At 70.6% G+C, this 56,639-nt stretch carries 54 protein-coding genes (1 of these 54 only partly in view); 26 read left to right on the forward strand and 28 right to left on the reverse strand.

Going from position 1 to position 56,639, the window contains the following annotated elements:
* Positions 1-118: 118 nt before the first annotated feature.
* The 7 genes from QK288_RS16540 to QK288_RS16570 are packed head-to-tail and all read right to left on the reverse strand — an operon-like array spanning position 119 to position 6,811.
* Positions 119-814: an SDR family oxidoreductase gene (locus QK288_RS16540; RefSeq protein WP_281265360.1), complete on the reverse strand. Its 696-nt coding sequence runs from the start codon at positions 812-814 to the stop codon at positions 119-121.
* On the reverse strand, positions 811-2,019 hold the full coding sequence (solA, locus tag QK288_RS16545) for an N-methyl-L-tryptophan oxidase (RefSeq protein ID WP_281265361.1): 1,209 nt from the start codon (positions 2,017-2,019) through the stop codon (positions 811-813). The genes QK288_RS16540 and solA (QK288_RS16545) overlap by 4 nt, the downstream gene beginning before the upstream one ends.
* A gap of 25 nt (positions 2,020-2,044) precedes the next feature.
* Complete coding sequence (solA, locus tag QK288_RS16550; RefSeq protein WP_281265362.1) at positions 2,045-3,229, reverse strand: N-methyl-L-tryptophan oxidase; 1,185 nt, start codon at positions 3,227-3,229, stop codon at positions 2,045-2,047.
* On the reverse strand, positions 3,226-4,371 hold the full coding sequence (solA, locus tag QK288_RS16555) for an N-methyl-L-tryptophan oxidase (RefSeq protein ID WP_281265363.1): 1,146 nt from the start codon (positions 4,369-4,371) through the stop codon (positions 3,226-3,228). Before solA (QK288_RS16555) ends, solA (QK288_RS16550) begins: the two co-directional genes overlap by 4 nt.
* Complete coding sequence (locus QK288_RS16560; RefSeq protein ID WP_281265364.1) at positions 4,371-5,174, reverse strand: amino acid ABC transporter ATP-binding protein; 804 nt, start codon at positions 5,172-5,174, stop codon at positions 4,371-4,373. Before QK288_RS16560 ends, solA (QK288_RS16555) begins: the two co-directional genes overlap by 1 nt.
* The gene (locus tag QK288_RS16565) at positions 5,171-5,971 is read right to left on the reverse strand and encodes an amino acid ABC transporter permease (protein ID WP_281265365.1); all 801 of its coding nucleotides are present in this window, start codon (positions 5,969-5,971) and stop codon (positions 5,171-5,173) included. The genes QK288_RS16560 and QK288_RS16565 overlap by 4 nt, the downstream gene beginning before the upstream one ends.
* Before the next feature lie 9 nt (positions 5,972-5,980).
* Entirely contained in the window at positions 5,981-6,811 is an 831-nt protein-coding gene (locus QK288_RS16570) for an ABC transporter substrate-binding protein (RefSeq protein ID WP_281265366.1), read from the reverse strand.
* A gap of 150 nt (positions 6,812-6,961) precedes the next feature.
* Here QK288_RS16570 and QK288_RS16575 point away from each other — a divergent pair, with 150 nt between their 5' ends.
* The gene (locus tag QK288_RS16575; protein WP_281265367.1) at positions 6,962-7,894 is read left to right on the forward strand and encodes a LysR family transcriptional regulator; all 933 of its coding nucleotides are present in this window, start codon (positions 6,962-6,964) and stop codon (positions 7,892-7,894) included.
* 43 nt (positions 7,895-7,937) lie between these two features.
* Here the strand turns inward: QK288_RS16575 and QK288_RS16580 are convergent, their stop codons facing one another.
* The 5 genes from QK288_RS16580 to QK288_RS16600 all read right to left on the reverse strand — a co-directional run bounded on the left by QK288_RS16580 (position 7,938) and on the right by QK288_RS16600 (position 14,648).
* Entirely contained in the window at positions 7,938-9,197 is a 1,260-nt protein-coding gene (locus QK288_RS16580; protein ID WP_281265368.1) for a D-arabinono-1,4-lactone oxidase, read from the reverse strand.
* A 17-nt stretch (positions 9,198-9,214) separates the two neighbouring features.
* Positions 9,215-10,732, reverse strand: a complete 1,518-nt coding sequence (gene araA / locus QK288_RS16585) for an L-arabinose isomerase (protein ID WP_281265369.1) — start codon at positions 10,730-10,732, stop codon at positions 9,215-9,217.
* On the reverse strand, positions 10,729-11,445 hold the full coding sequence (locus tag QK288_RS16590) for an L-ribulose-5-phosphate 4-epimerase (RefSeq protein WP_281265370.1): 717 nt from the start codon (positions 11,443-11,445) through the stop codon (positions 10,729-10,731). The genes araA and QK288_RS16590 overlap by 4 nt, the downstream gene beginning before the upstream one ends.
* A complete protein-coding gene (locus tag QK288_RS16595; protein ID WP_281265371.1) occupies positions 11,442-13,193 on the reverse strand; it encodes an FGGY-family carbohydrate kinase in 1,752 nt (583 codons plus the stop codon). The genes QK288_RS16590 and QK288_RS16595 overlap by 4 nt, the downstream gene beginning before the upstream one ends.
* Positions 13,194-13,658: 465 nt before the next feature.
* Positions 13,659-14,648 (reverse strand): LacI family DNA-binding transcriptional regulator, encoded by a 990-nt coding sequence (locus QK288_RS16600; protein WP_281265372.1) that lies wholly within the window; start codon positions 14,646-14,648, stop codon positions 13,659-13,661.
* Positions 14,649-14,795: 147 nt separating this feature from the next.
* Here QK288_RS16600 and QK288_RS16605 point away from each other — a divergent pair, with 147 nt between their 5' ends.
* The 4 genes from QK288_RS16605 (at position 14,796) to QK288_RS16620 (ending at position 20,142) form a co-directional block, all read left to right on the forward strand.
* Positions 14,796-16,871 (forward strand): beta-L-arabinofuranosidase domain-containing protein, encoded by a 2,076-nt coding sequence (locus tag QK288_RS16605; protein ID WP_281265373.1) that lies wholly within the window; start codon positions 14,796-14,798, stop codon positions 16,869-16,871.
* A gap of 4 nt (positions 16,872-16,875) precedes the next feature.
* Positions 16,876-18,183, forward strand: a complete 1,308-nt coding sequence (locus tag QK288_RS16610) for a sugar ABC transporter substrate-binding protein (protein WP_281265374.1) — start codon at positions 16,876-16,878, stop codon at positions 18,181-18,183.
* 62 nt (positions 18,184-18,245) lie between these two features.
* On the forward strand, positions 18,246-19,187 hold the full coding sequence (locus QK288_RS16615) for a sugar ABC transporter permease (protein WP_281265375.1): 942 nt from the start codon (positions 18,246-18,248) through the stop codon (positions 19,185-19,187).
* Positions 19,188-19,191: 4 nt separating this feature from the next.
* Entirely contained in the window at positions 19,192-20,142 is a 951-nt protein-coding gene (locus QK288_RS16620; protein ID WP_281265376.1) for a carbohydrate ABC transporter permease, read from the forward strand.
* Positions 20,143-20,175: 33 nt separating this feature from the next.
* Here the strand turns inward: QK288_RS16620 and QK288_RS16625 are convergent, their stop codons facing one another.
* Positions 20,176-21,219 carry a substrate-binding domain-containing protein gene (locus QK288_RS16625; protein ID WP_281265377.1) on the reverse strand — a complete coding sequence of 348 codons (1,044 nt, stop codon included), beginning with the start codon at positions 21,217-21,219 and terminating at the stop codon, positions 20,176-20,178.
* 181 nt (positions 21,220-21,400) lie between these two features.
* Between QK288_RS16625 and chvE the strand changes: the two genes are divergently transcribed.
* The 3 genes from chvE (at position 21,401) to mmsB (ending at position 25,352) form a co-directional block, all read left to right on the forward strand.
* Positions 21,401-22,531, forward strand: coding sequence for a multiple monosaccharide ABC transporter substrate-binding protein (gene chvE, locus QK288_RS16630; protein WP_281265378.1), 1,131 nt, complete (start codon positions 21,401-21,403; stop codon positions 22,529-22,531).
* Between the two features lie 102 nt (positions 22,532-22,633).
* Entirely contained in the window at positions 22,634-24,184 is a 1,551-nt protein-coding gene (gene mmsA / locus QK288_RS16635) for a multiple monosaccharide ABC transporter ATP-binding protein (RefSeq protein ID WP_281265379.1), read from the forward strand.
* Positions 24,171-25,352 carry a multiple monosaccharide ABC transporter permease gene (gene mmsB, locus QK288_RS16640; RefSeq protein WP_281265380.1) on the forward strand — a complete coding sequence of 394 codons (1,182 nt, stop codon included), beginning with the start codon at positions 24,171-24,173 and terminating at the stop codon, positions 25,350-25,352. Before mmsA ends, mmsB begins: the two co-directional genes overlap by 14 nt.
* Positions 25,353-25,481: 129 nt before the next feature.
* On the opposite strand, the gene QK288_RS16645 is transcribed toward mmsB, so the two are convergent.
* Positions 25,482-26,822, reverse strand: coding sequence for an alpha-amylase family glycosyl hydrolase (locus tag QK288_RS16645; protein ID WP_281265381.1), 1,341 nt, complete (start codon positions 26,820-26,822; stop codon positions 25,482-25,484).
* A 67-nt stretch (positions 26,823-26,889) separates the two neighbouring features.
* Between QK288_RS16645 and QK288_RS16650 the strand changes: the two genes are divergently transcribed.
* Together QK288_RS16650 and QK288_RS16655 are read left to right on the forward strand one after the other, a co-directional pair.
* Positions 26,890-27,288: a DUF3253 domain-containing protein gene (locus QK288_RS16650; RefSeq protein WP_281265382.1), complete on the forward strand. Its 399-nt coding sequence runs from the start codon at positions 26,890-26,892 to the stop codon at positions 27,286-27,288.
* Positions 27,289-27,325: 37 nt separating this feature from the next.
* Positions 27,326-28,423: an SDR family oxidoreductase gene (locus QK288_RS16655; RefSeq protein ID WP_281265383.1), complete on the forward strand. Its 1,098-nt coding sequence runs from the start codon at positions 27,326-27,328 to the stop codon at positions 28,421-28,423.
* Between the two features lie 25 nt (positions 28,424-28,448).
* Here the strand turns inward: QK288_RS16655 and QK288_RS16660 are convergent, their stop codons facing one another.
* Positions 28,449-29,522 carry a spore photoproduct lyase family protein gene (locus QK288_RS16660; RefSeq protein ID WP_281265384.1) on the reverse strand — a complete coding sequence of 358 codons (1,074 nt, stop codon included), beginning with the start codon at positions 29,520-29,522 and terminating at the stop codon, positions 28,449-28,451.
* Between the two features lie 45 nt (positions 29,523-29,567).
* Between QK288_RS16660 and QK288_RS16665 the strand changes: the two genes are divergently transcribed.
* Both QK288_RS16665 and QK288_RS16670 read left to right on the forward strand, forming a co-directional pair.
* Entirely contained in the window at positions 29,568-29,867 is a 300-nt protein-coding gene (locus QK288_RS16665) for a biopolymer transporter Tol (RefSeq protein ID WP_281265385.1), read from the forward strand.
* Positions 29,864-30,316, forward strand: a complete 453-nt coding sequence (locus tag QK288_RS16670; protein WP_281265386.1) for a hypothetical protein — start codon at positions 29,864-29,866, stop codon at positions 30,314-30,316. The genes QK288_RS16665 and QK288_RS16670 overlap by 4 nt, the downstream gene beginning before the upstream one ends.
* Positions 30,317-30,366: 50 nt before the next feature.
* On the opposite strand, the gene QK288_RS16675 is transcribed toward QK288_RS16670, so the two are convergent.
* From QK288_RS16675 to QK288_RS16690, 4 genes are all read right to left on the reverse strand, one after another.
* Complete coding sequence (locus tag QK288_RS16675; RefSeq protein ID WP_281265387.1) at positions 30,367-32,166, reverse strand: beta-galactosidase family protein; 1,800 nt, start codon at positions 32,164-32,166, stop codon at positions 30,367-30,369.
* Between the two features lie 68 nt (positions 32,167-32,234).
* Positions 32,235-33,572, reverse strand: a complete 1,338-nt coding sequence (locus tag QK288_RS16680; RefSeq protein WP_281265388.1) for a sugar ABC transporter substrate-binding protein — start codon at positions 33,570-33,572, stop codon at positions 32,235-32,237.
* 58 nt (positions 33,573-33,630) lie between these two features.
* A complete protein-coding gene (locus QK288_RS16685) occupies positions 33,631-34,440 on the reverse strand; it encodes a carbohydrate ABC transporter permease (RefSeq protein WP_281267620.1) in 810 nt (269 codons plus the stop codon).
* 146 nt (positions 34,441-34,586) lie between these two features.
* Complete coding sequence (locus QK288_RS16690) at positions 34,587-35,504, reverse strand: sugar ABC transporter permease (protein WP_281265389.1); 918 nt, start codon at positions 35,502-35,504, stop codon at positions 34,587-34,589.
* A 156-nt stretch (positions 35,505-35,660) separates the two neighbouring features.
* Here QK288_RS16690 and QK288_RS16695 point away from each other — a divergent pair, with 156 nt between their 5' ends.
* Positions 35,661-36,686, forward strand: a complete 1,026-nt coding sequence (locus QK288_RS16695; protein ID WP_281265390.1) for a LacI family DNA-binding transcriptional regulator — start codon at positions 35,661-35,663, stop codon at positions 36,684-36,686.
* 13 nt (positions 36,687-36,699) lie between these two features.
* Here the strand turns inward: QK288_RS16695 and QK288_RS16700 are convergent, their stop codons facing one another.
* Complete coding sequence (locus QK288_RS16700; protein ID WP_281265391.1) at positions 36,700-37,227, reverse strand: hypothetical protein; 528 nt, start codon at positions 37,225-37,227, stop codon at positions 36,700-36,702.
* A 272-nt stretch (positions 37,228-37,499) separates the two neighbouring features.
* Positions 37,500-39,002: an alpha-N-arabinofuranosidase gene (locus QK288_RS16705; protein WP_281265392.1), complete on the reverse strand. Its 1,503-nt coding sequence runs from the start codon at positions 39,000-39,002 to the stop codon at positions 37,500-37,502.
* 199 nt (positions 39,003-39,201) lie between these two features.
* Here QK288_RS16705 and QK288_RS16710 point away from each other — a divergent pair, with 199 nt between their 5' ends.
* Genes QK288_RS16710 through QK288_RS16720 form a run of 3 tightly spaced genes read left to right on the forward strand, consistent with a single transcriptional unit; the run spans position 39,202 to position 42,487 of the window.
* The gene (locus QK288_RS16710; RefSeq protein WP_281265393.1) at positions 39,202-40,569 is read left to right on the forward strand and encodes an extracellular solute-binding protein; all 1,368 of its coding nucleotides are present in this window, start codon (positions 39,202-39,204) and stop codon (positions 40,567-40,569) included.
* 36 nt (positions 40,570-40,605) lie between these two features.
* Positions 40,606-41,571: a sugar ABC transporter permease gene (locus tag QK288_RS16715; protein WP_281265394.1), complete on the forward strand. Its 966-nt coding sequence runs from the start codon at positions 40,606-40,608 to the stop codon at positions 41,569-41,571.
* 1 nt (position 41,572) lies between these two features.
* A complete protein-coding gene (locus QK288_RS16720; protein ID WP_281265395.1) occupies positions 41,573-42,487 on the forward strand; it encodes a carbohydrate ABC transporter permease in 915 nt (304 codons plus the stop codon).
* A 182-nt stretch (positions 42,488-42,669) separates the two neighbouring features.
* Here QK288_RS16720 and QK288_RS16725 read toward each other — a convergent pair whose 3' ends face one another.
* On the reverse strand, positions 42,670-43,419 hold the full coding sequence (locus tag QK288_RS16725; protein ID WP_281265396.1) for a hypothetical protein: 750 nt from the start codon (positions 43,417-43,419) through the stop codon (positions 42,670-42,672).
* A gap of 28 nt (positions 43,420-43,447) precedes the next feature.
* On the reverse strand, positions 43,448-44,284 hold the full coding sequence (locus tag QK288_RS16730; protein ID WP_281265397.1) for a siderophore-interacting protein: 837 nt from the start codon (positions 44,282-44,284) through the stop codon (positions 43,448-43,450).
* 28 nt (positions 44,285-44,312) lie between these two features.
* Here QK288_RS16730 and QK288_RS16735 point away from each other — a divergent pair, with 28 nt between their 5' ends.
* The 4 genes from QK288_RS16735 to QK288_RS16750 are packed head-to-tail and all read left to right on the forward strand — an operon-like array spanning position 44,313 to position 48,383.
* Complete coding sequence (locus QK288_RS16735) at positions 44,313-45,392, forward strand: iron ABC transporter permease (protein WP_281265398.1); 1,080 nt, start codon at positions 44,313-44,315, stop codon at positions 45,390-45,392.
* Positions 45,389-46,492 (forward strand): iron ABC transporter permease, encoded by a 1,104-nt coding sequence (locus QK288_RS16740; RefSeq protein ID WP_281265399.1) that lies wholly within the window; start codon positions 45,389-45,391, stop codon positions 46,490-46,492. Before QK288_RS16735 ends, QK288_RS16740 begins: the two co-directional genes overlap by 4 nt.
* Positions 46,489-47,367 carry an ABC transporter ATP-binding protein gene (locus tag QK288_RS16745; protein WP_281265400.1) on the forward strand — a complete coding sequence of 293 codons (879 nt, stop codon included), beginning with the start codon at positions 46,489-46,491 and terminating at the stop codon, positions 47,365-47,367. Before QK288_RS16740 ends, QK288_RS16745 begins: the two co-directional genes overlap by 4 nt.
* An 11-nt stretch (positions 47,368-47,378) precedes the next feature.
* Positions 47,379-48,383, forward strand: coding sequence for an ABC transporter substrate-binding protein (locus tag QK288_RS16750; RefSeq protein ID WP_281265401.1), 1,005 nt, complete (start codon positions 47,379-47,381; stop codon positions 48,381-48,383).
* A gap of 144 nt (positions 48,384-48,527) precedes the next feature.
* On the opposite strand, the gene QK288_RS16755 is transcribed toward QK288_RS16750, so the two are convergent.
* The gene (locus QK288_RS16755) at positions 48,528-48,791 is read right to left on the reverse strand and encodes a hypothetical protein (RefSeq protein ID WP_281265402.1); all 264 of its coding nucleotides are present in this window, start codon (positions 48,789-48,791) and stop codon (positions 48,528-48,530) included.
* Between the two features lie 132 nt (positions 48,792-48,923).
* Between QK288_RS16755 and QK288_RS16760 the strand changes: the two genes are divergently transcribed.
* Together QK288_RS16760 and QK288_RS16765 are read left to right on the forward strand one after the other, a co-directional pair.
* A complete protein-coding gene (locus QK288_RS16760; protein WP_281265403.1) occupies positions 48,924-49,097 on the forward strand; it encodes a CsbD family protein in 174 nt (57 codons plus the stop codon).
* A 169-nt stretch (positions 49,098-49,266) separates the two neighbouring features.
* Complete coding sequence (locus QK288_RS16765; RefSeq protein ID WP_281265404.1) at positions 49,267-50,247, forward strand: alpha/beta hydrolase; 981 nt, start codon at positions 49,267-49,269, stop codon at positions 50,245-50,247.
* A gap of 31 nt (positions 50,248-50,278) precedes the next feature.
* Here QK288_RS16765 and bla read toward each other — a convergent pair whose 3' ends face one another.
* Positions 50,279-51,178 (reverse strand): class A beta-lactamase, encoded by a 900-nt coding sequence (gene bla, locus QK288_RS16770; protein ID WP_281265405.1) that lies wholly within the window; start codon positions 51,176-51,178, stop codon positions 50,279-50,281.
* An 87-nt stretch (positions 51,179-51,265) separates the two neighbouring features.
* On the opposite strand from bla, the gene QK288_RS16775 reads away from it, so the two are divergent.
* Positions 51,266-52,153, forward strand: coding sequence for a LysR family transcriptional regulator (locus QK288_RS16775; protein WP_281265406.1), 888 nt, complete (start codon positions 51,266-51,268; stop codon positions 52,151-52,153).
* Entirely contained in the window at positions 52,143-53,045 is a 903-nt protein-coding gene (locus QK288_RS16780; RefSeq protein ID WP_281265407.1) for a serine hydrolase, read from the forward strand. The genes QK288_RS16775 and QK288_RS16780 overlap by 11 nt, the downstream gene beginning before the upstream one ends.
* Positions 53,046-53,074: 29 nt before the next feature.
* On the opposite strand, the gene QK288_RS16785 is transcribed toward QK288_RS16780, so the two are convergent.
* Entirely contained in the window at positions 53,075-53,449 is a 375-nt protein-coding gene (locus tag QK288_RS16785; protein WP_281265408.1) for a VOC family protein, read from the reverse strand.
* Positions 53,450-53,554: 105 nt separating this feature from the next.
* A complete protein-coding gene (locus QK288_RS16790) occupies positions 53,555-54,259 on the reverse strand; it encodes a WYL domain-containing protein (protein WP_281265409.1) in 705 nt (234 codons plus the stop codon).
* Positions 54,260-54,298: 39 nt separating this feature from the next.
* Between QK288_RS16790 and QK288_RS16795 the strand changes: the two genes are divergently transcribed.
* Positions 54,299-54,880 carry a hypothetical protein gene (locus tag QK288_RS16795; protein ID WP_281265410.1) on the forward strand — a complete coding sequence of 194 codons (582 nt, stop codon included), beginning with the start codon at positions 54,299-54,301 and terminating at the stop codon, positions 54,878-54,880.
* Positions 54,881-55,006: 126 nt separating this feature from the next.
* Here the strand turns inward: QK288_RS16795 and QK288_RS16800 are convergent, their stop codons facing one another.
* Positions 55,007-56,488 carry a mannitol dehydrogenase family protein gene (locus QK288_RS16800; RefSeq protein ID WP_281265411.1) on the reverse strand — a complete coding sequence of 494 codons (1,482 nt, stop codon included), beginning with the start codon at positions 56,486-56,488 and terminating at the stop codon, positions 55,007-55,009.
* Positions 56,489-56,634: 146 nt separating this feature from the next.
* Between QK288_RS16800 and QK288_RS16805 the strand changes: the two genes are divergently transcribed.
* Positions 56,635-56,639, forward strand: the beginning of a protein-coding gene (locus QK288_RS16805) for a TetR/AcrR family transcriptional regulator (protein WP_281265412.1). The gene runs 634 nt beyond the window's last position; the window shows 5 of its 639 coding nt (coding positions 1-5); its start codon is at positions 56,635-56,637; the stop codon falls past the right edge of the window.

Below are 56,639 nucleotides of genomic sequence, written 5' to 3' on the forward strand. Positions count from 1 at the left end.
GCGTACGGCCGCAGCAGGTGGGCGCACAGACCCCAGTGCTGGTCACGCTGAGAGCGGCCGCCGGACGGGAGGCACGGCTCGCCTCCCGTCCGCGCGGTCGCCTCCCGCGGGCACCCGCTCAGGCGCGCAGCGTCGGACGGATCGAGATGGTCTCGAACTGCGCCTCGTGCGGAGCGTCGACGGCGACCCGCACCCCGGCGGCGATCGTCGACGGCTGCACGTACGACTCGTCGGATCCCTCCCGCCCCGACTCGCGCCGGATCATCCGCGCCATGTCGGTGTCGACGAAGCCGGGGTGCACGGACACCACCCGCACGCCGTGCGACCGTTCCTCCTCCCGGAGGCAGTCGGCCATCGTGCGGAGCGCGAACTTCGTCCCGGAGTACACGGCGCCGTCCGGGTAGGAGAACATCCCCGACCCGGAGTTGAGGAACACGACGGTGCCGTGCGCCGCGCGGAGCGCCGGGAGCAGCCGCGCGGTCAGGTCAGCGACGCCGAACACGTTGACCTCGAACGACCGGCGCCAGTCGTCGCGCGTGAAGGTGTCGAACCGTCGTTCGTCGGCGATGCCCGCCGAGTGCACGAGGACGTCGAGCCGGTCGACCCCGAGCGTGGTGACCGCGGCGGCCAGCGAGTCCGCCTCACCCACGTCGCAGACGAACGGGACGACGTCCGGCAGCTCGTCGACGAGTGCGGCGAGCGCTCCCGCCGACCGGGCACCGACGATGACGGTGTGGGTCCGCGCCAGGTCGCGGGCGATCGCGAGGCCGATGCCCCGCGACGCACCCGTGACGAGCGCGACCGGACGCGTCACGCCCCGACCGCGGCGACGGAGCCGGCGTGGACGGTGCCGGCGTCGACCGGTGCCCCGTTCGCGAAGCGGTCCGGGTCGAGGAAGTCGATCACCGTGTACGGGGTCTCCCCCACGGTGATCTGGGCGAGGAGCTCCCCCACCCCGGCGGCGTGCTTGAAGCCGTGCCCGTGGTCGCCGCCCGCGATGACGAGGCGCTGGTCGCCGTTCGGCCGTCCGACCAGGAACTGTCCGTCCGGCGAGTTCGTCACCATGCACGGGATGGCCTTGACCGGCACCGGGTCGAGCTCCGGGAACGCGTCGGCGACCCACGACGACAGCTGCTCGATGTCGTCGCGGGGGTGGATGTACCGGTCGACGGTGTCGGCGTCGGTGTCCGCGAAGTTCGCGCCGGAGTCCTCCATGCCGATCTTCACCAGGTAGCCCTCGTCCGAGCCGTGCCCCCACAGGTGTCGACCGTCGGGCAGTTCGTGGATGAAGGCCGGGAACGCGTCGAGCGAGAACGACACCGACGAGTCGTCCTTCGGCTTGAACCAGTACAGCGGGGTGCGACGTGGGCGGAGGGGCAGACCGGGGACGAGCTTGCCGTTCCACGCCCCGGCCGCGACCACCGCCTGCGCCGCCTCGATCACGACGGTCGGGGTCGTGACCCGCACCCCGCCGTCGACCAGCTCGACCGACGTGACGCGGGTGTCGGTGAACACCCGGGCGCCGAGTGCGATCGCCGCCTCCCCCTGCGCCCGCACGTTCTTCTCGGGGTAGCAGATGCCGGCTCCGGGGTCGAGGACGCCGACGGTGTCGTCCGCGGTGCCGCCGTACTGCGGGTACGCGCTGAGCAGCTCGTCGTGGTCCAGGTGCTCGACGTCGAGACCGGCCCGCGCGGCGGCGGCCGTGACCCCGGACACCGGGCGGGACGAGGGCGACCCGGTGGAGAGGCACCCGGTCTGCCGGACGTAGGTCTCGCCGTTCGCTTCGCCGAGGGCGGTCCAGAGCTCGAGTGACTTCTGCGCGATCGGGGTCAGGCCGGGGTGCTCCTGGCAGGCGATGCGGAACAGCCGGGTGGCGCCGTGCGAGGAGCCCATGTGGTGTCCGAGTCCGTACCGGTCGACGCCGACGACGTCCACGCCACGTGCGGCGAGACGCCACAGGGCCGCTGATCCGAACGCGCCGAGTCCGACGACGACGACGTCGGTGGTGGTGGTCTCCATGGGGTTCCTTTCGAGGGGTGCTGGATCAACGACTGACGCGGCGGCCGAACCGCAGGCGGTCGGCCGCGGTGACGTTGACGGAGAAGCGGGAGGGGTCGAGGAAGGCGGCGGGCAGATCGGTGGCCCCCGTCGTCGCGTGGTCGGCGGCGACGATGCCCATCGCGGGGGCGAGCTTGAAGCCGTGCCCGGAGAACCCGCCGAGGACGGTGACACGGTCGTCCCAGCCCAGCGGCCCGACGAAGGCGTCGTGGTCCGCGGTGTAGCCGTCCATGTACACGCCGGCGCGGACCACCTCGGGGACGACGCCGGGGACGAGGGTGCGGATGGCGTCCCGGACCTCGTCGAACAGTGCATCGGGGGGTGTGCGGTCGAGGAGATCGGGATCCGCGACCCGGTCCCACCCGTTGTTCAGGCCGATCTTCACGGTGGCGCCGTCGATGGACGGCCAGCCGGAGATGTCGAAGCCGTCGGACTGGCGGACGAAGATCGGGAACACGTCCTCGGTGAACCGCTCGGGCGTCGCCGTCGGGAACCAGGTCATCACGATGCGGATGACCTCGTGCAGCGGCGTGATCCCCGGCAGGAGCTGGGACGTCCAGACGCCGGCCGAGACGACGAGACGCGGGAAGCGGAACACCCGTTCGTCGGTGTGCACCTCGACGGCGGCGTCGGTCATCCGGATCTCCGTCACGCGGGCCCGTCGGTGGACGACGCCGCCGAGTCGCTCGGCCTCGGACGCGGCGAGCGCGACGGCGACCTCGGGGCGCAGGTACCCCGACTCGTGGTCGAGGTACGCGACGTCCCCGGCACGGACCGCGTGCTGCGGGTACCGGCTCCGGAGGGCGTCCGTGTCGAGGAACTCGTGGTCGATGCCGTGCTCGGCGATCGAGCGGCCGACCGACTCCAGGAACGTGGAGCCGTCCGTCCCGATCATCAGCCCGCCGGTCATGTGCAGCAGTCGCACGCCGGTGTCGGCACCGAGTCGCTCCCACTCGGCGCGGGACCGGCGGAGGAGCGGCACGTAGTGACTGCCCTCGAGGTACGCGGTCCGGAACAGCCGGGACTCGCCACCGGCACCGGACCGGTCGTGTCCGGGGGCGAACTGCTCGAACCCGATCGCGGAGACGCCGCGTCGTGCGAGCTGCCACATCGTCTGGGCACCCATGGTGCCGACGCCGACGACGCCGACCTCCGCATCGAAGCGGGTCATCGGAGCGTCGGGTTCCGTGCGAAGCGGTCTGCGCGGAACCGGCCGACCGGCAGCGCGGTCTCCCCGGTGAGCGCGAGGTCGGCGGCGGCGCGGCCGATCACCGGCGACATCTTGAAGCCGTGCCCGGAGAACCCGGCGAGCACGACGATGCGGTCGTCACCGGCGGTGTCCACGATGAAGTCGTGGTCGGCGGTCCACGCGTCGACCTGCACGGCGTGCCGGACCGCTGCGGGGACGGCGTCGGGCACGTAGCGACGGACGTACTCGTCGACGACGGGGACCAGCTCGTCCGGCATGCGTTGGTCGAGGTCGTCGGCGTTCCCGAGGTGGTCGAGCCCCGCCGCGAGCCCGACCTTGACGGTCGCCCCGTCGGTGGTCGGCCAGATGCAGAAGTCGACGCCGGCGTCACGGCACACGAACGGGAACCGCTCGGCCGCGAACCGGTCGGGGTGGCGCACCGGGTACCAGTGCACAGCGATCGACTGGACGTCGAGACGCGGCAGCTCGATGCCGCGGATCCGGTTCGACCAGGCACCGGCGGCCACCACCACACGGTCGAACGGGAGGCGCGCCCCGCCCTCCGTCACGACGGTCACCTCGGTGGGCCCCGGTTCCACGGCCACGACCGCGTCCCCGACGCTGACCGCGGCCCCGCGGTCGGTCGCGGCGCGCGCCGCGGCGGAGACGGACACCTCCGCTCGGATCACGCCGGACCGCTCGTCGAGGACGGCGATCTCGTCGTCGTCCATGACGGTCTCGGGGAACCGGCCACGAGCCTCCAGGGCGGTCAGCACCTCGTGCGGCAGGACGTTCTCGGTGACGGAGGCGACCACGCCGCGCATGAAGGCGGACTCGGGCCGGCCGATCATCAGGCCGCGCGTGATGGAGAGCAGGTCGAGACCGGTCTCCGCTTCGAGCGCGCGCCACTCGAGGAGTGACTCGGCGAGGAGCGGGACGTACTCCGGCCCCTCCGCGTACGCGCTGCGGAAGAGCCGGGTCTCGCCGCCGGCCGCGCCGAAGGCGTGCCCTGGTGCCCAGCGGTCGAAGCCGACGGCGTCGACCCCGCGCCGGGCGAGCTGCCAGAGCGTCATCGCGCCCATGGTGCCCGTCCCGACGACGGCGACGCGGGGTCCGCCCGGCATCAGAGGACCTTCGACAGGAACCCGGCGAGCCGCTCGGACTCGGGGTGTTCGAACATCGTCGCGGCCTCGCCCTGTTCGACGATCCGCCCCTGGTCCATGAAGACGACATGGTCGGCAGCCCGGCGCGCGAACCCCATCTCGTGCGTGACGACGAGCATCGTCATGCCGGCCGTCGCGAGGCCCGTCATCAGGTCGAGGACCTCCTTGACGAGCTCGGGGTCGAGGGCGCTCGTGGCCTCGTCGAAGAGCATCACCTCGGGTCGCATCGCCAGCGCCCTGGCGATCGCGACGCGCTGCTGCTGCCCGCCGGACAGGCTCGCCGGGCGGAAGTCCCGCTTGTGGGCGAGTCCCACGTCCGCCAGCGAGCGCACCGCCCGGTCCCTGGCTTCCTCGACGCCGAGTCCGCGCACCTTCCGGAGCGGCAGCACGATGTTGTCGAGGACGGTCTTGTGCGGGAACAGGTTGAAGTGCTGGAACACCATGCCGACGCGGCTCCGGAGACGATCGGGGTCCCCCGTCGTCATGTCGTCGCCGTCGAGCAGGATCGTGCCGGCGGTGGGTTCCTCGAGCCGGTTGACACAGCGCAGCAGCGTCGACTTGCCGGAGCCCGACGGCCCGATGATGCAGACGGTGTGGCCTGGCCGGACGGCGAGGTCGACGCCGTGCAGCACCTCGTTGGCGCCGAACCGCTTCGTGATCCCCCGGAGTTCGAGTCCGGCGCCGCGGATGTCGCCGACGAGGTCGGTCACCCCGGTGTCGACGCCCTGCGTGGTGGTGCCGTCGGTGGGCGTGGTCATGGTCATCCGTCCTGTCCGATCGTGACGGCCCCCGCGGGGGCTGTTGCTGGTGCGGCCGTCGACTGGCCGGGGCCGCCGGCGTCACCGGCGTCGACCGCGGCGCGGCCGGTGCGGAGCCGGCGGTCGATGACGTTCACCAGGTGGGTGAGCGGCACCGTGATGAGGAGGTAGAAGATCCCGGCGGTGACGAGTGGCGAGAGGTTCGCGTACGTCACGGCGGCGTCCTGACCGACCCGGAAGAGTTCACGCTGCGACGTCACCAGGCCGAGGAAGTACACCAGCGACGAGTCCTTGACGATCGCGATGAACTGGTTCACGAGCGCCGGCAGCACCCGCCTGATGCCCTGCGGGATGACGATCAGCCGCATGGCGGGGCCATAGCCCATGCCGAGCGCCCTGGCCGCTTCGAGCTGCCCCTTGTCGATCGACTGGATGCCGGACCGGAAGATCTCCCCGATGTAGGCGCCGGCGATCAGGCCGAGGGCGAGGATGCCGAGCGGGTACGGGTTGCCCTTGGTGATCGGGTTGAACAGCGGCGCGAGCCCCTGCCCGAGCACCAGGATCGTGAGGATCGCCGGCAGGCCGCGGAACACGTCCGTGTAGATGCCCGACAGCACCCGGAGGGTCCGGCTGCGGGACACGGCGAGCGCCGCGAGGCCCAGGCCGATGACGATGCCGACGACGGTCGCAGCGGCGGCCAGCAGCAGGGTGTTCCAGAGGCCGTACCCGAGGATGTCGGGCAGGACGACGAGCATGTCCGGGACGTTGAAGAACGACTGCAGGAGCGTCTGGAGCTGGTCCATGGTCGCGGCCTACTTGTCGGTCGGCTGGAACTGGTCCGGCACCGGAGCGTCCGGGTAGTACTTCTTCTCGATCTCCAGCCACTCACCCGACGCGATGATCTCCTTGATCGCCTTGTTGATGCCCTTCTTCAGCGCGGGCTTGTCCTTGTGCATGCTCATCGCGACCGGGTACTCGGGTAGCTCGATGTTGATCGGCATCGAGACGGTGGAGTCCGCGTCCATGAAGTCCTGCCCGTTCGGGTAGTCCAGGAAGACGGAGTCGATGCTGCCGGACTTCATCGCGGCGACGGCGGAGTTGTTGTCCGGGTAGCGGACGATCTCCACGCCGGGGAAGTGGTCCTGCGCGTACTGGTCCTCGAGCGTGCCCTGCATGAGGCCGAGGCGCTTGCCCTTGAGCGACGAGTAGTCCTTCGTGATGCTCGAGCCCTTCGGCGTGATGACCGAGATGTACCCGATGAAGTAGGTGTTCGAGAAGTCGACCGACTTCTTGCGCTCGGGGGTGACCGACGTGCTCGCGGCGGCGACGTCGAGCGAACCCGCGGCGACTCCTGGCAGCAGCGTCGAGAACTCCTGCTGCACGAACACCGGCTTGAGGTCCATGTGCTTCGCGATCGCGGTGGCCATGTCGACCTCGAAGCCCGTGAGCTTCCCGTTCTCGGTGTAGGCGTAGGGCTTGGCGTCGCTCAGCGTGCCGATCTTCAGCGTGCCGGCGGTCAGGGTGCCGTAGTCCTTCGACGAGGTGGACGTCGAAGCGGAGGAGGTCGTGGAGCAGGCCGTGAGCCCGACGGCGAGGGCCGCGATGACGGCGACCGCGGCGGCCTTGGAGTGGGTGCGTCGCATGGTGACTCCTGTGCTGGGGAGGGTGGGTGGTGCGGGCAAAATCACCGTAAGCGACGCAAGCGCTCGAAAAACGTTCGGAAATAATTTAGTAACACGACCTTTACGGCGTCGTATCGCAAGTCCGTGGAAGTACCGTGCGACGATCAGGACATGGAACTGCGCGATCTCCGAGCGTTCACGGCGGTCGCCGAGGACCTCTCCTTCAAGGACGCCGCCGCCCGGCTCGGCATGAGCCAGTCGGCGCTCAGCCAGTCGGTCTCGCGGTTCGAGCGCGAGCTCGGGGTGTCGCTCTTCGAGCGCGGGCAGCGGCGCGCGCCGGAACTCACCCCACAGGGACGCGTCCTCGCCGCCCAGGCGAAGGCACTCCTCGACCACGCCGAACAGGTCGAGGCGTCGGTCGTGGACGAACCGACGGCCACCGTGCCGCTCAAGGTCTCCTCGATCTCGTCGACGTTCGCCGGACTGGTCCCCCGCGTCGTGCCGCGACTCCGCGCAGCCCTGCCCGACGTCCGCGTCTCGCTGATGAGCGTGTTCGACACCCACGTGACCCGTGCGGTCCTCGAGCACCGCGTGGACTTCGCGTTCGGACGACTCTCCGAGGCACCGGAGGGTGTCGACTTCTCGTTCGTCGCGCACGAGCCGCTCGTCGCCGCCGTGCCCGCGACGCACCCGCTCGCCACCCGCGATCGCATCGACCTCGTGGAACTCCGGGACGACCCGTTCGTACTGTTCCACCGCGACGAGGGGATCCCGGGCTACGACGCCATCGTCAGCGCCTGCGTGCGGGCTGGGTTCTCACCGCAGATCCGGACGTACTCGCTCGACGACGTCGCGATGCTCTCCTCGATCGCGTGCGGCCTCGGGGTGTCGCTCATGCCGTACGTGTCGACGCTGCACGCGTTCGACGGGGTCAGCTACGTCCCGGTGACGGACGAGCACGCCACCACGCCGCTCTCGGTGCTCCGTCGGCAGCACGACGGACTCGTCGCGGCCGACCGGCTCCTGGAACTGGTGCACGACGAGATGCGGACACTCGCAGCGCGCGAGATCGCGCGCGGCAACCGCCCGCCCCTGGTGCCGTAGTCCGCCCCGCGCGGGACCGGACGGGAGGCCCGGCTCGGCTCCGTCAGGCCAGCACGCGCTCCAGGAACGGGTTGCGGAACCGGCCCGCCGGGTCGAGTTCGCGGGCGAGCGCGGCGAACCGCGCCAGGTGGGGGTACGCCTCGTGCAGGCGCTCCGGCGTGGCGGCCGAGACCTTCCCCCAGTGCGGGCGCGGGTCGAACGGGGCGAGGACGTCCTCGATCCGCTCGACCGCGGCGGCGACGGCCTCGACGTCCCGGCGGAACGTGAAGTGCACGCCGACCGACTGCCGCTCGGACGACGGTGCGAGCCACGCGGTGTCCGGTGCGATCGTCCTGACCTCGGCTGCGATGAGGATCGGCGCGAACAGGCCGGCGAGCGGACGCAGGGCCCGGAGCGCGGGGACGGCCGATGCGGCGGGCAGCAGGTACTCCGCCTGGATCTCGGCCCCGGTGGACGGGGTGAACGACGACCGGAAGTGCGGCAGCCGCTCGGACCACGGGCCGGGGACGCCGCCCTGCTCCGTGACGCCGGCCGGGTCGTTCTCCCCTGGGTGGACGGGTCCGGTCGCGGTCCTGGCACCGAGTGCGACGAGGTCGATCGTCGGTGCCGGCTCGTCGACGCGGTGCTTCGTCCAGACCTGTCGCGCGCCACGATCGTCGAACGACGTGAACATCGACACCGAGTACGCGTCCGACATCACCGCGTCGAACTGCGACTCGACGGCGTCCCACGGCAGGTCGAGGTGCACCGTCGTGGCCACCTGGAACGTGGGCTCGATCGCGAGCTCGACGGCGGTCACGATCCCGAGGGCCCCGAGCGCGACCCGGTGTGCGTCGAGCTCGGCGTCGGGCCGGTCCCCTGCCACGTGGACCACGTCGCCGGACGCACGGACCACGTCCAGCCCGACCACCGCCTGCGCCAGCGAGGGGTTCCGCACGCCGGAGCCGTGCGTGCCGGTGGCGACGGCCCCTGCAGTGGAGATGTGCGGCAGGGACGCGAGGTTCGCGAGTGCCCAGCCACGAGCCTCCAGGCCGGATGCGACCTGCGCGTGCGTCATGCCGGCTGCGACCAGGACCACGCGTCGGGCGGTGTCGATCTCCAGCACCGGCGGCAGACCGGCGAGCGTGACCTGGACGGCGTCGGTGTCCGCGATCTCGTTGAAGGAGTGCGTCGAGCCGAGCGCCGTCAGGCGCGGCGTCGACGCGACGAGCTCGCGGACCTCGGACACGGACGACGGTCGCGCCAACGACGCCGCATGGTAGGTCACGTTGCCGGCCCAGTTGGTGCGCTCCGTCGCGATCACGTCGCCCATCGTAGCCATCAGAACCCGCGGTCGAGGCGGTGCCAGGTCTGCTGCCCGCGCACCTCGTCGCGGAACCCGCGGGAGGTCGTGTGCTCGTCGATGACCAGGAACTCGGTGCCGAGGATCGTGGCGAGGTCCTCGACCACCTGCAGCCCCACGGCCGTCGTCATGACGGTGTGGTGGGCGGCGCCGGCGGTGAGCCAGGACTCGGCGGCGACGGGGAACGAGGGACGGGGCTCCCAGACGGCACGGCCGACGGGGAGCTTCGGCAGCGCCTCGGTCGGCGGGACCACGTCGACGACGTTCGCGGTGAGGCGGAACCCGTCGCGGGTGTCCGACAGCGCGACCACCACGGCCTCGCCGGAGTCGGCCGTGAAGACCAGACGCACCGGGTCGTCCTTGCCGCCGATGCCGAGCGGGTGGATCTCGAGCGTCGGACGCGACGACGTGAGCGTCGGCGAGACCTCGAGCATGTGCGCGCCGAGGATCTTCTCCGCACCGGGGGTGAGGTCGTACGTGTAGTCCTCCATGAGCGATGCGCCGCCCGGCAGCCCCGCACCCGCGACGTTCATCGCGCGGACCAGCACGGCCGTCTTCCAGTCCCCCTCGGCACCGAAGCCGTAGCCGTCGGCCATCAGGCGCTGCACGGCGAGACCGGGGAGCTGCTTGAGGGTGCCGAGGTCCTCGAAGTTCGTGGTGAACGCGGCGCTGTCGTTCTGCTCGAGCAGGGCGCGCAGGCCGAGCTCGATCGCGGCGCCGTCCCGGAGCGCGGCGCGGCGTGCGCCACCGTCGCGGAGCTCGTCGACCACGTCGTAGTGCTCGTCGTACACGGCGACGAGCGCGTCGACGTCCTGCTCGCTGACGGCCTCCACGGCTGCGGCCAGCTCGTTCACCGCCCAGGTGTTGACCTGCACGCCGAGCTCGATCTCCGCCTCGGTCTTGTCGCCCTCGGTGACGGCGACGTAGCGCATGTTGTCGCCGAACCGGGTGAGCTTGAGCGTGCGGATCGCGGCGGCACCGGCGGCGGCGCGGCTCCAGTCCGCGACGCGCCGCTGCACGCGCTCGTCCGAGACGTGGCCGATCGCGGTCGCGTGCCGGACGCCCATGCGGGCGAGGGCGTAGCCGAACTCACGGTCGCCGTGCGCCGCCTGGTTCAGGTTCATGAAGTCGAAGTCGATGTCCGCCCACGGCAGTGCGACGTTCGCCTGCGTGTGCAGGTGCAGCAGGGGCTTCGTCAGCGCGTTGAGCCCGCCGATCCACATCTTCGCGGGGCTGAAGGTGTGCATCCAGGCGGTGACGCCGATGACCTTGTCGTCGGCGCTCGCCTCGATCAGGGCGCGCCGGATACCATCGGCGTCCTTGAGGACGGGTTTCCAGACGAGCGTCACCGGCACGTGCGGTGCCAGTTCCGCGTGCACGGCGCGGCTCTGCTCCTCGACCTGGCGGAGGGTCTCCTCGCCGTACAGGCCCTGCGAACCCGTGAGGAACCAGACCTCGTAGCCCGCCAGGGTCTCGGTGGGGTCGACGTGCGTCATCGCAGTGCTCCTTCTGGGTTCTGTCCGTAGACGTTCTGGTAGCGGTCGAAGAGTCGATCGATGTCGTCCGGGGCGATCGGCACGACCTCGCCGCCCTGCTTCGCGATGTGCACCGTGCGGGCGACGTCCTCGCACATCACAGCTGCCTTGACGGCGTCTTTCGCGTCGCGGCCGATCGTGAACACGCCGTGGTTCTGCATGAGGACCGCACGGCTCCGGTGACCGCTGAGCGTGTCGACGATGCCGCGGCCGATGGAGTCGTCGCCGATGATCGCGAACGGGCCGACCGGGATCGGTCCGCCGAACTCGTCCGCCATCGCGGTGATGACGCAGGGGATGGGTTCTGCCCTCGCCGCCCATGCGGTCGCGTAGGTGGAGTGGGTGTGCACGACGCCACCGACTTCCGGCATGTTCCGGTAGACGAACGCGTGGGCCGCGGTGTCCGAGCTCGGCCCGTGCGCGTTGCCCCAGCCGTCCGCCGGCACGCCGTCGAGCGTGCAGACGACCTGGTTCTCGGGCGTCAGGTCGTCGCTCGACACCCCGCTCGGCTTGATCACGAAGAGGTCGGTGCCCGGCACGCGTTCGGAGACGTTGCCGCCGGTCCAGATCACGAGTCCGTAGCGGACCAACTCGCCGTGCAGGGAGGCGACGCGCGCACGCGTCGCGGCCACGGCCTCCTGGACGGCGCTGTCGTGGACGCTTGCTTCCGTCATCGGGTCGGCTCCTTCTCGGTCTGGAGGCTCGGCTCGGCTCCGGCCACGGGGTCGCTGTGGGCGGGTGGCTCGGTTCCGGCTGCGGGGTCGCGCCCCGGTGCGGACGTCGCGCCCGCGTGTGCCGGGGCGCGGTGTTCGTCCGCGGGCGCGATCTCGACCGGACTCGCCGGGGGCCGGGTCGCGGCGACCGCTGCCGACTGCAGGGGCAGACCCGCCCGGAACCGCTCGAGGTAGGCACGGAAGCCCTCGACGTCCCGCTCATCGGGGTCCGCTACGTGCACGGCGTCCCCGGCGAAGACCCGCTTCTGCAGGTACGTCGTCAGGTCGGAGTCGGCTGCGTGCTCGAGGTAGGCCGCGAGCACCGCGATGCCCCATGCGCCGCCCTCGCCAGCGGTCTCCTCGAGCGCGACCGGCACGCGGAGTGCGGCGGCGAGCAGTCGCTGCGGGGCACCAGGGGTCCGGAAGAGTCCGCCGTGTGCGGTCATCCGGTCGACGTGGACGTCCTCGCCCGCGAGCACGTCCATGCCGATCGCGAGGGTGGCGAACGCACCCTGCACCTCGGCACGGACGAGGTTGCCGAGCGTGAACGCACTGCCGGCACCACGGACCAGGAGCGGACGACCGTCCTCGACGTGTGTGACGGGTTCACCCGCCAGGTAGTTGTAGGACAGCAGGCCGCCGGCATCCGGGTCGGCCCGCTCGGCCTCGGCGAGCAGCGTCGCGTAGACCTGGTCCATGTCGAGCGGGCTGCCCGCGGCCTCGGCGAACCGGCCGAAGACCCTGGCCCACGCGGCGATCTCGCTGGCGCCGTTGTTGCAGTGCACCATCGCGACGGCGTCACCCGCGGGGGTCGTGACGACGTCGATCTCCTCGTGCGAGGTCGTCATCGCGTGCTCGAGGACGACCATCGAGAAGATGCTCGTGCCGACGCTGACGTTGCCGGTCCGGGGTGCGACGGCGTTCGTCGCGACCATGCCGGTGCCGGCGTCGCCCTCCGGCGGGCAGAGCGGGGCGCCGGGCTCGAGCGTGCCGGTCGGGTCGAGCCACGCGGCGCCCTCCGGGGTGAGCGTACCGGCGTCCTGCCCGGCGACGAGGACATCGGGGAGGAGCTCCCGGACGTCCCGGCCGATGAGTCCGTCGGCGGTGCGGAGCATGGCGGCGTCGTAGTCCCTGGTCGCCGGGTCGATGGGGAACGCTCCGGACGCGTCACCCACGCCGAGCACGTTCCGTCCGGTCAGCCGGCGGTGGACGTACCCGGCGAGCGTGGTGATGCCGGCGACCTCGGCGACGTGGGGCTCCTCGTCGAGGACCGCCTGGTACAGGTGCGCGACCGACCAGCGGAGCGGGATGGTGAACGACAGGGCCTCGCTGAGCGCCGCAGCCGCCGGGCCGGTCGAGGTGTTGCGCCACGTGCGGAACGGCACGAGGAGCTCCCCGGACGCGTCGAACGCCAGGTAGCCGTGCATCATCGCGGACACCCCGAGGGCACGGAACGTGGTGGGCCGGACGCCGAACCGTTCCTCGACGTCGGAGACCAGGGCGGCGTAGGCGGCGCGGAGTCCGGTCTCGACGTCGTCGAGGGAGTAGGTCCAGCGCCCGTCGACGAAGGCGTTCTCCCACTCGTGGTCGCCGCTGGCGATGGGGACGAGGTCCTCGTCGATCAGGCACGCCTTGATGCGGGTCGATCCGAGCTCGATCCCGAGCGTGGTGCGCCCGTCCTGGACCTGGTGTCTGCGGTCGTCGCTCATGGTTCCCTCCCGAGACCTCGTCGTCCGTTCGTGAGCGCTCACATCCTGGCACGTGAGCGCTCACTCTCGCAATCCCGTCGTGCTTGCGGGCTCCCGCTGCCCCTCCCCGACGCCCCGCCCCTGCCGCCCTCGCCGCCCCCTGCACCCCCTGCACCCCTGCCCCCCTTGCCGCCCCTGCACCCCTGCCCCTGCCCCCTGCCCCCCTGCCCCCCGACCGGTCACAACACCCCGCACGTGACACGCCGACTGATGGAGATCTGTCGCTCGGCGGTGATCCATCCGACGAGTTGCGACCACTCGGCAGAACTGAGCGGGGTGTCGTGGCCGGTCGTCAACGAGACGGGAGGCCGGGGCCAGGCGCGGCCGGGCGGGCGGGCGCGGGCGGCCCGAGACAGGCGCGCGGGCGCGGGCGGGCGGGCGGGGCGGCCCGGGACAGGCGCGCGGGCGCGGGCGCGGGCGCGCGCGTCAGGCGCCGAGGGTGCTCTCGCGGAGGACGAGAGACGGGGTCACGACGGCGGACTCCGGCGCGGCGCCGTCGATCAGGTCGAGCAGAGACCGCCCGGCGACCCGACCGAGCTCCTCGAGGCGCAGGTCCACCGTCGTCAGCGGCGGACGACTCGCGAGCGCCATCACGTCCCAGTCATCGAACCCGGTGACGGCGACGTCGTCGGGCACGGACCGCCCGGCCTCGCGCAGCCGATCGCACACGCCCCGCGCGATCTGGTCACTGCCGCACACGATCGCGTCGACGTCGTCGTCCCCGCGGAGCAGGACGTCGGCGGCCTGGCGCCCCCAGCGCTCGGACCACTCGCCGTACATCGGCGGCACCACGAGCCGGGAGCCGAGCACTCCCGACGCCCCGGAGACACGACTCGACGCCGAGTGGTGTCGCGCCGGACCGGTGACGATCGCGACCCGTCGCCGGCCGATCGTCACGAGGTGGGACGCGATGAGTCCGGCACCGTGCGCGTCGTCGACCGTCACGGACACGTCAGCCGGGTCGGTCGACGGGGTGAACGCGTAGACGACGGGGATCGACACGTCGATCGGGGGCCGCGCGTCGGCCGAGCGCCCGGTGACGATGATGCCGTCGACGCCCCGCGCGACGAGCGAGCGGAGGTAGTGCGATTCCCGGACGTGGTCGTCACGGGTGTCGCAGAGCAGCACGGCCATCTGCCCGGCGGAGAGGACGTCCTCGGCACCGAGGAGCACCGGGATCGAGAACCGGCCGAACGAGTCCGTGGTGATCATCCCGACGGTGTAGGTCCGCCCTGAGGAGAGCGCCCGTGCCCGGGCGTCCCCGACGAACCCGAGCTTGTCGGCGGCTTCCTTCACCCGTTCGCGGGTGGAGTCGCGGAGCTGCCCGGTCCCGTTGAGGGCCTTCGACGCGGTGCCGATCGACACCCCGGCGAGCGCCGCGACGTCGGTGATCCGCGCTGGACGTTCCAGTGTCACGGCAATCCCCTTTCCGGATCGGCAGCGAGATCACGATCATACGATCATCTCAGCAAGTCGGTCTTGCGCACTGCCGTGACCTGTCGTAGCGTCACGCTCCAGAAACCGTTTTCCGCACGATGTCGACGATGACCACCAGGAGACGACATGACCACCACGCTCGCGACCGAGCACCGCGCACGCACCGCGACCCCGGTCCTCCCGACCGCCGACGCGCACCTCGCCTTCCGCCCGCTGCCGTCCGGCGACGCCCGGATCACCGGGGGCTTCTGGGCGCTCCGGCAGGAGCGGAACGGCGCCGACGCGATCCGCGACGGGTACCGCCAGCTCGAGGCGGCCGGGAACTTCCGGAACCTCCGCATCGCCGCGGGGACGGAGTCCGGCGACGTCGTCGGCCCGATCTTCATGGACTCGGACGTCTACAAGTGGCTCGAGGCGGTGGCGTGGGAGCTCGGTCGAGCCCCCGCCGAGGACCTCAGAGCCCTGCAGCAGGAAGTCACCGCGCTCGTCGCGGCGGCCCAGGCGGACGACGGCTACATCGACTCCGTCCAGCAGGTCCGCTTCGCCGGCGCCCGCTACACGGACCTCAAGTGGAGCCACGAGATGTACTGCGCCGGGCACCTCATGCAGGCAGCGGTCGCACAGTCCCGCGCGACGGGTGACACCGCGCTGCTCGACGTCGCGACGAAGAACGCCGACCACCTCGTGCGGACGTTCGGCGACGGGGACGGTCAGGCACGCGACATCGACGGCCACCCCGTCGTCGAGATGGGGCTCGTCGAGCTGTACCGCGAGACCGGCACCCGCGCCTACCTGGACCTGGCGCACTGGTTCGTCGACGCCCGCGGGCACGGCATCATCGAGCGAGCAGGCGGCGAGCCGACGTACTTCTCCGACCGGGTCCCGAGCCGGACGGCCACCACGGTGGAGGGGCACGCCGTCCGCGCCGTGTACCTGGCCGCCGGCGCCGTGGACGTCGCGATCGAGACCGGCGACACCGAGCTCCTCGCCGCGAGCGAGGGCCAGTTCGCGGACATGATGGCGACGAAGGCGTTCATCACGGGCGGCCTCGGTGCCCGGTGGGACTGGGAGGCGTTCGGCGACCCGTACGAGCTCCCCACCGACCGCGGCTACGCCGAGACCTGCGCGGCGATCGGCGGGATCCAGTGGGCATGGCGGTTGCTCCTCGCGACCGGCAAGCCCGAGTACGCGGACGCCGTCGAGCGCCTGCTGTACAACGCGTTCCTGCCCGGTGTGAGCCTCGCGGGCACCGAGTACTTCTACGTCAACCCACTCCAGCACCGGGACCACGCGCACGCGGACGAGAACCGCTCCCCCGCGCACGGCCGTCGTGGCTGGTTCGACTGCGCGTGCTGCCCGCCGAACATCATGCGGACGTTCGCGAGCCTCGACGGATACCTGGCGACGGCGACCGAGGGCGGCCTGCAGGTACACCAGTACGCGACCGCCGACCTCGGCGCGGTCGCGATCGAGACCGGGTACCCGCACGACGGAGCCGTCCGCGTCACCGTGACCGAGGACGGCCCGCTCGCCCTCGGGGTGCGGATCCCGGCGTGGTCCGACACGACGACGGTCACCGTCGACGGCGAGACGCAGCACCCGGAGCCCGGGACCCTGCACACGATCGAGCGCGCGTGGCACGCCGGCGACACCGTCGAGATCGCCTTCGACACGACCCCGCGCCGCTTCGTCGCCGACGCGCGCATCGACGCGGCACGCGGACAGGTCGCCATCGAGCGGGGCCCGCTCGTCTACGCGGTCGAGCAGCCCGACCAGGACGGCTTCACCGTCGACGACCTGACGATCGACGCCGACGCTGCGGTCACCGAGGACCGTCGCGACGACCTCCTCGACGGGATCGTCACCCTGCGCCTCCCGGCGCACGCGCCGGCGGAACACGCGCAGGCAGCCTGGCCCTACCGCCGTCTCGACACCGCGACCCGGTCTGGGCCCACGCCGGCCGGTACCGACGCGTCGCGGAGCTTGCGGAGCGACGTGGCGGCCGAGCCGGTGGGGAGAGGCCCGGATGCGGCCCGCACCGCGACCAGCGTCGACGACGCGACGGCCGGCGGCGGGGCCGACCCCGGCCTCCCGTCCGACACGTCCGTCACGTCCGTGACGGCCGTCGCCATCCCGTACTACGCCTGGGCCAACCGCGGCGCCGTCCCGATGCGGGTGTGGCTCCCGCTGAGCGCCCGGTGACGTCGTGGACCGCAGAGGGTTCCTCGTCGGCGGCCTCGCCGGCGGGGCCGCAATCGCCCTGGCGGGGTGCTCCGGCACCCTGCCCAAGGTCGACGCCCAGGTCGCCGGCTTCGGCCAGAAGGCGACGGGTACCGTCCACGTCTGGTGTCGTGCCGCGACCCAGGCCGGTCTGACGAGCGCGGTCGCCGGCTTCAACAAGAGCCACCCGGACCTGCAGGTCGAACTGACCCCGGTGCCGGACGGCCAGTACGTGACGAAGCTCGCGACCGCCATCCGTGGCGGCGAGCCGCCGGACGTGGTCGACCTCGACGACATCAACTCGCAGCTGTTCATCTTCCGCGAGGCGTTCGCCGATTTGACCGACGTCGTCAAGGGCCTCGACTACTACGACGAGCTCTCGACCGGGCACCTCCGCCTGCTGGAGTACCGCGACCGGCTCTACGGACTGCCGTACCTGGCGGACAACTCGCAGCTGTTCGTGAACACCGAGCTGTTCGACCGCGCCGGGCTCGACGTCGAGGAGTCCACGAAGGACCTCGCCACCCTGCTCGATGCGGCGAAGCGCCTCCGGAAGCTCGGCGACGACGTCTACGGGTGGACGATCTCCGGCAACGCCGCCGGGATCATCGGGTTCGTCACGCAGCCGCACGTCTGGGCCACCGGCGTCGACATGATGTCCGGCGAGGTCGGGAAGCAGCAGGCGAACATCACGGGCAACACCGCCCTCGAGCAGATGCTCGAGTTCTACCGGCAGCTCTGGAAGGACGGCGTGCTCAGCCGCGCGACGTACTCCGACGCGGGCACCACGTGGGGCGCTGACTTCCGGGCGGGCAAGGTCGGGATCATGCCGACCTCGTACGGTGCGGCCGTGCCGGCGGCGACGAAGGCGATGCGCGCGAAGATGCAGACGGTGCTCATCCCGAGCGCCGACGGCCGGCGGTCGTTCTTCGACGGCGGCGACAACATGTGCATCCCGAACGGCGCAGCGAACCCGTCGGGCGGGTGGGCGTTCATGCAGTACGCGAACTCGCTCGAGCAGCAGCAGCTCCTGCCGAACGGCGGGTACTTCCCCACCAGGGCGGACGCCGCGACGCCCGCGTACCGGAAGCAGTTCCCGCTGGCGTACGGTCCGCTGGACGCCATCGACAAGGGCTACGCACCGCAGACCCTCGCCTACAACCTGCTCAACAACCAGCCGTCGTCCCCGTACTTCGCGATGTTCCGCGAGGCCGTGTTCGGCGCCGGCGTCTCGGCTGCGATGCGGACCGCGCAGTCCGACTACCAGCGCATCCTCGACCAGGTCCAGGCCTGACCGCCCCTGCTCCGTCCTGCTCCGCTCCGTCCTGCTCCGCTCTGCACAGTGAGGTGCATGCCATGTCGACCATCTCCGCTCGGCGTTCGTCCGTCGGACGCCGCCCGATCGGCCGGGGCCGTGCCCCGTCCCGGAACTCGCTCACCCACCCGCCACGCACGGGCGCGCTGCTCGTCACGCCGGCGATCGCGTTCGTCGCCGTGTTCGTGCTGGCGCCACTGCTCTTCGCGCTCTACATCTCGTTCACGAACTGGCCGCTGATCGGCCCGTACCGGTTCATCGGCCTGCAGAACTACGCGACGCTGTTCCAGGACCCGACGTTCGTGCACGCGATCGGCTACACGCTGCTGTACACGGCGATCGTCACCGTGCCGATCCTGGTGCTCGGGTACTTCCTCGCGGTGCTCGTCCGCGCGCGGCGACGTGGCTCGACGGTGCTGCGGACGGTGTTCTTCCTGCCGTACGTCGTCGGGCTGACGACCCTGAGCTTCATGCTCGTGCTCGAGGCGCAGCCGACCTCCGGCGCCGTCAACATGGTCCTGCGCTGGCTGCACGTCACCGACGGCACGACCGCGTGGCTGGTGAACGGCCCGCTCGCGACGGCGCTCATCTGCGTGCTCGTCGTCTGGGCGGTCTCCGGCCTGACGATGGTGCTGCTGATGTCGGCGATGCAGGGCGTCCCGGACGAGGTCTACGAGTCGGCGCAGCTCGAGGGCGCGTCGTGGTGGCAGACCGAACGGATGATCACGTTCCCGATGATCCGGCCGACGGTCGCGCTGAGCGTGATCATCTCGGTCATCGGGTCGCTGCTCGCGTTCAACCAGTTCTACATCCTGACGCAGGGCGGCCCCGGCACCGAGACCACGACCATCGTCAACGCCATCTACAACCGCGGGTTCGTGAACCTGCAGCTCGGCGCCGCGACCGCGGAGTCGATCGCGCTGGTGGTCGTCATCGCGGCCGTCACGCTGTTCCAGTTCTGGGCACTCCGAGAGAAGGACTGACGCCATGAGCACCACGACCACCCGTGCGGCCGCTCCCGGTCCCGACCTGACGACCCGGACGCTGACCACGACCCCCGGCGGACGCCGTCGACACCACCAGGGCAGCGTGCAGCACCCCCGCGACACCGCGGTGAAGCGCACGCTCTACGCCATCGCGGGCGTCGGCTCCGCACTGGTGTTCGGTGTCCCGCTCATCTGGTCGATCCTCCGGGCGTTCCAGTCCGAGGCCGTGATCACCTCGGCCCCAGACCCCGCCACGTTCTTCCGGCTCGGCTGGGAGAACTTCGCGGCCGTGTTCGGGTCGTCGTCCCACCTGCTGACCGGCCTGCTGAACTCGGTGATCGTGTCGGTGTGCACGGCCGTGCTGACCGCCGTGCTCGCGACGATGGCCGGCTACGGGTTCGCACGCTTCCGGTTCCGCGGGTCCGGCCTGGTGTTCGGCCTGGTGCTCCTGACGATGATGGTGCCGTTCCAGGCCATCCTGACGCCGCTGTACCTCGAGATGAACGCGATGGGGCTGACCAACTCGCTGCTCGGGCTGGTGCTGTTCTACACGACGGTGAACCTGCCGTTCGGGGTCTTCGTGATGCGCAACGCGTTCGAGTCGATCCCGCCGGACCTCGAAGACTCCGCGTTCGTCGACGGGGCGTCCCGCTTCCGGGTCGTCGTGTCGGTGCTCCGTCCGCTGCTCCTCCCCGGGGCGGCGACCGCGGCGCTGTACGCGTTCCTGGCGTCGTGGACGGAGTTCCTCGGTGCGCTGACGTTCCTCACCAAGGACTCGCTGTACACGCTGCCCGTCGCACTGCTCAACCTGCAGACGGGTGCCTACGGGCAGGTGTCGTACGGCAACCTCGTGGCGGGGTCGGTCGTGGCGATGATCCCGTGCATCGCGCTCTACGTCGGCCTGCAGCGGTTCTACGTCGCCGGCCTGTCGTCAGGGGCGCTCAAGGGCTAGCCCCCTGGCCCGGGCCGGGCGGGGCCGCACGGCTCAGGCGCTCCGGCGCACCACCAACGACGGCTGGAGCAGGATCTCGTCGAGCGGCTCGCCCTCCACCAGGGACCTGACGGTCGCCAGCACCTGCTCCCCCATCGCCCGGAAGTCCTGCCGCACGGTGGTCAGCGGCGGCGTGAAGTGTGCCGCCTCCGGGATGTCGTCGAAGCCCACGACGGCGATGTCGTCCGGCACCCGCAGCCCGTCGTCGGCGAACGCGTGCAGGACCCCGAGCGCCATCTGGTCGTTCCCGCAGAACACCGCGTCGACGGCCGTCGTGTCGAGGGACCGCGCGGCCGCGAACCCGCTCGCCGGGGTCCAGTCGCCGTCGAGGACGACCGGGTCGAGACCGGCCGACTCCATCAGGCGCACGTAGGTCGCGCGGCGCACCTGGGCCTCTTGCGAGACGGTCGGTCCGGTGATGTGCACGATCCGTCGGTGTCCCCGGTCGAACAGGTGCTGCATCGCCATCGAGGCACCGGCGACCTGGTCGATCGCGACCGCGGCGACGGCGGCGGTCATGGGGCCGACCGTCGGCGCGTCACGCTGGACGGCGTTCGACACGACGACCGGCACCGGGACCGGGACGGCCAACGACGCGAGCGCGTCGAGCACCCGGTTGTCGGCGGCGACGAGCACGATCGCGGCGACGTCCTGCGCCAGGAGCGTCGCGACCGCCCCCGACAGGTCGGACGGCCGCGGGTCCTCCGGCAGGGTCGAGAGCAGCACGTGGTAGCCGGCGTGCCGGGCCGCGCGCTCGAAGCCGATCGCGGTGCTCGACGGTCCGTAGAGCGCGTCGCCGGCCGTCACCAGTCCGAGGGCCTTGCTGCGCCCGCCGGCGAGCGCGCGGGCCGCAGCACGCGGGCGGTACCCGAGCTCGGCGATCGCCGTGGTCACACGGGACCGGAAGCCGTCGCGGACGGTGGGATCGCCGTTGATCACCCGGGAGACGGTCTGGTGTGAGACCCCTGCGCGCTCGGCGACGTCGAAGATCGTCGGGGCCTTGCGCCCCTTGCCGCTCGCGGCCGTGGTGGTCGTCACCCGGACACCGTACCGCGCAGCGCGGCGATCACGACCACATCGCGAATCGGTCACGAAGAGTTGACAGGGCGGTACACAACGCCCAGTATGTGAGCGCTCACTCAGAGCAGACACCGGCAGTGCAGCCGTGTGGCACACCGAGCGCGTCGACGACGACGCGAGAGGAACAAGAGGTACTTCGATGATGAAGCGCAGGATCGTCGCGGGCGTCGCAGCCCTCGGCATCGCCATCGCCCTGGCCGGTTGCTCGGCCGGCGGACGCGCCTCCACCGACGGCGGGGGCAGCAGCAGCGACAACAAGGGCGCCCTCGTCGGCGTCGCCATGCCGACCAAGGTCTCCGAGCGCTGGATCAAGGACGGGAACGCCGTCAAGGCCGACCTGGAGAAGGCCGGCTACAAGGTCGACCTGGAGTACGCGGACAACAAGATCCCGCAGCAGGTCCAGCAGGTCAGCAACATGATCACGAAGGGCGCGAAGGTCCTCATCGTCGCGTCCATCGACGGCGGGTCGCTCTCCGACCAGCTCGACGCCGCCGCGAAGGCCGGCATCAAGGTGATCTCGTACGACCGCCTGCTCACCGGCAACAAGAACGTCGACTACTACGTGTCGTTCGACAACGAGAAGGTCGGTGTCGACCAGGCGAACTCGCTGCTGACCGGCCTCGGTCTCCTCGACGCCGACGGCAAGAAGACCGGCGAGAAGGGTCCGTTCAACATCGAGGTCTTCGCCGGGTCGCCCGACGACAACAACGCCACGTTCTTCTTCAACGGCGCGATGAAGACCCTCAAGCCGTACCTCGACGACGGCACGCTGAAGATCGGCTCCGGCCAGGACGGCTTCACGCAGGCCGCCACGCTGCAGTGGGACCCGGCGACCGCCAAGGCCCGCATGCAGAACCTCATCGCGAAGTCGTACTCGGGCGGCACCACGCTGAACGGCGTGCTCTCCCCGTACGACGGCATGTCGATCGGCATCATCTCGGCGCTCCAGGGCGCCGGCTACGGCACGTCCGACCGTCCGCTCCCGACCATCACCGGTCAGGACGCCGAGCAGGCGTCGGTGAAGTCGATCATCGCCGGTCAGCAGTACTCGACGATCTACAAGGACACCCGCCAGCTCGCCGAGAAGTCGGCGTCGATGGCCGAGGACCTGCTCTCCGGCAAGAAGCCGAAGGTCAACGACACGACGACGTACGACAACAAGGTGAAGGTCGTCCCGACCTTCCTCTTCCAGCCGACCGTGGTGACCAAGGAGAACTACCAGAAGGTCCTCGTCGACTCGGGGTACTACTCCGAAGCCGACCTCAAGTAGGTCGCGACCATCTGACGGACAGGAGGCTCGGTGCCAGACCGCGCCGAGCCTCCTGTCCGTCTCCAATCGCGCGCACCGCGCGCACTACGGAAGGCGGTCGACGTGACGGACACCATCCTCGAGATGCGTGACATCACCAAGACGTTCCCCGGCGTCAAGGCCCTGCAGGGGGTCTCGATCGAGGTCGAGCGCGGCCAGGTCCACGCGATCTGCGGCGAGAACGGCGCCGGCAAGTCCACGCTCATGAAGGTCCTGTCCGGGGTCTACCCCGCAGGCACGTTCGAGGGCGAGATCCTGCTCGACGGGTCCCCCGTGTCGTTCTCGAGCATCAACGACTCCGAGGCTTCGGGCGTCGTGATCATCCACCAGGAACTCGCGCTCAGCCCGTTCCTGTCGATCGCGGAGAACATCTTCCTCGGCAACGAGCGGTCGTCAGGCGGGTTCATCGACTGGAACAAGACGAACCTCGAGGCCGCCGCGCTCCTGGAGCGCGTCGGGCTGAAGGACAACCCGGTCACGAAGATCGTCGACATCGGCGTCGGCAAGCAGCAGCTCGTCGAGATCGCGAAGGCGCTCTCGAAGCGCGTGAAGCTCCTCATCCTCGACGAGCCGACCGCGGCGCTGAACGACGACGACTCCGCGCACCTGCTCGACCTCATCCGGTCGCTGCAGGCCGAGGGCATGACGGCGATCATCATCAGCCACAAGCTCAACGAGATCAAGGCCATCGCGGACAAGGTCACGATCATCCGCGACGGCCAGACGATCGAGACGCTCGACATGCACGGGGGCGAGGTCTCCGAGGACCGGATCATCCGGGGCATGGTCGGTCGCGACCTGTCGAACCGCTACCCGGAGCACGAGTCGCACGTCGGCGAGGAGCTCCTGCGGATCGAGGACTGGACGGTCCACCACCCGCTCGACGCGTCCCGCGAGATCATCCACCAGGCGAGCCTCAACGTCCGCGAGGGCGAGATCGTCGGCATCGCCGGACTCATGGGTGCCGGGCGGACCGAGCTCGCGATGAGCGTCTTCGGGCACTCGTACGGCACCGGCATCAGCGGCACCGTGTACAAGCGCGGCGAACCGATCAAGACCCACACGGTGTCGCAGGCGATCGACCACGGCATCGCCTACGCGACCGAGGACCGGAAGCGCTACGGCCTGAACCTGCTCGACGACATCAAGCGGAACATCTCCGGCTCCGCGCTCGGCAAGCTCGCCGAGTGGGGCTTCGTGAACGGCTCGCAGGAGACCACGGTCGCCCGGCAGTTCCTGAAGAACCTGAACATCAAGGCGCCGAACGTCAACGTCGTCACCGGCAAGCTCTCCGGCGGGAACCAGCAGAAGGTCGTCCTGTCGAAGTGGATGTACGCCGACCCCGACGTGCTCATCCTCGACGAGCCGACCAGAGGCATCGACGTCGGCGCGAAGTACGAGATCTACACGATCATCAACGCGCTCGCGGACCAGGGCAAGGGGATCATCGTCATCTCCTCCGAGCTCCCGGAACTGCTCGGCATCTGCGACCGCATCTACACGCTCTCCGAGGGCACCATCACGGCAGACGTCCCCCGCGCGGAGGCGACGCCAGAGGTCCTCATGCAGTACATGACCCAGGAACGGGAGACCCCTGTCAATGAACGCGCTTAAGTCCGCCGCCGGCTACCTCACCGGGCAGCTCCGACAGATCGGCCTGTTCATCGCGCTGATCGTCATCGTCATCTTCTTCCAGGTGACGACGGGCGGGATCACCCTCGCCCCGATCAACGTCTCGAACCTGATCGTCCAGAACAGCTACATCCTGATCCTCGCGATCGGCATGGTGATGGTCATCATCGCCGGCCACATCGACCTGTCCGTCGGGTCCGTCGTCGCCTTCACCGGGGCGATGGCCGGCGTCATGATCACGCAGTGGCACGTGCCGTGGCCCGTCGCGGTCGTCCTCTGCCTGGTCATCGGCGCCCTCGTCGGCGCCTGGCAGGGGTTCTGGATCGCGTACTTCGGGATCCCCGCGTTCATCGTCACGCTCGCCGGCATGCTCGCGTTCCGAGGGGCCGCGCAGATCGCCCTGCAGAACCAGCAGATCTCGCCGTTCCCCGAGGGCTTCCGCTCGCTCGGCTCCGGCTTCCTGCCGGCGTTCGGCAGCTCCGGCTACGAACCGCTGACGATGATCCTCGGCATCGTCGCCGCCGCGATCCTCGTCCTCACGGCGTTCCGCGGTCGGGCGACGCGTCGCAAGTACCAGCTCGAGGACGAGCCGTTCGCCTGGTTCCTGACGAAGCTCGTGTTCACGGTCGCGCTCGTCATGTACGTCGCGCTGCTGCTCGCGAGCTACAACGGCACGCCGATCGTGCTCGTCATCCTCGGTGTGCTCGTCGTCGTGTACTCGCTCGTGATGCGGAGCGCGGTGTTCGGCCGGCACATCTACGCGATCGGCGGCAACGCCCTCGCCGCGCAGCTGTCCGGTGTGAAGACGAAGCGCGTGACCTTCCTGCTGTTCGTCAACATGGGCGTGATCTCGGCGCTCGCGGGCGTGGTCTTCACCGGGCAGCTCAACCTGGCGTCGCCGAGCGCCGGCAACGGCTTCGAGCTCGACGCCATCGCCGCGGTGTTCATCGGTGGCGCGGCGGTCACGGGCGGCATCGGCACCGTGCCCGGCGCCATCGTCGGTGGTCTCATCATCGGCATCCTGAACAACGGCATGTCGATCCTCGGCGTCGGGACGGAGTTCCAGTCGCTCATCAAGGGCCTGGTGCTGCTCGCCGCCGTCGCGTTCGACGTGTTCAACAAGCGTCGGGCCGCGTCCGCGCGCAAGTAGCGGGCCTCCCCCGCTTCCGCCTCTCCCCCGCTTCCGCCCCTCCCCCGCTTCCGCGAAAGCGACAGATTCCCGCTGGACATCAGCGGGAATCTGTCGCTTTCGCGGTGTGGAGTGAGGGGCAGGCGCGGGTCAGGCGCGGGTCAGGACGGCCCAGCCAGCGGACGGGAGGCGCACGGTCCCGTCCGCCACGGCACCACCGCCCGCCTCCACCCGCGTCGCGTCGGCCGCGGGCAGCTCGACGGGGTCGTCCGACAGGTTCAGGGCGGTCACCACGACGGCGTCCGCCGTCGCCGTGCGGAGCACGAGAGCGGTGTTCGTCAGGTGCACGACGTCGGTGTGCGCCCGGTGCAGCCACGGGTTCCGACGCCGGAGGGCGACGAGGGCCTCGTACGTGTGCGTCGTCGCGTCCGGTGCCGGCGGGGCCTCGGGGAACGCCGGGCGGACGGCATCGTCGCCGCCGACCCGTTCCTCCTTCACCCCGGTCCACCCGTACTCGTCGCCCGCCCAGACGATCGGCGTGCCCGCCACCGTGAACAGGACCGCAGCGGCGTGCCCGACGAACCGGTCCCCCACGGAACTCGCGATGCGCGTGACGTCGTGGTTGCCGACGAAGGTGGTCGGGACGAAGGTCTCGAGGAGCGCGTCGTGTCGTTCGAGTGCGTGCGCCAGCTCGTGGCAGTTCCGGTCGGCGATGCCGTGCCAGATGCCCTGCCAGAGCTCGTACTGCGTGGTGGAGTCCATCGTCGACGCGCGGACGATCGCCGCCGCGTCGCCGTGGATCACCTCACCGCTGAACCACGCCTCCGGGAAGCGCTCCCGCACGCGCGGCAGGACCCGCGCCCAGAACTCCGGCGGCACCGCGTACGCCGCGTCGAGCCGCCACCCGTCGACCCCGCGGCCGAGCCAGTGCGTCATCACCTCGACGACGAGGTCCTCGGTCTCGCGGCTGCCGTGGTCGAGTGCGACGAGGATGTCGTGCCCCTCGAAGAGCCCCACCGGCACCGGGTCGCCGGGGTTCCACCCGGTCCAGTCGATCCCGAACAGCGATGCCGACTCCGCGGCGGGACCGTCCGCCTCGATCGCCCGGAAGGCGGGGTGGTCCCGTCCCACGTGGTTGAACACCCCGTCGAGCAGGACCCGGATCCCGCGCTCGTGCGCAGCGGACACCAGCCGGTCGAAGTCGTCGTCGTCGCCGAGTCTCGGGTCGATCCGGAAGTGGTCCACGGTGTCGTAGCCGTGCGTCGAGCTCTGGAACACCGGGCCGAGCAGCAGTCCGTTCAGCCCGAGACCGACCACGTGGTCGAGCCAGGCCGTGATCCGGTCGAGCCGGTGGTCAACGGGGCGGTCGGCCACGGGCGTCTCCGGGCGGACGTCTGATCCGACGAAGCCGAGGGGGTAGACGTGCCACCACATGACGTGCGCGACCCAGTCCGGCTCGGGCGGGAGGGACGGGACGGTGTCGTTGCTCACCGCCACGATCGTGCCAGCCGGACCTGTGCTGTGTACGGGACCGGACACGGGGACGAGGATGGCTGGCATGGGACGAGCGATCAGGACCGCGGCGGACGCCGATCGGGTGGAGTCGGCACAGGCGGAGAAGACCTGCGCCGCGTGCGGCCGTCGGATGCCCTCGTCAGCAGCACCCGAGGCGAAGTGGTGCTCGGCTGCCTGCCGGAAGCACGGCGTCGACGCCACCGACCGCGCACTCGAGCAACGCATCGACGAGCTGCTCGCCGCCCGGGCCCGGACGTCGAGCATCTGCCCGTCAGAGGTGGCCCGCTCCCTCGACCCGGACGACTGGCGCGACCTCATGGAGCCGGCGCGTCGGGCGGCCCGTCGCATGGTGGCGAGGGGCGAGGTCGAGATCACCCAGGGCGGGAACGTCGTGGATCCGTCGACGGCGAAGGGGCCGATCCGGATCCGTCGTCCGCGATGAGGGAACACCGGCAACCCGACAGCTGTTCGCGACGTTGATGACTTCCGTCGAGACCACACCGTCCACCGACCATCGCCGCGCACTCGTCGTGGGGGCGAGCGGCATCACCGGCTCCGCCCTCGTCGCGCAGCTCACCCGCGAAGGGTGGGACGTCGGCGCGCTCTCCCGACGTGCCGGCACGCGTGACGGGGTCCGCGGTGTCGCCGCCGACCTCCGTGACGCGGATGCCCTGCGCGCTGCTCTCGCCGACGAACGTCCTACGCACGTGTTCTTCACCGCGTGGCAACGGCAGGCGACCGAGGCGGAGAACATCGCGGTCAACGGTGGCATGGTCCGCGACCTGCTCGCCGCGCTCGACCACGCCCCGCTCGACCACGCCGCCCTGGTCACCGGGCTGAAGCACTACCTCGGCCCGTTCGAGGCCTACGCCGCTGGTGAGATGCCCGACACGCCCTTCCACGAAGAGGAGCCACGGCTCGACACCCCGAACTTCTACTACGCGCAAGAGGACGAACTCTTCGCAGCGGCCGAGCGGCAGGGCTTCACCTGGTCCGTGCACCGTTCGCACACCGTCATCGGCCACGCGGTCGGCAACGCGATGAACATGGGGCTCACGCTCGCGGTCCAGGCGACCATCGCGAAGGAGCTCGACCTCGACTTCGTGTTCCCCGGCAGCGAGGCGCAGTGGAACGGCCTCACCGACATGACCGACGCTGGTGTCCTCGCCGAGCAGATGGTCTGGGCGTCGACGGATCCCGCGGGTGCCGACGAGGCGTTCAACATCGTCAACGGCGACGTCTTCCGGTGGCGGTGGATGTGGCCGCGCCTCGCGGAACACCTCGGGGTGGACCCGGCGCGGGTCGTCGGCTACGAGGACGCACCGCGACCGCTCGAACAGCAGATGGCGCCGTACGAGTCGTCGTGGGCGGGCATCGCCGAGCGGCACGGCCTCGTGGAACCCGACATCTCACGACTCGCCTCGTGGTGGCACACCGACGCCGACCTCGGCCGCGCGATGGAGGTCGTCACCGACATGGGCAAGAGCCGCGAGGCCGGGTTCACCGCGTACCGCCGCACCGAGCGGGCGTTCGCGGACCTCTTCGCCCGCTACCGCGCCGACCGACTGATCCCCTGACCAGCCCGCGGGACCCCGACCCGCGTCAGAACGCGTACCGGATCCGGCACGACGGCAGGTGCTCGGCGACGAGTTCCCGGAAGCGCTCGACGAGCTGCGCCTTCGTGCCGGACCGGTAGCGGACGTTCACGGCACCGTTCTGCGACACCTTGGACTCCTGCAGGTCCGGGCGCCACAAGAGTTCCTCGCCCTTGGGGTGCCACCCGAGGTTGACCTCGTGGAGCTGCTCGTTGTGGGTCAGGAAGATCACCTCGGCCGCGAGCTGCTCCTTGGCCCGCGGGGACAGGACGTCGTCGACCTCGCGCAGGAGTGCCGCCCAGTCCTGCTCCCACGTCGGGGTGACGATGATCGGCGAGAAGTTGAGGTGGACCTCGTACCCGGCCTCGACGAAGTCGTCGACCGCGCGGATCCGTTCGGACACCGGCGACGTGCGGATGTCCACGAGCTTCGCGGTGTCGTGCGGCATGAGCGAGAACCGGATCCGGGTGCGCCCCATCGGGTCCCAGTCGAGCAGCTCGCGGTTCACGTACTTCGTCGCGAAGGACGCCTTCGCCGTCGGTGTCATCCGGAACAGGTCGCAGAGGTCCCGCACGTTGTCGCCGATCAGGGCGTCGACGGAACAGTCGCTGTTCTCACCGATGTCGTAGACCCACGCGTCGGCGTCGCACTGGTTCGGCTCGGTTTTGGACCCCTGCTTGTGGACGTGCCGCGCGACGTGCTTCGTGATCTGCTCGATGTTCGCGAAGACGGTGACCGGGTTGCTGTACCCCTTGCGCCGCGGGACGTAGCAGTACGAGCACGCCATCGCGCAGCCGTTCGCCGTCGACGGGGCGATGAAGTCCGCGGAGCGCCCGTTCGGACGGGTGACGAGCGACTTCTTCACGCCGAGCACGAGCGCCTCGGTCTTGATGCGCACCCAGCGCTGGACGTTGCGTTCGTCGCCGTGTACCTCGGGGATGTTCCAGTGCGATGCAACCGGGACGATCTCGGCATCGGGCCAGCGGCCGACGACCTCGACGCCACGGGGCAGTTCGAGGGCAGCGGGCTCGGCGTAGATCCGTCGGACGTCGAGCAGCGGGCGTGCACGGGGAGCGGTCATCGCACCCTGTCTACCGGAGACCCCCGACGGTGCAGACTCGCAGGCATGAGCGAACCCGACGAGCACTTCTTCGTCGTCGACGGCCGACGCTGGCGCCGGACGGACCCGGCACTTCCCGAGGACGTCGCGGCGGCGCTCCGCTCCCACCTGGGTCGTGGACGGAACGCCGTCAAGCAGGCGAAGCGGTCCGGTGACGACGACGCGCTCGCAGCCGCCCGGCACCGGAACGGCATCGCCAAGCACGGCCTCGGTGAGCGCGGGCCGGAGTGGTGGGAGCGCCAGGAGGCCGACCGGATCGCGGACGCCGAGCGGGCGCTCGCCGAACTCGACCGTACGCAGCCGTGACGACGATCCGCCCGCCGCGGCTCGACCGTGTCCTCAACCTGATCGTGTTCGGGCCGGTGGTCATCGGCACCGGGATCGCCGTGGCCGCCGTCGCGTTCGTGCCCGGAGCCTCGGCCCGGGTGTTCGTGTTCGTCCTGGGCGCCGTGTTCGTGGTGGCCGGCGCCTGGGTCACGATCCGCCTGCCCCGCGTCGCGATCCACCTGTCCGAGGACGAACTCCGCTACGTCGGCTTCCTCGTCTCGTGGCGCGCGCCCCGAGCCGGCATCACCACCGTGCTCGACGACGCCTTCGTCGAGTGGCACGACGCCGCCGGGGCCGGACACCGTCGACAGCTCTGGCTGCTCACCGCTGCCTACCGGGACGACGGCACGGTGTTCGCACGGTACTGGCGCTGGCGGCGCGAGGCCCTGCTGCACGTCCGCGACTGGGCGGGTGCTCGCGCGGTCTGACCGGGCACACGCGCAGTCCGAACCTGCGCTCGCCCGGTCCGGGCGGGGACTCAGGCCTCGGTGTGGCCGAGATCCGGCTCGACGCGCAGGCAGACCGAGCGCGACGCGGCCGCGTGCAGTTCGAACACGACGACCTCGTTCCGCCCGGCACGCAGCACGGGTCCTGGCACGGCGAGCGTGTGCTGCGGACCGCGGGACCAGTACCGGCCGAGGCAGAACCCGTTCACCCACGCCACGCCCTTCCGGAACCCGGGGAGCGACAGGTACCGGTCCCCCGCGTCGGCGAGGTCGAACGTCCCGAGCGCGAACACCGGCCCGGCGAGCACGTGCGGGTCGTCCGTCGGCGCGCTCTCACGCAGCGCCTCGAGCGCGGCGTCCGGCAGCGGGTCGAGCGCGAGCGGTGACGCCGTCCAGCGTTCCAGGAGGGCACCGTCGATGCGCACACCCCCGATCAGGCCCTTCGGCTCGCCGATCCGCGGCCCGTAGTCGACCCGGCCCTGGTCCTCGACGAGGAGCTCGAGCGTCCCGGTACCCGGCGGCAGCGCGATGGCGCGGTCGTGGTGCTCGCGTTCCAGGACACCGACCGGACGACCGGCGATGCTCACGAGGACGCGGTCGCGCACCTCCTCCCCGACGGTGAGCACACCGCCGGCTGGCAGGTCGACCTCGGTCCGGTACAGCACGAAGCCCGAGGCGGCACCGAGTGCGTCGAACGTGGGAGGGGTGTCGTGCGTCGTCCACGACGCGAGGTGCGGCAGCAGCGTCCCCATGGCGGTGGACCGATCGAGTCGGACGGCGACGTCCGTGGCGGGGGTGCGCCGAGCCTCCAGGCCGGATCCCCCCGGCTGCATCCACTCCGGCAGCTCCGGGACGGGCGCGTAGCGCTCGATGACCGCGCGGAAGGCGTGGAACTTCGACGTCGGGCGTCCGGCCTCGTCGAGCGGGGCGTCGTAGTCGTAGGACGTCGCGATCGGCCGGTACACGCCCTTGTCGTTCGCGCCGTTCGTGAAGCCGAAGTTCGTGCCGCCGTGGAACATGTAGATGTTCACCGATCCGCCGGCGGCGAGGAGCACGTCGAGGTCCTCGGCGCTCGCGGCGGCGGAGGTCGTGTGGTGGTGCTCGCCCCAGCTGTCGAACCAGCCGTCCCAGAACTCGGAGCACATCAGCGGCCCGGTCGGCTGGGCCTGCCGGAGCCGTTCCAGGCGCGACGCCGAGCGGGACCCGAACGAGCCGGTCTTGTGCAGCGACGGCAGCGACCCGTCCTCGAGCATGGTGCCCATCGGCTGGTCGACGCTCGTGAACGGGACGGTGAGCCCGATGTCGCGGTGCATCTGCTCGAGCTTCGTCAGGTAGACAGGGTCGGACCCGTACGCGCCGTACTCGTTCTCGACCTGCACGAGCACGATCGGCCCGCCGTGGTCGATCTGGCGGGGCACGAGCACCGGAGCGAGGGCTTCGAGGTAGTCCTGCACCGCCGCGAGGAACTGCGGCTCGTCACGGCGGACTCCGACGGTGCCGTCGGTGAACAGCCAGTACGGCAGGCCGCCGTTGGTCCACTCGGCGCAGATGTACGGGCCGGGGCGGACGATGGCGTGCATGCCCTCGGCGGCGACGAGGTCGAGGAACCGGCCGAGGTCGAGGCCGCCGGTCAGGTCGAAGACGCCTGGTGACGGTGCGTGCGCGTTCCAGGCGACGTAGGTCTCGATGGTGTTGAGGCCCATCAGCCTGGCCTTGTGGATCCGGTCCGCCCACAGGTCGGGGTGCACGCGGAAGTAGTGGATCGCGCCGGAGAGGACCCGGTGCGGCTCGCCGTCGAGCAGGAAGTCGGTGTCGCCGATGGCGAAGCGCATGAGTGGAGTCTTTCAGACAGCGGGGTCGTGCGGACCGTGTCCGCACGACCCCGGGGTGGTGGTCGGTCCTACTTGCTGGTGACCGTGAAGCCCTGCTCGTTGCCGTACTTCACGATGGCCTTCTGCCATGCCTCGAGCCCGGCGTTCAGGTCCGTCTTGTTCTGGTACGCCTGACCCACCGTGTCCGCGTAGACGCTGTTCGCGTAGACCTGGAACGGCAGGTACTGCCAGCCCTCGGCGACGTCGGAGGACGCCTTCGACAGGGTCTCGTTGATCGCCTCGCCGCCGAAGTACTCCGGCTTCTCGGCCGTGAAGGACGACGAGCTGAGCTGCGCCTTGGTGGACGGGAACCCGCCGGACTTGAGGAACACGTCGATCGAGTCCTGCGAGGAGTTCAGCCACTTCAGGAAGCCGGCGGCGAGCGCCGGGTTCTTCGACTGCTTCATGACGACCTCGGCGGATCCACCGTTGTTCGAGGTGACGTCGGACGAGCCGTCGTAGGTCGGGATCGGGGCGACACGCCAGTTGCCGCTGCCGTCCTTGACGCTCGACTCCAGCACGCCGGGCATCCAGGCGCCCGTGACCATCGTCGCGATCTCACCGTTGCCGAGCTGCTTGTACCAGTCGTCGGTCCAGCCGGGCGTCTGCGACAGCAGGCCCTTCTCGACGAGCTGGTTCCAGGTGGAGGTCCACTTCTTGGTGCCCTCGTCCTGCAGGTTCACCGTGACGTCGGTGCCCTTGACCTCGAACGGACGACCACCGGCCTGCCAGATCATCGACGTGGTGAAGCCGGCGTCTCCGCTGTCCGCGGCGATGTAGGCGTTCGGGTTCGACGCGTGGATCTTCTCGGCGTCCGCGACGTACTCGTCCCAGGTCTTCGGCGGCGTGGTGATGCCGGCCTCGTCGAAGGTCTTCTTGTTGTAGAACATCGCCATGGGGCCGGAGTCCTGCGGCAGGCCGTAGATCTTGCCGTCGAGGTCGACCGACTGCCAAGTACCGGCGCCGTACTTGCTCTCGAGCGAGTCGAAGCCGTAGGACTTCAGGTCGACGAGCGAGTCGCTCAGTGCGAACTGCGGGAGGGCGAAGTACTCGACCTGCGCGACGTCGGGAGCGCCGGAGCCGGCCTTGATCGTGTTCTGGAGCTTCGTGTACTGGTCGTTGCCGGTACCGGCGTTGACGAGCTTGACCTTGACCTTCGGGTACGCCTTCTCGAACGCGGCGACCTGGGCCTCGGCGGACGGGGTCCACGACCAGTAGGTGAGTGTTCCGCCCTTCTCGAGGGCCTTGGAGATGTCGTCGGACGAGCCGCCGGACGACGAGCCGCCGGAGGCGCATGCCGTCATGGCGATGGCCGCGGTGACACCGATCGCGAGGGCGCTGAGCCCGCGCCGGAGACGCTTGTGCATGGGATTGCCTTTCACTTCATCGTGAAGCAGGTGCTTCGTGGTGCTGCTGGGGTTCGGGTCACGCCTTGACGGACCCGGCCGCGAGGCCGGACTGCCAGGAGCGCTGGAGGAAGAGGAACGCGATCACGATCGGGATGATCGTGAGCAGCGATCCGGTGACGACGAGGTTGTAGATCGGGTGCGCGGAGACCCCGACGGCCTGGGCGCTCCACTGGTTCAGGCCGACGGTGAGCGGGTAGAGCCTCGGGTCGCTGAGCATGATCAGGGGCAGGAAGTAGTTGTTCCAGGTCGCGACGACGGCGAACAGCAGGACCGTCACGACACCGGGTGCGAGGAGTCGCAGGGCGATGGTGAAGAAGATCCGGAACTCGCCGGCACCGTCCATCCGAGCTGCCTCGATGACCTCGGTCGGGACCGCGTCGACCGCGTAGGTCCAGATGAGGTACATGCCGAACGGACTGATGAGCGAGGGCAGGATGATCGCCCACGGGGTGTTCGTCAGGCCGACGGCCGAGAAGAGCAGGAACGTCGGGACAGCGAGGGCGGTGCCGGGGATCGCGATGGCCCCGAGCACGATCGCGAAGACCGCGCGGCGTCCGGGGAACCGGAACTTCGCCATGCCGTAGCCCGCGACGGTCGCGAGCAGGGTCGCGCCGCCGGCTCCGACGACGACGTACAGCACGGTGTTGCCGAGCCACTGCAGGTAGATGCCGTTGTCGTAGGTGAGCGTCTCGCCGATGTTCTGGAAGAGCGAGAAGTCCGGGCCGAACCACAGGCCGAACGTCGAGAGCAGGTCGGCCTGCGACTTCGTCGCGTTCACCACGAGGTAGAACAGCGGCAGCAGCGAGTAGACGGTGATGACGACCATCACCACGAGCAGGAGCGGCGACTTGCGTGCGCGGGGACCGCGGCCCTTCGGGGCCGTCGGACGGGAGGCACGGGTACGGCCCGCCCCGCTGCGTCCGCGGGTGGTCACCGCCTCCGTCACGGTCGGGGGCTGGGTGTCGACGGCGCTCATCGGTTCTCCGCTCGGGTTCCGCGGACCTGCACGACGTAGGCGATCACGGCGGTGATGACGCCCATGACGATGGCGACGGTGGCGGAGTAGTTGAACTGCTGGCCGCTGAAGGACAGCGAGTAGGCGTACATGTTCGGGGTGAAGGCGCTGCCGATGACGTTCGGGGCGAGGGTCTTCAGGAGGTTCGGCTCGTTGAAGAGCTGGAAGCTGCCGATGATCGAGAAGATCGTGGCGATGACGATGGATCCGCGGAGCGCCGGGATCTTGATGGACCAGACGGTGCGGAACGGGCCGGCGCCGTCGATCTCGGCGGCTTCGTACAGGTCGGTCGGGACCACGCGGAGTGCGGCGTAGAAGATCAGCATGTTGTAGCCGACGAACTCCCACGTGACGATGTTGCCGATCGACGCCAGGACCCAGTCGGGGCTGAACGGCTGGAGCAGGTCGATGCCGAGCGCACTGTTGATCGACCCGGTCAGACCGAACTGGTTGCCGTAGATGAAGCCCCAGATGAGTGCGGCGACGACACCGGGGACCGCGTACGGCAGGAAGATCGCGATGCGGAAGAACGACGATGCCCAGAGCCGCGCACTGTCGAGTGCGAGCGCGGCGACGAGCGCCACGAACAGCATGATCGGGACCTGCACGACGAGGAACAGTGCGACCCGGCCGAAGCCGGTCCAGAACTTGGCGTCCTGGAGCAGCTGCAGGTAGTTCGCCAGACCGACGAACTGGTTGCCACCGACGAGCTGGTCACGGAAGAGGCTGAGCCAGAGCGCGTAGCCGATCGGCACGATGAGCATCGCGGTCAGCACGACCACGAACGGCCCGACGAACATCCAGCCGGTCCACCGGGCGCGCTGCCGACGTGGCCCGGACCGGGCGGCCGACCTGGCCTGCTCGAGCGTTGTCATGGGACTCCTTCGTCTCGCGTCGACATCGCGTTCGCGGCGATGCGACCTGATGTTGACGTCAACATCGTGGTCGAAGATAGCATGGCAACGTCAACATGCAACCGCGTGACAGAATCGTGACCGAAACCGCACCAGGGACGTGAAGGGATGCCCGCGATGACGACCGCCCCACCGGCCGGAGGACGAGCGCCCTCGATGGCCGCGGTCGCCGATGCGGCCGGCGTCTCGATGCAGACGGTGTCCCGCGTCGCCAGGGGCTTCGACAACGTCAGCCCCGAGACCCGCGATCGCGTCCAGCAGGCGATGACGTCACTCGGGTACCGCCCGAACCGAGCGGCTCGTGCCCTGCGCTCCGGGCACTTCCGCACCATCGGCGTGATCATGTTCACACTCGCGTCGTTCGGGAACATGCGCACGCTCGAGGCGATCGCCGACGCCGCCGGTGCCGCCGACTTCACGATCACGCTGCTCCCGATGGCGTCGCGCACGAAGGACGGCGTCCGCTCGGCGTTCTCGCGGCTGCAGGAGCAGGCGGTCGACGGCGTGGTGATCATCATCGAGTCGCACGTGATGGACACCGCAGAGGTCGTCCTGCCCGACGGTGTGCCCGTCGTGGTCATCGACTCGACCGGCACCACCGACCACCCGGCGATCGACACCGACCAGGCACAGGGCGCCCGGTTGGCGACGCAGCACCTGCTCGACCTCGGACACGAGACGGTCTGGCACGTGGCCGGCCCCGCGATGTCCTACTCCGCTGGAGGCCGTCGGGCCGCGTGGGAAGCGACGCTCACCGACGCCGGGCGGACCGTCCCGCCCGTGTTCGAGGGCGACTGGGGCTCGACCTCCGGATACCGCGCCGGGCTCGAGATCGCCCGTCGCCCCGAGATCACCGCGGTGTTCGCGGCGAACGACCAGACCGCCCTCGGCATCCTCCGCGCATGCCACGAGGTCGGTCGCTCAGTGCCGGAGTCGCTCAGTGTCGTCGGCTTCGACGACTCGCCGGAGTCCGACTCGTTCTGGCCGCCGCTCACCACGGTGCACCAGTCCTTCGACGAGGTCGGCCGACGCGCGGTCAGCACGCTCCTCGGACAGATCGCAGGGACGGCGGCGGTCGCGGCGACCGATCTCGTACCGGTGTACCTCGTCGAACGCGCGAGCACGGCGGCCCCGCCGTCCTGATCCGGCCGACGCGTCACTCGAGCGTCGCGACGCCCCGCCGGAGCACTTCCCGCGCGGCACGCGCCCGCGGGATCACCCACACCGCGCTCCACGTCGCGAGCCCCGCCCACAGCGCGAGCAAGATCGCGGTGAGCACGGGCGGCTGCTGATCACGCATCGACCACGTCATCGCTCCCCAGCACACCGCGAGCACGATCTTCCCCCAGCCCGCGACCTGCTTGTCGGCCTCGGCCTGGACGAGCGGGATCCACACCGAAGCGGGAACACCGGCGGGCACCTCGCCCTCGGCCACCCACCGCTGCACCGCGACGACGCGCTCGTACCCGCCCCCGAGGCGCCACGAGCGCACGGTCAGGAACGCCCCGATCGCTGCCCCGGCGGCACCGACGGGGATCGCGACGGCGACGAGCACCCCCGTCGTCGCACCGGCCCACGGCGACACCAGGAGCATCACGAGCACGACGGCGAAGGCTGCTCCGGCCACGCCGGAGCCGACCAGCCGCATCCGGCCGGCCTCATCGATCAGTCCGACGCCGCGCATGCCATGGACGGTACCCGCTCCGGACGGGAGGCTCGTGGCAGTCCGGCACCGAGCCTCCCGTCCGGCGGCGCGCGCGTTCGCACGGATCACGCGCGTTCCTGCGCATCACGCGCGACATGGCCCATCACGCGCGACCTGGCCCATCACGCGCGACATGGGAAGCGGAAACGCGCGTAGGGGGCCGAAAAAACCGACCTCCTACGCGCGTTTCGACTTCCTACGCGCGGAAGCGCACGCCCGAGCAGACGCGCGGAAGCGCCCGCCAGCGCGCGCTACCCGATCGAGAGCGCCGTCCAGCTCACCGGGGGGAGCTCGATCGTGACGGTGTCACCCTCGCGGCGAGCCGTCTCGTTCGTGCGGAGCCCGACGCGCGACGTGTTCGCCAGGTCGTTGACCGCGTGCAGGTCGTCGTCCCAGACGCCCTCGGCGTGCACGTCGCCCTCGACGGACAGCCCCGACAGGTCGATCGTGACCGTCGTGCTCTCGGAGGGGTGACGGTTGACCAGGAACACCGCGGCCTTGCCGTCCTCGATCGTGGCGGCGGAGTCCACGACCGGGACCTCGCCGTACGTGCCGCCGTCGACCGTGTCACCGGACGCGATGACCTGCAGCGAGGTGCCGTGAGCGAGCCGCGACGTCACCGAGAACGGGAAGAAGGTGGTCTGGCGCCAGGCCTCGCCACCGGGCTCGGTCATGATCGGGCCGATCACGTTGACGAGCTGTGCGATCGACGCCGATGCGACACGGTCGGCGTGGCGCAGCAGCGAGATGAGCAGGCCACCGACCACGACGGCATCGGCGACGGTGTAGATGTCCTCGAGCAGGCGCGGTGCGACCGGCCACTCGTCGAGGGTGAACTCCTTCTGCTGCTCGTTCCACTTCGAGATCGACCAGACGTTCCACTCGTCGAACGAGATGTCGATGCGCTTGTCGGACTTCTTGTGCGCCTTGACGTGGTCGGCCGCGGTGGTGACCGTGTCGATGAAGCGGTCCATGTTGACGCCCGACGCCAGGAAGGTGGCGAGGTCGTCGCCCTCTTCGTAGTAGGCGTGCGCGGAGATGTAGTCGACGTCGTCGTAGGCGTGCTCGAGGACGGTGCGCTCCCACTCCCCGAACGTCGGCATCGACGCACCGGACGACCCGCAGATGACGAGCTCGAGGTCCGGCTGGATCTGGCGCATGCCCTTCGCCGTCATCGCTGCGAGCTTGCCGTAGTCGTCGGCGTTCTTGTGGCCGAGCTGCCAGGGCCCGTCCATCTCGTTGCCGAGGCACCACATCGTGACGCCGAACGGTTCCTCGCGGCCGTTGCGCTTGCGCTCCTCGGAACGGGCGGTCCCGCCGGGGATGTTCGCGTACTCGAGCAGCTCGATGGCCGCCTCGGTGCCGCGGGTGCCGAGGTTGACGGCGAGCATCATCTCGGAGCCGACCGAGTCGAGCCACTGCTGGAACTCGTGCAGGCCCACCTCGTTCGTCTCGGTGGAGTGCCAGGCGAGGTCGAGGCGACGGGGGCGCTCGTCGACCGGGCCGACGCCGTCCTCCCACTTGTAGCCGGAGACGAAGTTGCCGCCGGGGTAGCGGATCGTGGTAACGCCGAGCTCCTTGACGAGCTCGATGACGTCCTTGCGGAAGCCGTGCTCGTCGGCGCTCCCGTGCGCGGGTTCGTGGATGCCGTCGTAGACGTGGCGGCCGAGGTGCTCGACGAAGCCACCGAACAGCCGGCGGCGCACGGGCCCCACCGTGAACGCGGAGTCGAGGACGAGGTGTGTGCGGGGCATGGATCTCCTTCGATCTGCTGGGCATCAGGCGTGCAGTGGCGGCCCGACTCGAAAGTGAGCGCTCACCCATCCGTAACGCTACCGGTATCCACGGCAGTGCGAAAGGGCTGGCGCATCACCGAGTCGCGGGCTAATGTGAGCGCTCACGGAGCACCTGCCCTGGTGTTCTCAGCCCGGCCCATCCCGATGGAGTGATGCCATGCCGAATCGACCCGTCCCACCCGTCCCACAGCTCCGAGGCGGCGCCTTCACCCGACGGAGCCTCCTCGCGGCCGGTGCCGCAGCGGCCACCGTGCTCCCCCTCGCCGCGTGCTCCAGCCCGATCGCCGCTGGCCTCGCCGGCAGCGCGCTCAACCCCGAGACCCTCGTGTTCTGGAACCTCTTCGGTGGCGGTGACGGCGCCCGCATGCAGGAGATGGAACGCGGGTACGCCAAGCAACACGGCGGATCCAGCTCGCTGCAGGCGACGACGTTCGCGTGGGGCAACCCGTACTACTCGAAGGTCACACTCGCCACCGTCGGGAACAAGCCGCCGGACGTCGCGATCTCCCACCTGACGCGTGCGAAGCCGCTCTGGGACGGCGACCTGCTCGACCCGATCACGTCCGACGACCTCGCCGGCGTCGGCCTCGCTGCGAGCGACTTCAACCAGAAGGCATGGACGGCGCAGAAGACCGACGGCAAGAACATCTGCGTGCCGCTCGACACTCACCCCTTCGTGCTCTTCTACAACGTTGACGTGTGCCAGAAGGCCGGCCTGCTCGACGGTGACGGCAAGCTCAAGGACCTCACCGGGCTGGAGGCGTTCGAGAGTGCCCTCGCCGCGGTCGCGAAGGTGACGGGCGGCACCGCGCTCAACGTGGCGAACGTCAGCGAGATCGCGACCCCATGGCGCTTCTTCTGGACGATGTACAACCAGATCGAGGGCGCGACGCCGTTCATCAGCGACGGCGGCGCGAAGCTGACCGTCAACGAGGACGCGTACACGAAGGTCACCGAGATGACCCAGAAGTGGGTGAAGAACGGCTGGCTGAACAAGGGCCTCGACTACGCCACCGCCCAGACCCTGATGTTCACCGGCAAGGCCGGCTTCTTCATGCAGGGCGAGTGGGAGATCAGCACGGCGCAGTCGATCAAGGGCCTGAAGTTCGGCATGGCGCCGATCCCGCAGCTCTTCGACAAGCCGGCGACCCAGGCCGACTCGCACACCTTCATCCTGCCGCGGAAGGACCGCACGCCGGAGCAGAAGAAGGCGGCGATGCTGTTCATCAAGCAGATGCTCGAGCAGAGCATGACGTGGGCGCAGGGCGGCCACGTCCCCGCGTACCTGCCGACCTACGACAGCTCCGCGTACAAGGAGCTCACGCCGCAGTCGAACTACGCATCCGCTGCCGAGACCGCCGTGTTCGACGACGCCGCCTGGTACGGCGGATCCGGTTCCACGTTCGAGAACACCGTCGGCGCACAGCTCGCACTCGTCCAGCAGGGCTCGAGCTCCCCCGCCGCCGCCATGAGCGCGATCAAGTCGCAACTGTCGACCTACCTCAACACCCCGAGCCCGCTGTGAGCGGCGACGTGAACACCCCGCGAAAGGCACGATGACGTGACTGCAGCACCAGTCCTCACCCGTCCCACGGGAGCGGCCACCGCTCCCCGTCGAGTCCGCACCTACCGCACCAGCCTCACCCGCGGCCAGGGCCGCAGCGGCTGGCTCTTCCTCGCCCCGTTCGGCCTGTTCTACCTGGCCTTCCTGCTCGGTCCGACGATCTGGATGATCGTCACGAGCTTCTTCAACACCTCGACCGTCCGCACGGGCCTCGGCAGCTTCGCCGGGTTCGCGAACTACGCGGAGATGCTCGGGCGCGCCGACTTCTGGTCGTCGCTGTGGCACACCCTGCAGTTCACGCTCTACACGACGCCGCCACTCGTCATCCTGGCGTTCGTCTTCGCCGTGCTGACCAACCGGATGAACCGCGGCCAGTGGTTCTTCCGACTGGCGTTCTTCCTGCCCTTCATCCTGCCGTCGGCGACCATCTCGCTCATCTGGGTGTTCATCTTCACGCCGAGCACCGGCCTGTGGGCGAGCGTCCAGTCCCTGCTCGGGATGACCCCGGGTGCCGGTGTGCTGGCGAGCCCGAACACCGCCATGATCGGCGTCGCGATCGCCACGGTCTGGTGGACCCTCGGGTTCAACTTCGTGCTGTACCTGGCGGGGCTGCAGGAGATCCCCCGCGAGCTGTACGAGGCCGCCGCCGTCGACGGTGCGTCCAGCTGGCAGCAGATCAAGTCGATCACGCTGCCGCTCCTCGGCCGGACGACGACGCTCGTCATCCTGCTGCAGATCATCGCGAGCCTGAAGATCTTCGACCAGGTGTACCTGATGACGAACGGCGGGCCTGGCATCTCAACCCAGGTCTCGCTGCAGCTCATCACCGGCGTCGGCTTCACCGACAACCGGCTCGGCGCGGCATCGGCCGCGTCGGTGCTCCTGTTCATCGTGATCGTCGCGATCGCGGTCATCCGGCAGATCGTCGAACGCGCTGCCGCCAAGCGAGAGATCGGGGCCTGACATGACCGCCACCGAGAGCATCACCACCAGCCGGCCGAAGCTCCGTTCCGGCGTCTCGGCCGCCGCACCCGCGAATGCCGCGAAGATCGGTGTCAGCGGCAAGGGGTTCAACATCACGGCCGCGATCATCCTGACGGTGTTCGCGATCATCTGGCTGATCCCGAGCCTGTTCGCGCTGAAGACCTCGTTGTCGGACAACGGCGTCGCGGCACTGGGCGCGAACTCGATCCTGTCGAACTGGAACCCGACGCTGCACTCCTACGCGGCGCTCTTCCAAGCCGGCGACATCTGGAACTGGTACCTCGCGAGCGGCATCACGAGCGTCGTCACGGCGCTCCTCACGGTGCTGTTCGCGTCGATGGCTGCGTTCGCCCTGTCCCGGCTGGTGTTCCGCGGCCGGAACCTCGCGTTCCTGCTCATCATCCTCGGGATCATGATCCCCACCCAGGTGCTGATCATCCCGATCTTCCAGGAGCTCAACGCCGTCAACCTGCTGAACACCTACTGGTCGGTGATCTTCCCGCAGGTGCCTGCCGTGATCGCGGTGTTCATCTTCAAGCAGTTCTTCGACGGCATCCCGCGTGAACTCGAAGAGGCCGCGCGCATCGACGGCGCGAACATCTGGAAGGTCTACTGGTCGGTCATCCTGCCGCTGTCGCGGCCGGTGATCGCGGCGGTGACGATCCTGACGTTCGTCGGGGTCTGGAACAACCTGCTCCTGCCGCTGTTCGTCCTGTCCAACCCGGACCTCATGACCGTTCCGGTCGGTCTGGCGACGGTCCAGGGCAGCTTCGGCCAGCGCTACGCCGACATCCAGGCCGGCGCCATCCTGGCGGCGTTGCCGCTGATCATCCTCTACCTGATCTTCCAGCGGCAGATCGTGGAGGGCGTGACGGGTTCCGGCCTCAAGGGCTGACGCGACCCAACATCGGACTGGAGGCTCGGTGCCAGCTGGCACCGGGCCTCCAGTCCGTCACCGGGTCCCGTCGCTCCCGCCAAAGCGACAGTTCTCCGCCGAAGTTCGGCGGAGAACTGTCGCTTTGGCGAGAGGGAGCGGCAAGCGGCGTCGGGCGGCACCGGCCGGCGGGCGGCGGCGCCTCAGGGGGTGGGGGTGACCGTCCAGGTCCCGTTGGTCTGGACGGCCATCACGCCGGGCAGGTCGACGTCGAAGGACTCGGTGAACGCCCCGGTGTTCCCGAACAGCTGCGGGTTGGCGGACGTCGTGAACACCCGTCCGGAGAACGAGTCGTCCGGTCCGCTCGGCCGGTAGTCGACCGTCACGTGCGAGACGTCGTCGGAGAAGAAGAGCACCGCGGGCCCGGTCCCCGACTGCGACCCGGACACGTACGGCAGGTCGTTCCAGCTGCGCAGGGTCACCGTCCACGGGCCGTCGGCCTCGACGATGATCGTCTGGTCCGGGGAGTCACTCTGCAGGACGCCGGTCAGGAACGAGCCCCGCAGCGGCGCGGTCGCGCGTCCGAACGGCGACATCCGACCAGGGGCGGTGACGGTCGCGGTGCCCGTGCAGGACGAGCAGTCGAGCTCGACCACCACGGCGAAGTCACCGTCGGCGTGGAAGGCCACGTTCGACGACCCGGTCCCCGAGGCGGTCGCGGACACGCCGCCGGAGACCGTCCCGGCGTCGACGGTGTCCGGGAGGGCCTCCGCGATCGCCGGCGTCGTCGCCGTCGGGGTGGGGGTGGGGGTGGGCGTCGGCGTCTGGGCCCGCGACGGCGTCCGCGTCGCCGGGGCCACGTCGGGCTGTCCTGATGCCTGCGCGCACCCGCTCACGAGCAGCACTACTGCCACGAACCCGCCGACCACCGCTGTTCCCCGCACCGTCCCCATGCGCACAGCCTGGCACGATCCCGCCGGGTCAGGCCGGGACCGGCTCCTTCGCCTCGCGCTTCCAGAAGCCGGAGAACGTGATGCGGGACTTCGGCAGCCCAGAGCGGTGCAGGTGGCGACGGCCCTCGGTCGCGAGGGTGGACTCCCCCACGACGAACGCGTAGGCGTCCTCGTCGGTGGGCGTGTGGCGCCGGAGTTCCTCGAGCGCCGCGGCTCCGGGGACCGCGTGGAAGTCGTCGCGGACGAGCCACGTGACGGTGACACCGGCCGGTGCGTCGAGCGGGCGGATGTCCGCCGCGACCGGGACCTCCTGGATGATCCGACCGACCGCGTCCCGCGGCAGCGACGCCGCGATGCCGACCACGCCGGGCAAGCCCGTCTCCTCGGCGACGACGAGGACCTCGCTCGCGTCGTCCGGGCAGTCGAAGATGCAGCCCTGGTCGAGCATCGCCAGTTCCTGTCCGGGACGGGCGGTGCACGCCCAGATCGCCGCACGGCCCTCGAGCGACCCGTCCGCGCTCGTGTGCACGACGAAGTCGATGTCCAGCTCGGCCTGGGTGACCGCGGTCGCCGGGCGGAAGGCGGCGACGGTGTAGTTCGCGCAGTGCGGGCGGGTCTCCTCGGGGATGGCGAGGAAGGTCGGCCACCACTTCGTGCCGTCGAGCTCCGGCAGGCGGAACGCGTCCTGGTGGGGGTGCTGCATGAACAGGCGGAACCAGTGGTCGAACCCGAGGTACCCGAACTCGTGCAGGTCGTCCCCGGTGACCGTGACGCGGTGCATCGACGGCGTCACACGTTCGGTCCGGACGACCCGGGCACGGAAGAGCCGGGGGTTCACGGGCAGGAGCCGCGGGTTCTTCGCCATGAGGCAAGGCTAACCTAAGATGGTCCGCGTGCCAGCCCCCACCCCCGCTCTCGCCGCCCCGGTCCGCGGCGCGCACGACCCCGGCGTCGGTGCCGCCGGCGTCCACCGGACGACGACCAGGCGGCGTACCGCGATCGTCCTCGGCATGGTCGTCGCGCTCGCGCTCGTCGTCGTCGCCAGCATGCTGCTCGGCAGCAACCGGATCGGTGTCGACCGTGTCCTCGCCGGGCTGATGCACACGGGGTCGAGCACCGACGACGCCATCGTCTGGGGGTCGAGGATCCCGCGCACGGCGATCGGCGCCGCGGTCGGTGCGGCGCTCGGGATCGCCGGACTGCTGATGCAGGGGCACACCAGGAACCCGCTCGCTGACCCCGGCCTGTTCGGGGTCTCCGCCGGCGCCGGTCTCGCCGTCGTGATCGGTGTCTACGTCTTCGGGATCACGAACACCGGCGTCACCGTGTGGTTCGCGCTCGCAGGTGCCGTCGTGGCGAGCGTCGTCGTGTTCTCGGTGACGATCGCGGGCAGCGGGACCGCCAGTCCCGTGCCGCTCGCCCTCGCCGGTGCCGCGGTCTCGGCGCTGCTCGGCGCACTGACCTCGTTCCTGGTCCTCACCGACCGCGACTCCCTCGACGCCTACCGACTGTGGGTCGTCGGCTCGCTCTCCGGCCGCCAGATCGACGTGCTCCAGGCCGTGTGGCCGTTCCTCGTCGCCGGGCTGGTGCTCGCCGTCCTGAACGTCCGGTCGCTCGACGCGCTCGGGCTCGGAGCGGACCTCGCGAAGGGGCTCGGCGAGAACGTGCTCGTCGCCCGGCTCGTCGGACTCGGCGGGATCACGCTGCTCGCCGCAGGGGCGACCGCCGCCGCCGGGCCGATCGGGTTCGTCGGGCTCACGGTGCCGCACGTCGCCCGGGCGCTCGTCGGCACCGGGCACCGCTGGGCGCTCCCCGCATCCGCACTGCTCGGGGCGGCGCTCGTGCTGCTCGCCGACGTCATCGGCCGGCTCGTCGGGGGCTTCGCCGAGGTCGAGGTGGGGATCATCCTCGCCGTCATCGGCGGTCCGGTCTTCGTCGCGGTCGCCCGCCGGCGATCGCTGGTGTCGCTGTGAGCGCCGTCGACACCGCGCGTGCGGCCGACACCGCCGACACGGTGCGCGCCACGCGCCAGGGCATCAGCATCGGGCCCGTCGGGCTCGCCTGGCGCCCCAGGGTGTTCTGGCTGACGATAGCCGCCGTCGCCGCCGCGCTGCTGCTCGTGGTCCTCGGCGTCGCGATCGGCTCGACGTGGATCGCACCGGGCACGGTCGTCCGGTCGCTGCTCGGCCTGGGCACCGGCGCCGATGCCTTCATCGTCCAGACGCTCCGGCTTCCCCGGGTCCTCACCGGCGCGCTCGTCGGGCTGACCCTCGCGGTCGCCGGTGCGCTGACCCAGACGTTCACGCGCAACCCGCTCGGCACGCCGGACATCATCGGCGTGACCTCCGGGGCGAGCGTCGGTGCCGTGGCCGCGGTCGTCATCGGCGGTGGCACCTACGCCGTCGGTGCCGTGGTCCTCGGCAGCGGCATCCCCGTCGCCGCCACGATCGGCGCGCTCATCGCGGCGGCCGTCGTGTACGGGCTCGGGTGGCGCGGCGGCGTGCAGAGCTATCGGCTCGTCCTGGTCGGCATCGGGGTGAGCGCCACACTCGACGCGGTCACGAGCTACCTGCTCGTCCGGGCGCAGATCACCCAGGCGGCCGCGGCGTCGCAGTGGCTCGTGGGGAGCCTGTCGAGCACCTCGTGGGCGAGCGTCTGGCCGCTGCTGATCGTCGCCGCGGTTGCGGTCCCGATCGCGCTGGCCACGAGCGCCTCCCTCGGCATCGGGCAGCTCGGGGACGAGGTCGCCGTCGGCGTCGGACTCGCGATCCAGCGACACCGCCTGCTCGTGATCGCGCTCGCGGTCGTCCTCACCGCCGCCGCCGTCGCCGCCGCGGGGCCGGTCGGCTTCGTCGCGTTCGTCGTGCCGCAGATCGCCCTGCGCCTCGCCGGCACGAACCGTCCGCCGCTGCTGCTCTCCGCGGCGCTCGGCGCGGTGCTCGTCCTCGCCGCCGACCTGCTCGCCCGCTCGGCGTTCCCCTGGCAGGTGCCGGTCGGCATCGTCACGACCGTGATCGGCGCTCCGTACCTGATCTGGCTCCTCATCCGTCACCGCAAGGAGATGTCCCGATGACGACACTGCACGACACCACGACGACTGCACCGCACGACAGCGCCGTCGCGACACCGCCCGTCCTGGAGGCGCGCGGCCTGTCCGTCGGCTACGACCGCCGCGCCGTCCTCAGCGACCTCGACCTGCGCATCGAGCGCGGCACCGTGACGACGTTCCTCGGCGCGAACGGCTGCGGCAAGTCGACGCTCCTGAAGGCGTTCGGGCGGGTCCTCAAGCCGATCGCGGGCGAGGTCCACCTCGACGGCGTCCCGATCCGCAAGGAGCCGAACCGCGCCGTCGCCCGGAAGCTCGCGATCCTGCCGCAGTCCCCCGCTGCCCCGGCCGGCACGAGCGTGCTCGACCTCGTGATGCGCGGCCGGAACCCGCACCAGTCCTGGGCACGCCCGTGGACCGCCGAGGACGCCGGTGTCGCCGAGGAGGCGATCGCCGCGACCGGCCTGACCGAGGTGGCGCACCGCGACGTCGCGAGCCTGTCCGGCGGGCAGCGGCAGCGGGCCTGGATCGCGCTCGTGCTCGCCCAGCGCGCCGACACCCTGCTGCTCGACGAACCGACGACGTACCTCGACCTCGCGCACCAGCTCGACGTCCTGCGCCTGGTCCGGCGGATCAACCGCGACCAGGGATCGACGGTCGTGATGGTCCTGCACGACCTGTCGCTCGCAGCCAGGTACTCGGACCGGCTCGTCGTCCTGCACGACGGCGGCGTGGTCGCGGACGGCTCCCCGGTGGACGTGCTCACCCCCGAGGTCCTGCAGTCGGCGTTCGGGCTGCACGCGCGGGTCGTCCCCGATCCGGTGACCGGCGCGCCCATGGTCGTGCCCGAGGCGGACGAGCACGACGTCTCGGGACTCGCGGCCGACGCAAACTTAGGTTAGCCTCTCCTAACGTGAAGCTCCGTACCGTTCTCCTCAGCGCAGTGGCCGCGTCGGCCCTGCTCCTCGCCGGCTGCTCGTCCACGGGCGCCTCCGACTCCGCGGGCTCCGGCTCCAGCTCCGCGGCCGACGGGGGTGCGTGGTCGTACAAGGACGCCACCGGCACCACCGTGAAGGTCGACCACACGCCGAAGCGCGTCGTCGTGCTCAACGACATCGCGATCTCGTTCGTCGAGTACGGCCTGCACCCGGTCGGCACCTTCGGCCAGATCCCGATGACGCAGGACAAGCGGTTCGACGGGCTCGACACCGACGGCATCACGCAGCTCGGTACGGCGTACGGCGACATCGACCTCGAGAAGCTCGCCGCCCTCAAGCCCGACCTCGTCGTCACGTCGGTCTACCCGAAGGACGAGCAGGGCACGCTCGACTCCTCGGAGCCCGGCTACGGCTTCAAGGACACGGCACAGCAGAAGCAGATCCAGGCGATCGCTCCGGTCGCGCAGGTGAAGTGGGGCGGCAAGGGCCTCGACGTCATCAAGGACATCACGGGCCTCGCCGAGTCCCTCGGAGCCGAGCAGTCGAAGGTCGACGCCGCCGAGAAGCGGTTCGACACCGCGAAGACGAAGCTCGAGTCCGCGGCGAAGGAGAGCGACCTCACGGTCGTGTCGATGTACGCCGACGGCGACGGCGCGTACGTCACCCGCCCGGCCGACGAGCCGACGCTGCAGATGTACACCGACTTCGGGGTCGACCTGGTGAACCCGAAGCCGAAGGGCTTCTACTGGGGCATCTACAGCTGGGAGAACGCGGGCCAGATCACCGGCGACGTGATCCTGCTCTCGCAGCAGGGCTACCAGGTCGCGGACCTCGAGAAGCAGCCGACGTTCGCGGACAACAAGGCGCTCGTGGCCGGTCAGGTGCACAGCTGGACGTTCCCGGCGCTCGACTACGCCTCGCAGGCCGACTACATGACGGACCTGGCCGGGTGGCTGTCGGACAGCAAGAAGCTGTCCTAGGACGCAAGCAACCGACCTCGCTAGCTCGGTCGGCGCTGGCGCCGCGCGCCGCTGGCGCGTCGCATCATGCGAGCGCGCGCGGACGGGAGGCACGGTGCCAGCTGGCACCGTGCCTCCCGTCCGTCTCGGCGCGGTCGCGAGCCGTCAGTCCAGCGGGAGCAGCGGAGCCCAGAACGCATCGGGGCCGTCGGCGACGACGGCATCCGTCTCGAAGCGGAACCCGTAGTCGCGGACGAACTCGGCCGCACCGGCGACCTCGTCCTGGGCGTCGTCGCGGTCCGGCTCGAACAGGTACACGCCGTGCCCCATCGTCACCCCGCTGTCGCTGATGACGGAGAGGTCCCAGCGACCCGGCTCTGCTCGTTCGATGCGGACGACGGCGGCCTGCGCCTCGGTGAAGTCAGCCATGCCCGTGAGCGTACGTGGTGCGGCTGCGCTGTGCCCCGATCGCCGTCCCCCGGACCCCGAGAGCGCACCGAGCACGTCGGCATACGGTCGGCTCCACCGAAGAACTCCACCACGCGAGGAAGGGAACGAACCATGTCACTCGGAGACAAGGCGAAGGACGTCACGCAGAAGGTCGTCGGCAAGGCCGAGGAAGCCGTCGGCAAGCACACCGACGACGCCGAGCTCACCCAGCAGGGCCAGTTCGACCAGGGCAAGGCCGAGGACCGCCTGCAGACGGAGAAGGCCAAGGACGACACCGGACACTGATCGTCCGGACTCGATCCGCGGAAGGCGGCTGCACCGACCTCGTCGGTGCGGCCGCCTTCGTCCGTCGACGGCGTCGGGGGTCACGGGGAGCGGACTGCCCGCCCGCTGACCCGCCCGTCGACCCGACCGACACCGTGCGCTTCGTGCCGGGGACCGGTAGGAACGAGGGATGACGCAGGGCGGGTGGACCGAGGACGTCCTCGGCGCGCCGTACGAACGGCTCGAGCTCCCGCTCGGCGAGGACCTCGAGGGACCGGTCGTCGCGACCCTCGTCCGTCGGCGACGATCACCCGCCGACCTGCTGCACGCCCGCGGGCCGCTGCACGGGGTCGATGTGCTCTACGTCCACGGCTGGTCGGACTACTTCTTCCAGACCGAACTCGCCGAACGCATCGAGCGGCTCGGCGCCCGGTTCCATGCGCTGGACCTGCGGAAGTACGGCAGGAGCCTGCGCCCGCATCAGACACCGGGCCACATCGGGGACCTCGCCACGTACGACGAGGACATCGGCGCCGCACTCGACGCGATCGCGTCGGAGCACCGCGGAGAGCGCCGCCTGGTGCCGATGGGCCACTCGACGGGTGGACTCACGCTCTCGCTGTGGGCGGCACGGCACGCGGAGCTCGTGTCCGGGTTGATCCTCAACAGCCCGTGGCTCGAGTTCCAGGCCGACTCCGCCGTGCGGGCGTTCATCGCACCGCTGGTCAAGCTCGGCGCCCGGCGGAACCCACTCGCGCCGCTGCCCGCCGTCGACCCCGGGTTCTACACGCGGACCGTCTCGGCGTCCGGCGAGGGGAACTGGACGTACGACCAGCGGTGGCGGCCGGAGCGGGGGTTCGCGCTGCACCCGGGATGGCTCGACGCCGTCTTCGAGGGGCAGGCCACCGTCGAGCGAGGCCTCGGCCTCGAGGTCCCTGCCCTCGTGATGCTCAGCGACAAGAGCATGCTGCAGCCACGGTGGGACGACGGCATGGCGCACGCGGACGTCGCGCTGAACGTCGACGTCGTGGCACGGCGGGCGCTCTCCCTCGGCGAGGAGGTGACCGTGCGGCGGCTCCGCGGAGCGTTGCACGACGTCGTGCTGTCCGCGGAGCCGGTCCGCGAGCGCGCCTACGACACGATCGGGCGGTGGGCCGCGACGCTCGGGTGAGCGTCGGCACAGCGCCCGCGCCGGTCGCTCGTCACCGCAGAGCGGCGACCGCCTGCTTCGTCGCCGCGGCGACCAGTGGGTCGTCGGCCTTCGCGTCCGACCGGTCTGTTGCCGTCATCACCACGACGACGATCGGTGCACGGCCGGTCGGGTAGACCACCGCGATGTCGTTCCGGACGCCGTACTCCCCCGTGCCGGTCTTGTCGGCGACCGGCCACGCGGGGTCGACCCCGGCGCGGACCGTGCCCGCCCCGGTGGTGTTGTCGAGCATCGTGTCGCGGAGGAGGGTCCGGTCGGTGGTGTCGAGCGTCTTCCCGAGCAGGACCTGCCGCAGGTCGGACGCGAACTGCGCCGGGGTCGTGGTGTCGCGGTCGTCGCCGGGGGTCGCCTCGTTCAGGTCCGGCTCGACGCGGTCGACGTTCGTGGTGCGGTCGCCGATGCCGCGGAGGTACCGCTCGACGGCATCAGGGCCGCCGACCCGTTCGACGAGCAGGTTCGCCGCGGTGTTGTCGCTGAACCGCATCGCGGCGTCGATCAGCTCGCGGACGGTCATGCCGGTGTCCACGAACCGGCTGGTGATCGGGGCGTACTCGAGCAGGTCGCTGCGGTCGTAGTGCACGATCGTGTCGAGGTCGGCGTCCGAGTCGTGGGCGAGCACCGCCGCGACGATGAACGTCTTGTTGGTCGACGCGAACGGGAAGCGTTCGTCCGACCGGTACGACACGCGGTGCCCGGACGCCGTGTCGATCGCGGTGACGCCGAGTCGGGCGTCGTGCTGGTGCTCGAGCGCCGCGAACGCGCGGTCGGTGGAGTGTGTGGAGACCGACGCGGGCGCGGAGGCGGCGGGCGCCGGTGACGCACTGCACCCGGTGAGCGCGATGGCCGTCGCGAGGACGATCGCTCCGACGGCGGTGCTGTTCCTGGTTCGCATGTCCCCAGCATCGTGCCCCGGTCCCATGCCGTCGAAGACCGAACGGCGCCGATCCATGCCACATCGGCATGGATTAGGGTGCACGGCATGGACCTCGTCGCCGCCTGCCGCGTGCTCGTCGAGGTGGAGGAACGCGGTGGCGTCACCCGCGCGGCCGCGGCGCTCGACATCGCGCAGTCGGTCGCGAGCCGCCGCATCGACGCCCTCGAACGACACCTCGGCGGCCCCCTGCTCGAACGGAGCTCCAGGAGCGCGGTGCTGACCCCGTTCGGCAAGGACCTCGTGCCGTCCGCCCGCCGGCTCGTCCGACTCGCGGACGAACTCGAGCTCGACGCCGACCGCGCCCGGCTCCGACCGGTGTCGATCGCCGTGCCGGAGACCTGCACGACCAGGGACCTCGCGGTCGCCGAAGCCACGGCGCGAGGGGCCGGCGTGCGGCTCGACCTGCGTCGGGAACCGCCGGCACGCCGGGCCGAGCTCGCGGCTGCGAGGACGGTGCGGGTCTCGATCGTCGCCGTCCCGGCCGCCGGCGCACGGTGGCGGGTCCCGCTCGGCGCAGCCGGCCGACGCCACAACGACCGCCCGCTCCGGCTGGAGGGGCTGCGCACCCGTCGCACGATCCGCCGGCACGACGACGACCACGGGAGTCGCCTCCGCATCGGACCGGAGGACGACGTCCCCCACGTCCGCGACGTCCTCGACCGTGCGGCGGAAGCCGCTGGGCTCCTGCCGTCCCAGCTGCCGACGGACGCGACGACGACGTCCTCGCTCGCCGCGGTCCTCGCCGACGGGGACCTGCTGCTGTGCTCGGAGGCGGAGTCCGTGGCGTACGGGTTGCACTGGCGACCGTTCGTCGGGACGCAGCTCGCACGCGGGTACGCCGTCCTCGCGGAGAGCGAGCACGACGCCGACGCGGTGCAGCGGGCGGTCGCCGACGAGCTGGCCGTCGCGCTGGGGGTGCCCGATGTCGGATGAACGGTTCCTCGCCGGGGTCCGTGACGAGCTCCGGGCGGCGGGTCTCCGCGCGTCGATCCTCGTCCGCGACCTCGACACCGGTCACGAGATCGCGCTCGACGCGGACGTGCCCCTCCCCGCGGCCTCGCTGACGAAGCTGCCGATCGCCCTCGCCGTGCTGGACCGCGTCGGGGACGGCCGGATCGATGGCGCGCAGACGGTGACCGTCCCCGCCGGGAACCCGACCGAGGGGACACCGGGCACCGGACGCTTCCGGCACGCGGCCGTGATCGCCGTCGACGACCTCGTGTCTCTCGCGCTGACGATCAGCGACAACGGCGCGGCAGACGCCCTGCTCGAGCTCGTCCCGCCCGCCGACGTGACGACGGACCTCGCCGCGCTGCACCTCACCGGCATCGCCGTCCGCCACCCGTTCCGCGACCTGTCCGACACCCCGCTCGAACGGTTCGCGCCCGACGAGGCACACCTAGCCCACACGCTCGCCATCCGCGGGTCGACACCGGCGCACGGGCACCCCGTCCGGCAGCTCGACGTCGCGCGGACCAACACCGGCACGGCACGCGCGTGGGTCGACCTGCTCGCCGCGATCTGGGACGAACGGGGCATCCGGCCCGCCGTCGCGTACCGGCTCCGCGAGCACCTGCACGGCAACGTCATCCGGCACCGACTCTCCCCCGACTTCGCGTCGGACGCTTCGACGTGGGCGTCGAAGACGGGGACGCTCCTGAACCTCCGGCACGAGATCGGCGTGGTCGAGCACGCCGACGGCTCCCGGTTCGCCGTCGCGGCGCTGAGTGCGTCCGAGGTGGCCGCTGGCACCCAGCCGGCTGCCGAAGCCGCCCTGGGCGCGGCAGCCCGCGAGCTGCACGACCGGCTCCGCGACCCGCGGTGAGGGCCGACGCCGCTCAGGCTGTCAGAGGCTCAGGCGGTCGGGCGGGAGAACAGGTTCACGAGGTTGCCGTCGGGGTCCCGGAACAGCGTCGACCGGTTGCCCCACGGCATCGTCGTCGGCGGCAGCACCACGTCGTCGAGGTCTTCCCGCAGCGCGTCGAACGCGGCGTCGACGTCGTCCACCAGGAACTCGACGACCACGCTGCCGTTCGACTGCGCGATCGGCGCGTCGCTCGCCAGCATCGCGACGGTCGCCGGGGACGCCAACGCGAGGACCAGGCCGCCGGTGACGATCTCCGCGAACACCGGAGCCGGGCGGTTCGCGGTCGTCCCCGTGACGCGCTCGTAGAACGCGGTCATGCGGTCGAGGTCGTCGGTGATGATGCGGATGGATGCGAACTGCATGGTGGCCTCTCCGTCGGCCGCGGTGACCGACGTCCCGAGCATGCTCCACCGTGGCGACACCGTCATGTCGGTGTTTCAGGAACCGGTTTTTCAGGAACCGGTGCTTCAGGAGCCCGGACGACCGAGCACCGGCCGGAGCACCCCGTGCGGGATGTCGAGCTCCTCGACCGCGATCGTCCGGGCCGGCGAGCGCTCCCCGGTCTCCTCGACGTGCAGCACTCGATCGCCGCGGAACACCCGGACGCCCTCGCGCAGGCGGCACCACGCGACGAGGTACCAGTCCTCGCCCTTGCCGATGTACCCGAGGGGCTCGACGAGGCGTTCGGACGCGGCCCCGTGTGCGTCCCGGTAGGTCATCCGCAGCACGCGCCCGTCGGTGAGTGCGTGCGCGAGCCCCGTCGGCGGTGCGGCACGGTACCCCGATTCCAACAGGTGCACCCTGCTCGCGAGCCGCGCCGTCCGTGCAGCGTCGTCCTCCGTCAGGACCGCCGTCACCTTGCGTGCGGCAGAGGCCGCCGCATCCCGGAACGGACTCCCCGCGAGCGCGCCGAGCCCGATCGACACGGCGAGTGCCTCGTCCACCGTGAGTCCGAGCGGCGGCAGCGTCGCGCGAGCGTCGATCGTGTAACCGCCGGTCCGCCCGGCGTCCGCCCAGATCGGGACGCCCGACTCCTGCAGTGCGCGGAGGTCCCGCTCGACCGTCCGCGTGCTGACACCGAACCGCTCCGCCAGCCGTGTCGCACTCCGACGGGCCGGCGCCGCGGCGCGGAGCTCCTCGACCAACGCGTACAGGCGGTCCGTCCGATTCACACCAGGACCATACGGCAGTACGGCGGCTAGCCTCGCGGCATGGGTCTCTCCGTCAGCGTCGACGACCGGATCCGCGCCCTCACGACTGCTCTGGCCGACGCGGTCCCGGGGAGCGTCGTGACACTCCGTGGATCGCGGGCAGCGGGCACCGAGGACGAGTTCAGTGACATCGACCTCCGGTGGGGCGTCGGCACGATCGGCGACCGCGCGCTCGAGTCCCTGCCGTCGGCGCTCGGCACGATCGGCACGGTGGAGTCACTGCGCCTCGATCCGGACGAGGAACGAGACCGGCGACTCGTCTTCGTCCGGTTCACCGACTGGTCGCTCTTCGAGCGCGTCGACCTCGAGGTGGCCGGCGGGTTCGGCGACCGGGCTCCGTCGTGGGTCCGCCCGTGGTCGCCGGCCGAGAGCGCACTCATGAACGCGGTTGCCGCGGTCAAGGCGGTCGGCCGCGGACGCGGCGACGTCGACGGACTCCTGGCACGAGGAGCGGCGCGACTCGGCGCCGCTCCCCTGACGGGATCATTGGCGGAGCGGATCGACGCAGTCGTCGATGCTGCGGTCCGCGCCGACCCGGCGCAGCGGGCACTGGCGGCCAGGGTCCGCGCGCTCGTCACGTGATCCGTGCCGGACGGGAGGCTCGTGGCGACGCCGCCACGAGCCTCCCGTCCGCCGTCGCACCCCGTCGCGGACGTCGCGCCCCGCGGCGACGGGGCGCGACGTTCGCGCAGGGGCGCGACCCGCGCGCTACGCGCGCGACAAGCGCTCCACCGTGGCGTGTGCGCCGTCGGCGATCAGTCCGTCGAGGGCGTCGCGGTAGGCCGCGACGAAGCGCTCGTCGTCGACGAGGTCGCCGAAGACCTGCCGGTTCGCGACGAAGGCGAGCCGGTCGTCCCGCTGCGTCATGGCGATCCGGTTGAGGGTCTCCGCGAGCCGGTCGACGATCTGGATCGGCTCGCCGGACTCGTCGGTTCCCTCGTCGTACCTCGCCCACGACGCGACGATGCCGGCGGACAGCGTGACCGGGCCGCCGGACGCGAGGTTGTCGCGGACGACGGGCAGCAGCCACTTCGGGATGCGGTCGCTCGACTCGGCGCAGAGGCGCGCGAGGGTGTCCCGTACCTCGGGGTTCTGGAAGCGTTCGATCAGCGTCGACTTGTAGTCCTCGAGGTCGATGCCGGGCACGGGCTGCAGCGTCGGGGTCGCTTCCTCGTCCATGTAGCGGCGCAGGAACGTCGCGATGGCGGGGTCCTGCGTCGCCTCGTGCGCGTAGCGGTACCCGGAGAGGTACCCGAAGTAGCAGAGGCCCTGGTGCGACGCGTTGAGGAGCCGGAGCTTCATGAGTTCGTACGGCTCGACGTCCTCGACGATCTGCACGTCGGCGTCCTGGTACGGCGGTCGACCAGCCGGGTGGTCGTCCTCGAGCACCCACTGGAAGAACGGCTCGGCGACGACGGGCCAGGCGTCCTCGATCCCCAGGTCGTCGCGCACCATCGCCCGGTCGTCGTCGGTCGTCACGGGCGTGATCCGGTCAACCATCGAGTTCGGGAACGACACGTGCTCGTCCATCCAGTCCGCGAACGCCGGGTCCTGCAGGCGGGCGTAGGCGGTGAACATGTCCCGGGCGACGTGCCCGTTGCCCTGGATGTTGTCGCACGACATGACGGTGAACGGCTGCTCGCCACGATCGCGCCTGCGGCGGAGCGCCTCGACGACGAGGCCGAAGACGGTGTGCGGCGGCTGGTCCCCGCGGAGGTCGGCGACGACGCCCGGTTCGTCGGCGACGAACTCCCCCGTGACGTGGTCGAAGTTGTAGCCGCCCTCGGTGATGGTGAGGCTGACGATCTTCGTCTCCGGGTTCGCCATCTTCTCGACGACGGCGTCCGGGTCGTCCACGGCGAGCATGTAGTCGACGATGCTGCCGATCACGCGGGTCTCGAGCGAGCCGTCCGGGTGCTTGAGGACCAGTGTGTACAGGCCGCCCTGGTCGGCCATCGCGGTGGCCATCCTGCGATCCTGCTCGAGGACCCCGACGCCGCAGATGCCGTACTCGCGGGCCTCCCCCTGCTGCAGCAGCCGGTCGATCACCATCGCCTGGTGCGCGCGGTGGAAGCCGCCGACGCCGAAGTGGACGATGCCGGCGGTGATCCCGGAACGGTCGTAGGTGGGGACGGCGATCCCGCTCGCCGCGATCTCGTCGAGGGTCTCCGGGGACAGGCGGACGGACATCGGTACTCCTTCGTACGGCGGTCGGGGCAACCGCCAGTCAACCACGAGCACACGTGTGCAGAACACCTGTTCCGCACGGGGTACGTGTCTGAAGATCCACTCCACATTGGTGCACTCAGTGCATCGATGCACTTAGTGTCTTCGATGTGAC

It is taken from the genome of Curtobacterium sp. 9128 (genome assembly GCF_900086645.1).
GTDB lineage: Bacteria > Actinomycetota > Actinomycetes > Actinomycetales > Microbacteriaceae > Curtobacterium.

Coding starts and splice junctions, on each gene's coding strand:
- bla (WP_281265405.1), bottom strand. CDS start 51,178: ATGCGAACCAGGAACAGCACCGCCGTCGGAGCGATCGTCCTCGCGACG.
- QK288_RS16620 (WP_281265376.1), top strand. CDS start 19,192: ATGAGCACCACGACCACCCGTGCGGCCGCTCCCGGTCCCGACCTGACG.
- QK288_RS16595 (WP_281265371.1), bottom strand. CDS start 13,193: ATGAGCGACGACCGCAGACACCAGGTCCAGGACGGGCGCACCACGCTC.
- QK288_RS16780 (WP_281265407.1), top strand. CDS start 52,143: ATGTCGGATGAACGGTTCCTCGCCGGGGTCCGTGACGAGCTCCGGGCG.
- QK288_RS16795 (WP_281265410.1), top strand. CDS start 54,299: ATGGGTCTCTCCGTCAGCGTCGACGACCGGATCCGCGCCCTCACGACT.
- QK288_RS16775 (WP_281265406.1), top strand. CDS start 51,266: ATGGACCTCGTCGCCGCCTGCCGCGTGCTCGTCGAGGTGGAGGAACGC.
- QK288_RS16785 (WP_281265408.1), bottom strand. CDS start 53,449: ATGCAGTTCGCATCCATCCGCATCATCACCGACGACCTCGACCGCATG.
- QK288_RS16700 (WP_281265391.1), bottom strand. CDS start 37,227: ATGCGCGGCGTCGGACTGATCGATGAGGCCGGCCGGATGCGGCTGGTC.
- araA (WP_281265369.1), bottom strand. CDS start 10,732: ATGACGCACGTCGACCCCACCGAGACCCTGGCGGGCTACGAGGTCTGG.
- QK288_RS16590 (WP_281265370.1), bottom strand. CDS start 11,445: ATGACGGAAGCAAGCGTCCACGACAGCGCCGTCCAGGAGGCCGTGGCC.
- QK288_RS16755 (WP_281265402.1), bottom strand. CDS start 48,791: ATGGCTGACTTCACCGAGGCGCAGGCCGCCGTCGTCCGCATCGAACGA.
- QK288_RS16725 (WP_281265396.1), bottom strand. CDS start 43,419: ATGGGGACGGTGCGGGGAACAGCGGTGGTCGGCGGGTTCGTGGCAGTA.
- QK288_RS16675 (WP_281265387.1), bottom strand. CDS start 32,166: ATGCGCTTCGCCATCGGCGACACCGACTTCCTGCTCGACGGCGAGCCG.
- QK288_RS16690 (WP_281265389.1), bottom strand. CDS start 35,504: ATGACAACGCTCGAGCAGGCCAGGTCGGCCGCCCGGTCCGGGCCACGT.
- chvE (WP_281265378.1), top strand. CDS start 21,401: ATGATGAAGCGCAGGATCGTCGCGGGCGTCGCAGCCCTCGGCATCGCC.
- QK288_RS16720 (WP_281265395.1), top strand. CDS start 41,573: ATGACCGCCACCGAGAGCATCACCACCAGCCGGCCGAAGCTCCGTTCC.
- QK288_RS16615 (WP_281265375.1), top strand. CDS start 18,246: ATGTCGACCATCTCCGCTCGGCGTTCGTCCGTCGGACGCCGCCCGATC.
- QK288_RS16570 (WP_281265366.1), bottom strand. CDS start 6,811: ATGCGACGCACCCACTCCAAGGCCGCCGCGGTCGCCGTCATCGCGGCC.
- solA (WP_281265362.1), bottom strand. CDS start 3,229: ATGACCCGCTTCGATGCGGAGGTCGGCGTCGTCGGCGTCGGCACCATG.
- QK288_RS16680 (WP_281265388.1), bottom strand. CDS start 33,572: ATGCACAAGCGTCTCCGGCGCGGGCTCAGCGCCCTCGCGATCGGTGTC.
- QK288_RS16660 (WP_281265384.1), bottom strand. CDS start 29,522: ATGACCGCTCCCCGTGCACGCCCGCTGCTCGACGTCCGACGGATCTAC.
- QK288_RS16705 (WP_281265392.1), bottom strand. CDS start 39,002: ATGCCCCGCACACACCTCGTCCTCGACTCCGCGTTCACGGTGGGGCCC.
- QK288_RS16560 (WP_281265364.1), bottom strand. CDS start 5,174: ATGACCATGACCACGCCCACCGACGGCACCACCACGCAGGGCGTCGAC.
- mmsB (WP_281265380.1), top strand. CDS start 24,171: ATGAACGCGCTTAAGTCCGCCGCCGGCTACCTCACCGGGCAGCTCCGA.
- QK288_RS16710 (WP_281265393.1), top strand. CDS start 39,202: ATGCCGAATCGACCCGTCCCACCCGTCCCACAGCTCCGAGGCGGCGCC.
- QK288_RS16800 (WP_281265411.1), bottom strand. CDS start 56,488: ATGTCCGTCCGCCTGTCCCCGGAGACCCTCGACGAGATCGCGGCGAGC.
- QK288_RS16575 (WP_281265367.1), top strand. CDS start 6,962: ATGGAACTGCGCGATCTCCGAGCGTTCACGGCGGTCGCCGAGGACCTC.
- QK288_RS16685 (WP_281267620.1), bottom strand. CDS start 34,440: ATGGTCGTCATCACCGTCTACTCGCTGCTGCCGCTGTTCTACCTCGTG.
- QK288_RS16655 (WP_281265383.1), top strand. CDS start 27,326: ATGACTTCCGTCGAGACCACACCGTCCACCGACCATCGCCGCGCACTC.
- QK288_RS16650 (WP_281265382.1), top strand. CDS start 26,890: ATGGGACGAGCGATCAGGACCGCGGCGGACGCCGATCGGGTGGAGTCG.
- QK288_RS16565 (WP_281265365.1), bottom strand. CDS start 5,971: ATGGACCAGCTCCAGACGCTCCTGCAGTCGTTCTTCAACGTCCCGGAC.
- solA (WP_281265363.1), bottom strand. CDS start 4,371: ATGCCGGGCGGACCCCGCGTCGCCGTCGTCGGGACGGGCACCATGGGC.
- QK288_RS16730 (WP_281265397.1), bottom strand. CDS start 44,284: ATGGCGAAGAACCCGCGGCTCCTGCCCGTGAACCCCCGGCTCTTCCGT.
- QK288_RS16665 (WP_281265385.1), top strand. CDS start 29,568: ATGAGCGAACCCGACGAGCACTTCTTCGTCGTCGACGGCCGACGCTGG.
- QK288_RS16765 (WP_281265404.1), top strand. CDS start 49,267: ATGACGCAGGGCGGGTGGACCGAGGACGTCCTCGGCGCGCCGTACGAA.
- QK288_RS16605 (WP_281265373.1), top strand. CDS start 14,796: ATGACCACCACGCTCGCGACCGAGCACCGCGCACGCACCGCGACCCCG.
- QK288_RS16695 (WP_281265390.1), top strand. CDS start 35,661: ATGACGACCGCCCCACCGGCCGGAGGACGAGCGCCCTCGATGGCCGCG.
- QK288_RS16760 (WP_281265403.1), top strand. CDS start 48,924: ATGTCACTCGGAGACAAGGCGAAGGACGTCACGCAGAAGGTCGTCGGC.
- QK288_RS16745 (WP_281265400.1), top strand. CDS start 46,489: ATGACGACACTGCACGACACCACGACGACTGCACCGCACGACAGCGCC.
- solA (WP_281265361.1), bottom strand. CDS start 2,019: ATGGAGACCACCACCACCGACGTCGTCGTCGTCGGACTCGGCGCGTTC.